Source organism: Azohydromonas australica DSM 1124, assembly GCF_000430725.1.
Classification (GTDB): domain Bacteria; phylum Pseudomonadota; class Gammaproteobacteria; order Burkholderiales; family Burkholderiaceae_C; genus Azohydromonas; species Azohydromonas australica.
Genome location: NZ_AUMO01000038.1, coordinates 57,291 through 114,152, shown reverse-complemented (window position 1 = coordinate 114,152; position 56,862 = coordinate 57,291). Strand labels below are relative to the sequence as shown.

Annotated in this window: 50 protein-coding genes (2 of these 50 running past the window's edge); 32 read left to right on the top strand and 18 right to left on the bottom strand. The window is 69.8% G+C overall.

Going from position 1 to position 56,862, the window contains the following annotated elements; all coding sequences use genetic code 11:
• On the top strand, positions 1-339 hold the end of the coding sequence (locus tag H537_RS0106310) for a class II aldolase/adducin family protein (RefSeq protein WP_028997213.1). It extends 432 nt beyond the left edge of the window; the window shows 339 of its 771 coding nt (coding positions 433-771); its start codon lies beyond the left edge, outside the window; the stop codon is at positions 337-339.
• 48 nt (positions 340-387) lie between these two features.
• On the opposite strand, the gene H537_RS41560 is transcribed toward H537_RS0106310, so the two are convergent.
• Positions 388-1,335 (bottom strand): LysR family transcriptional regulator, encoded by a 948-nt coding sequence (locus H537_RS41560; RefSeq protein WP_051242035.1) that lies wholly within the window; start codon positions 1,333-1,335, stop codon positions 388-390.
• A gap of 114 nt (positions 1,336-1,449) precedes the next feature.
• Here H537_RS41560 and H537_RS0106300 point away from each other — a divergent pair, with 114 nt between their 5' ends.
• From H537_RS0106300 to H537_RS0106290, 3 genes are all read left to right on the top strand, one after another.
• On the top strand, positions 1,450-2,865 hold the full coding sequence (locus tag H537_RS0106300) for a M20 family metallopeptidase (protein ID WP_028997212.1): 1,416 nt from the start codon (positions 1,450-1,452) through the stop codon (positions 2,863-2,865).
• A 46-nt stretch (positions 2,866-2,911) separates the two neighbouring features.
• The gene (locus tag H537_RS0106295) at positions 2,912-4,096 is read left to right on the top strand and encodes an amino acid aminotransferase (protein WP_028997211.1); all 1,185 of its coding nucleotides are present in this window, start codon (positions 2,912-2,914) and stop codon (positions 4,094-4,096) included.
• A gap of 84 nt (positions 4,097-4,180) precedes the next feature.
• Positions 4,181-5,245: a porin gene (locus H537_RS0106290; protein WP_028997210.1), complete on the top strand. Its 1,065-nt coding sequence runs from the start codon at positions 4,181-4,183 to the stop codon at positions 5,243-5,245.
• A 143-nt stretch (positions 5,246-5,388) separates the two neighbouring features.
• Here the strand turns inward: H537_RS0106290 and H537_RS0106285 are convergent, their stop codons facing one another.
• The 3 genes from H537_RS0106285 to H537_RS0106275 all read right to left on the bottom strand — a co-directional run bounded on the left by H537_RS0106285 (position 5,389) and on the right by H537_RS0106275 (position 8,180).
• Positions 5,389-6,207: a class I SAM-dependent methyltransferase gene (locus tag H537_RS0106285; protein WP_028997209.1), complete on the bottom strand. Its 819-nt coding sequence runs from the start codon at positions 6,205-6,207 to the stop codon at positions 5,389-5,391.
• Between the two features lie 58 nt (positions 6,208-6,265).
• Positions 6,266-7,258, bottom strand: coding sequence for a Bug family tripartite tricarboxylate transporter substrate binding protein (locus H537_RS0106280; RefSeq protein ID WP_028997208.1), 993 nt, complete (start codon positions 7,256-7,258; stop codon positions 6,266-6,268).
• A 124-nt stretch (positions 7,259-7,382) separates the two neighbouring features.
• On the bottom strand, positions 7,383-8,180 hold the full coding sequence (locus H537_RS0106275) for a DeoR/GlpR family DNA-binding transcription regulator (protein ID WP_028997207.1): 798 nt from the start codon (positions 8,178-8,180) through the stop codon (positions 7,383-7,385).
• Between the two features lie 135 nt (positions 8,181-8,315).
• On the opposite strand from H537_RS0106275, the gene glpD reads away from it, so the two are divergent.
• The 9 genes from glpD to H537_RS41550 all read left to right on the top strand — a co-directional run bounded on the left by glpD (position 8,316) and on the right by H537_RS41550 (position 19,586).
• The gene (glpD, locus tag H537_RS41555; protein WP_051242033.1) at positions 8,316-9,932 is read left to right on the top strand and encodes a glycerol-3-phosphate dehydrogenase; all 1,617 of its coding nucleotides are present in this window, start codon (positions 8,316-8,318) and stop codon (positions 9,930-9,932) included.
• The gene (locus tag H537_RS0106265) at positions 9,923-11,005 is read left to right on the top strand and encodes an ABC transporter ATP-binding protein (protein ID WP_028997206.1); all 1,083 of its coding nucleotides are present in this window, start codon (positions 9,923-9,925) and stop codon (positions 11,003-11,005) included. Before glpD ends, H537_RS0106265 begins: the two co-directional genes overlap by 10 nt.
• A 1-nt stretch (position 11,006) precedes the next feature.
• Positions 11,007-12,092 (top strand): ABC transporter ATP-binding protein, encoded by a 1,086-nt coding sequence (locus H537_RS0106260; RefSeq protein WP_028997205.1) that lies wholly within the window; start codon positions 11,007-11,009, stop codon positions 12,090-12,092.
• Positions 12,089-12,973: a carbohydrate ABC transporter permease gene (locus H537_RS0106255; protein WP_028997204.1), complete on the top strand. Its 885-nt coding sequence runs from the start codon at positions 12,089-12,091 to the stop codon at positions 12,971-12,973. Before H537_RS0106260 ends, H537_RS0106255 begins: the two co-directional genes overlap by 4 nt.
• A complete protein-coding gene (locus H537_RS0106250) occupies positions 12,966-13,835 on the top strand; it encodes a carbohydrate ABC transporter permease (RefSeq protein WP_156901464.1) in 870 nt (289 codons plus the stop codon). The genes H537_RS0106255 and H537_RS0106250 overlap by 8 nt, the downstream gene beginning before the upstream one ends.
• A gap of 15 nt (positions 13,836-13,850) precedes the next feature.
• The gene (locus tag H537_RS0106245; protein WP_028997202.1) at positions 13,851-14,159 is read left to right on the top strand and encodes a DUF2160 domain-containing protein; all 309 of its coding nucleotides are present in this window, start codon (positions 13,851-13,853) and stop codon (positions 14,157-14,159) included.
• 101 nt (positions 14,160-14,260) lie between these two features.
• Entirely contained in the window at positions 14,261-15,991 is a 1,731-nt protein-coding gene (locus tag H537_RS0106240) for an ABC transporter substrate-binding protein (RefSeq protein WP_028997201.1), read from the top strand.
• Between the two features lie 144 nt (positions 15,992-16,135).
• Entirely contained in the window at positions 16,136-17,599 is a 1,464-nt protein-coding gene (locus tag H537_RS0106235; RefSeq protein ID WP_028997200.1) for an NCS1 family nucleobase:cation symporter-1, read from the top strand.
• Positions 17,600-18,134: 535 nt separating this feature from the next.
• Entirely contained in the window at positions 18,135-19,586 is a 1,452-nt protein-coding gene (locus H537_RS41550; RefSeq protein WP_051242031.1) for a sulfatase family protein, read from the top strand.
• A 158-nt stretch (positions 19,587-19,744) separates the two neighbouring features.
• Here the strand turns inward: H537_RS41550 and H537_RS52405 are convergent, their stop codons facing one another.
• The 3 genes from H537_RS52405 to H537_RS0106210 form a co-directional block, all read right to left on the bottom strand.
• Positions 19,745-20,614, bottom strand: a complete 870-nt coding sequence (locus tag H537_RS52405) for a hypothetical protein (RefSeq protein WP_156901462.1) — start codon at positions 20,612-20,614, stop codon at positions 19,745-19,747.
• 102 nt (positions 20,615-20,716) lie between these two features.
• A complete protein-coding gene (locus tag H537_RS48955; RefSeq protein ID WP_051242029.1) occupies positions 20,717-22,492 on the bottom strand; it encodes a hybrid sensor histidine kinase/response regulator in 1,776 nt (591 codons plus the stop codon).
• A 16-nt stretch (positions 22,493-22,508) separates the two neighbouring features.
• Positions 22,509-23,159, bottom strand: coding sequence for a response regulator (locus tag H537_RS0106210; protein ID WP_028997197.1), 651 nt, complete (start codon positions 23,157-23,159; stop codon positions 22,509-22,511).
• Between the two features lie 296 nt (positions 23,160-23,455).
• Here H537_RS0106210 and H537_RS0106205 point away from each other — a divergent pair, with 296 nt between their 5' ends.
• Positions 23,456-24,886, top strand: coding sequence for a TAXI family TRAP transporter solute-binding subunit (locus H537_RS0106205; RefSeq protein WP_310733011.1), 1,431 nt, complete (start codon positions 23,456-23,458; stop codon positions 24,884-24,886).
• A gap of 21 nt (positions 24,887-24,907) precedes the next feature.
• On the opposite strand, the gene H537_RS0106200 is transcribed toward H537_RS0106205, so the two are convergent.
• The 3 genes from H537_RS0106200 to H537_RS48950 all read right to left on the bottom strand — a co-directional run bounded on the left by H537_RS0106200 (position 24,908) and on the right by H537_RS48950 (position 28,680).
• The gene (locus H537_RS0106200; protein ID WP_028997195.1) at positions 24,908-25,513 is read right to left on the bottom strand and encodes a hypothetical protein; all 606 of its coding nucleotides are present in this window, start codon (positions 25,511-25,513) and stop codon (positions 24,908-24,910) included.
• 11 nt (positions 25,514-25,524) lie between these two features.
• The gene (locus H537_RS0106195; protein ID WP_028997194.1) at positions 25,525-25,977 is read right to left on the bottom strand and encodes a peptidase associated/transthyretin-like domain-containing protein; all 453 of its coding nucleotides are present in this window, start codon (positions 25,975-25,977) and stop codon (positions 25,525-25,527) included.
• A gap of 138 nt (positions 25,978-26,115) precedes the next feature.
• Entirely contained in the window at positions 26,116-28,680 is a 2,565-nt protein-coding gene (locus H537_RS48950; RefSeq protein WP_051242025.1) for an ATP-binding protein, read from the bottom strand.
• Positions 28,681-28,790: 110 nt separating this feature from the next.
• Between H537_RS48950 and H537_RS0106180 the strand changes: the two genes are divergently transcribed.
• Positions 28,791-29,546: a response regulator gene (locus tag H537_RS0106180; RefSeq protein WP_051242023.1), complete on the top strand. Its 756-nt coding sequence runs from the start codon at positions 28,791-28,793 to the stop codon at positions 29,544-29,546.
• A gap of 14 nt (positions 29,547-29,560) precedes the next feature.
• On the opposite strand, the gene H537_RS0106175 is transcribed toward H537_RS0106180, so the two are convergent.
• The 3 genes from H537_RS0106175 to H537_RS41535 all read right to left on the bottom strand — a co-directional run bounded on the left by H537_RS0106175 (position 29,561) and on the right by H537_RS41535 (position 32,035).
• Positions 29,561-29,830, bottom strand: coding sequence for a hypothetical protein (locus tag H537_RS0106175; protein ID WP_028997192.1), 270 nt, complete (start codon positions 29,828-29,830; stop codon positions 29,561-29,563).
• A gap of 79 nt (positions 29,831-29,909) precedes the next feature.
• A complete protein-coding gene (locus H537_RS0106170; RefSeq protein WP_156901460.1) occupies positions 29,910-30,266 on the bottom strand; it encodes a hypothetical protein in 357 nt (118 codons plus the stop codon).
• A gap of 488 nt (positions 30,267-30,754) precedes the next feature.
• Complete coding sequence (locus tag H537_RS41535) at positions 30,755-32,035, bottom strand: PxKF domain-containing protein (protein ID WP_051242021.1); 1,281 nt, start codon at positions 32,033-32,035, stop codon at positions 30,755-30,757.
• Positions 32,036-32,491: 456 nt separating this feature from the next.
• Here H537_RS41535 and H537_RS0106160 point away from each other — a divergent pair, with 456 nt between their 5' ends.
• The 6 genes from H537_RS0106160 (at position 32,492) to H537_RS0106135 (ending at position 42,551) form a co-directional block, all read left to right on the top strand.
• Entirely contained in the window at positions 32,492-33,343 is an 852-nt protein-coding gene (locus tag H537_RS0106160) for a PEP-CTERM domain protein (RefSeq protein WP_028997190.1), read from the top strand.
• The gene (locus H537_RS0106155) at positions 33,340-34,833 is read left to right on the top strand and encodes an outer membrane protein assembly factor BamB family protein (RefSeq protein ID WP_084150478.1); all 1,494 of its coding nucleotides are present in this window, start codon (positions 33,340-33,342) and stop codon (positions 34,831-34,833) included. The genes H537_RS0106160 and H537_RS0106155 overlap by 4 nt, the downstream gene beginning before the upstream one ends.
• Positions 34,834-35,093: 260 nt before the next feature.
• Positions 35,094-36,401, top strand: a complete 1,308-nt coding sequence (locus tag H537_RS0106150; protein WP_043458302.1) for a flavin-dependent oxidoreductase — start codon at positions 35,094-35,096, stop codon at positions 36,399-36,401.
• Positions 36,402-37,809: 1,408 nt separating this feature from the next.
• Entirely contained in the window at positions 37,810-38,604 is a 795-nt protein-coding gene (locus tag H537_RS48945; protein ID WP_051242019.1) for a ParA family protein, read from the top strand.
• Positions 38,605-38,632: 28 nt separating this feature from the next.
• Positions 38,633-39,814, top strand: a complete 1,182-nt coding sequence (locus H537_RS0106140) for a ParB/RepB/Spo0J family partition protein (RefSeq protein ID WP_028997187.1) — start codon at positions 38,633-38,635, stop codon at positions 39,812-39,814.
• Positions 39,815-41,078: 1,264 nt separating this feature from the next.
• Positions 41,079-42,551, top strand: a complete 1,473-nt coding sequence (locus tag H537_RS0106135) for a replication initiation protein (RefSeq protein WP_028997186.1) — start codon at positions 41,079-41,081, stop codon at positions 42,549-42,551.
• 110 nt (positions 42,552-42,661) lie between these two features.
• Here H537_RS0106135 and H537_RS0106130 read toward each other — a convergent pair whose 3' ends face one another.
• Positions 42,662-43,120 carry an Lrp/AsnC family transcriptional regulator gene (locus H537_RS0106130; RefSeq protein WP_028997185.1) on the bottom strand — a complete coding sequence of 153 codons (459 nt, stop codon included), beginning with the start codon at positions 43,118-43,120 and terminating at the stop codon, positions 42,662-42,664.
• Positions 43,121-43,247: 127 nt separating this feature from the next.
• Between H537_RS0106130 and H537_RS0106125 the strand changes: the two genes are divergently transcribed.
• Positions 43,248-43,973 (top strand): AzlC family ABC transporter permease, encoded by a 726-nt coding sequence (locus tag H537_RS0106125; RefSeq protein ID WP_028997184.1) that lies wholly within the window; start codon positions 43,248-43,250, stop codon positions 43,971-43,973.
• Positions 43,970-44,272, top strand: a complete 303-nt coding sequence (locus H537_RS0106120; RefSeq protein WP_028997183.1) for an AzlD family protein — start codon at positions 43,970-43,972, stop codon at positions 44,270-44,272. Before H537_RS0106125 ends, H537_RS0106120 begins: the two co-directional genes overlap by 4 nt.
• A 39-nt stretch (positions 44,273-44,311) precedes the next feature.
• Here the strand turns inward: H537_RS0106120 and H537_RS0106115 are convergent, their stop codons facing one another.
• The 4 genes from H537_RS0106115 to H537_RS0106100 form a co-directional block, all read right to left on the bottom strand.
• Positions 44,312-45,094: an OBAP family protein gene (locus H537_RS0106115; RefSeq protein WP_051242017.1), complete on the bottom strand. Its 783-nt coding sequence runs from the start codon at positions 45,092-45,094 to the stop codon at positions 44,312-44,314.
• 328 nt (positions 45,095-45,422) lie between these two features.
• Entirely contained in the window at positions 45,423-45,938 is a 516-nt protein-coding gene (locus H537_RS41525) for an ABC transporter ATP-binding protein (protein WP_064735925.1), read from the bottom strand.
• 14 nt (positions 45,939-45,952) lie between these two features.
• The gene (locus H537_RS0106105) at positions 45,953-46,675 is read right to left on the bottom strand and encodes a GntR family transcriptional regulator (protein ID WP_028997181.1); all 723 of its coding nucleotides are present in this window, start codon (positions 46,673-46,675) and stop codon (positions 45,953-45,955) included.
• A 137-nt stretch (positions 46,676-46,812) separates the two neighbouring features.
• Positions 46,813-47,538, bottom strand: a complete 726-nt coding sequence (locus tag H537_RS0106100; protein WP_028997180.1) for a maleate cis-trans isomerase family protein — start codon at positions 47,536-47,538, stop codon at positions 46,813-46,815.
• 272 nt (positions 47,539-47,810) lie between these two features.
• On the opposite strand from H537_RS0106100, the gene hydA reads away from it, so the two are divergent.
• The 9 genes in view from hydA to H537_RS0106055 are tightly spaced (at most 43 nt apart) and all read left to right on the top strand, a layout consistent with a single transcriptional unit that may run on beyond the window.
• Positions 47,811-49,232 carry a dihydropyrimidinase gene (gene hydA, locus H537_RS0106095; RefSeq protein WP_028997179.1) on the top strand — a complete coding sequence of 474 codons (1,422 nt, stop codon included), beginning with the start codon at positions 47,811-47,813 and terminating at the stop codon, positions 49,230-49,232.
• 6 nt (positions 49,233-49,238) lie between these two features.
• Positions 49,239-50,663, top strand: coding sequence for an amidase (locus H537_RS0106090; RefSeq protein WP_043458298.1), 1,425 nt, complete (start codon positions 49,239-49,241; stop codon positions 50,661-50,663).
• 15 nt (positions 50,664-50,678) lie between these two features.
• Entirely contained in the window at positions 50,679-52,010 is a 1,332-nt protein-coding gene (locus H537_RS0106085; protein WP_028997177.1) for an MFS transporter, read from the top strand.
• Positions 52,011-52,014: 4 nt separating this feature from the next.
• A complete protein-coding gene (locus tag H537_RS0106080; protein ID WP_028997176.1) occupies positions 52,015-52,758 on the top strand; it encodes an aspartate/glutamate racemase family protein in 744 nt (247 codons plus the stop codon).
• Between the two features lie 42 nt (positions 52,759-52,800).
• Positions 52,801-53,778 carry a Bug family tripartite tricarboxylate transporter substrate binding protein gene (locus H537_RS0106075; protein ID WP_028997175.1) on the top strand — a complete coding sequence of 326 codons (978 nt, stop codon included), beginning with the start codon at positions 52,801-52,803 and terminating at the stop codon, positions 53,776-53,778.
• 43 nt (positions 53,779-53,821) lie between these two features.
• The gene (locus H537_RS0106070; RefSeq protein ID WP_084150489.1) at positions 53,822-54,877 is read left to right on the top strand and encodes a TRAP transporter substrate-binding protein; all 1,056 of its coding nucleotides are present in this window, start codon (positions 53,822-53,824) and stop codon (positions 54,875-54,877) included.
• The gene (locus H537_RS0106065) at positions 54,874-55,536 is read left to right on the top strand and encodes a TRAP transporter small permease subunit (RefSeq protein WP_238446617.1); all 663 of its coding nucleotides are present in this window, start codon (positions 54,874-54,876) and stop codon (positions 55,534-55,536) included. The genes H537_RS0106070 and H537_RS0106065 overlap by 4 nt, the downstream gene beginning before the upstream one ends.
• Positions 55,533-56,825, top strand: coding sequence for a TRAP transporter large permease (locus H537_RS0106060; RefSeq protein ID WP_028997172.1), 1,293 nt, complete (start codon positions 55,533-55,535; stop codon positions 56,823-56,825). Before H537_RS0106065 ends, H537_RS0106060 begins: the two co-directional genes overlap by 4 nt.
• Before the next feature lie 11 nt (positions 56,826-56,836).
• A protein-coding gene (locus H537_RS0106055) for an amidase (protein WP_028997171.1) crosses the window boundary here: on the top strand, positions 56,837-56,862 show its start. It continues 1,372 nt past the right edge of the window; only the first 26 of its 1,398 coding nucleotides appear in the window; its start codon is at positions 56,837-56,839; its stop codon lies beyond the right edge, outside the window.

Here is a 56,862-nt window from a genome sequence, read left to right as displayed (position 1 = left end):
TACCACACCTTCGAAGGCATCACGCTGTTCGCCGACGAGAAGAGCCGCATGCTGGACAGCCTGGGCGACAAGCACGTGCTGGTGCTGCGCAACCACGGCGTGGCGGTGGGCGAGATGGACATCCCGCGCGCCTTCTTCCTGCTGTGGACGGTGCAGCGCGCAGCGGAGATCCAGTGCGCCGCCGGCGCCATGGCCGGCGACAACGTGGCGCTGCCGGCGTCCATCAGCCAGCGCTGCTCCGACCTCACGGCGCAGCTCATCCGCGAGGACGGCTTCGCCCACAAATTCTTCGACGCGATGGTGCGGCAGATGCAGGGGCGCCGCGGGCGGCGGCTGTAGCCGGCCTGGGCGCCGCGCCTCCTGTCCCGCAGCAGGGCGCGCGGCGCCTCAGCCTTCCGCTGCTTCAAGCCCCTTGTGTTCTCCCGGGCCCACCGCGGGCAGGGCCTGCTTCATGTGATCCAGGAAGCCCTGGACCGCATGCGGCAGCGCGCGCCCGGCCAGCGTCTGCAGCTCGATGTCGCGCAGCTCCATGCCGCGGTCGCGGATGGGCAGCGCCACGAGTTCCTTTTCCTGCATGAGATGCCGCACCGACACCTCTCCCGTCACGGAAATGCCGCCGCCCTGCAGCACGAAGCCCAGCAGCACGCCCTGGTGGTTGCTGGTCAGCAGGGGCTCCAGCACCAGCTGCTGCCGGCTGCACGCGATGTCGATCATCTGGCGCAGCGTGGTCTCCGGCGAGGGCAGCGCCAGCGGGTAGGCGCTCATGCGCTTGAGCGTGACCGCGCCGGCAGCGGCCAGCGGGTGGTCCGAGCGCATCAGCGCCAGCACGGGCGCGGGCTGGCGGTACTCGACGTTGATGTCGCGCTCCGGCGCCCGGCTGAAGGTCAGGCCGATGTCGGCCTCGCCGTCGCGCAGCCGCTGCGTCACGCCCGCGGGCCCGTGCACCTGCACCTCGAAGCGCACGCGCGGGTGGTCAGCCAGGAAAGACGTGACCAGCGAGGGCAGGAACTGCCACGCGAAGCCTTCCGCCGTGGCGATGCGCACACGACCCGAGCGCAGGCCCTGCAGCGCCGCGATTTCCTCCATGGTGCGCTCGGCGTCCTGCCGCGTGCGCCGCGCGTGCACGGCCAGGATCTCGCCGGCAGCAGTGGGCACCATGCCGCGGTGCTGCCGCTCGAACAGCGGCATGCCCAGCGCGTCCTCCAGCCCGGCGATCTGGCGGCTGATGGCCGAGGTGGCCACGTGCAGGCGCTGCGAGGCCTCGGCCAGCGAACCGCTGCGCACGACCTCCAGGAAATAGCGCAGTGCGGTGTCCTGCAACAGGTGGGCTTTCATGGCGCCTTTCACTGCCTTGCCAAAACGGCAACGGCAAGGTGCAAATTCTATGATTGTGAGATGGCAGCCGGGTGCCTACCCTGCAAGGCGTCGCAAAATTTCCGATGCCCAGCCATGAACCGCAGCACCGCCCTTTCCCTCGCCGCCGCCTGCTTCGACGACGGTCGGTTTCTTGATCAACTTTCTGCGCGCGTGGCCTGCCGCACCGAGAGCCAGGACCCGGCGCAGGCGCCGGCACTGCAGGCCTACCTGGACGAGGTGCTGGGCCCGCCGCTGCGCCGGCTGGGCTTCAGCAGCCGCGTCCTGGACAACCCGGTGCCGGGCGGCAGCCCCTTCCTCATCGCCTCGCGCACCGAGTCCGATGCGCCCATCACCGTGCTGAGCTACGGCCACGGCGACGTGGTGCGCGGCGGCGCGGCGCAGTGGAGCGCGGGGCGCGACCCCTGGCAGGTTCGCGTGGAGGGCGACCGCTGGTACGGCCGCGGCACCGCCGACAACAAGGGCCAGCACACCATCAACCTGATGGCGCTGGAGCAGGTCCTCGCGGCGCGCGGGGGCCGCCTGGGCTTCAACCTGACGCTGCTGATCGAGATGGGCGAGGAGATCGGCTCGCCGGGCCTGCGCGAGCTGTGTGAACAGGAGCGTGAGGCGCTGCGGGCCGACCTGTTCCTGGCCTCGGACGGCCCGCGCCTGTCGGCCGAGCGGCCCACGGTGTTCCTGGGCTCGCGCGGCGGCCTCAACTTCGACCTGCGCGTGGACCTGCGTGCCCAGGGCGCGCACTCGGGCAACTGGGGCGGGCTGCTGCGCAACCCTGGCATCCGCCTGGCCCACGCGCTGGCCTCGCTGGTGGACGCCCAGGGCCGCATCCTGGTGCCGGGCCTGCGGCCCCCGGCCGTGCCCGAGAGCGTGCGCCGGGCGCTGGCGAGCATCACGGTGGGCGGCGGCGCGAGCGAGCCGGACATCGACCCGGACTGGGGCGAGCCGGGCCTCACGCCGGCCGAGCGCGTGTTCGCCTGGAACACGCTGGAAGTGCTGGCTTTCAAGACCGGCAACCCCGAGGCGCCGGTCAACGCCATCCCGCCGCGGGCGCAGGCCCATTGCCAGATCCGCCACGTCGTCGGCAGCGACAGCGCGCGCTTTCTGCAGCACCTGCGCGCGCACCTGGACGCGCACGGCTTCGACGACGTCGAGGTGGTGCCCAACGGCCCGCGCATGGAGGCGACCCGGCTCGACCCGGAGGATCCTTGGGTGCAGTGGGCGCTGGCGTCCATCGAGCACAGCACCGGCAAGGCGCCCGCGCTGCTGCCCAACCTGGGCGGGACGCTGCCCAACGACATCTTTGCCGACGTGCTGGGCCTGCCCACGCTGTGGGTGCCGCACTCCTACCCCGCCTGCGCGCAGCACGCGCCCGACGAGCACCTGCTCGGCAGCGTGAGCCGCGAGGCGCTGCAGCTCATGGCCGGGCTGTTCTGGGACCTCGGCGACCAGGGCGCCGCCATCGCCGCGCGCCGCAACAGCGCCGGGGCCTGAGCCCGGTGGACCCACACCATCCTTTCCTGACCGCCGAGTCCGCCCCATGCTGCAACACGTTCCCGCCTTCGCCGGCGACCCGATCCTGAGCCTCAACGAGGCTTTCCAGCAGGATGCACGCCCGAACAAGATCAACCTGTCCATCGGCGTGTATGCCGACGAGTCGCTGCGGCTGCCCGCCATGGCCGCGGTGCTGGAGGCCGAGGCGCGGCTGACGGCCCGGCGCGACGCGCGGCCGTACCTCCCCATGGAAGGCGATGCCGCCTTCCGCGAGGCTGTGCGCGCGCTGGTCTTCGGCGCAGCGCATCCCGCCGTCACGCAGGGCCGCGTCGCCACGGTGCAGACCATCGGCTCCAGCGGCGCGCTGAAGCTGGGCGCCGAGTTCATCCGCCAGTGGCTGCCCGGCAGCGAGGTGTGGGTGAGCGACCCGACCTGGGACAACCACCGGGCCATCTTCGAAAGCGCCGGCTTGGCGGTGCATGCCTACCCCTACCACGACCCGGCGCGCGGCGTGGCCTTCGACGCCATGCTCGACACGCTGCGCTCGCTGCCCGCGCGCAGCGTGGTGCTGCTGCACGGCTGCTGCCACAACCCCACCGGCGAAGACCTGGATGCGGCGCAGTGGGGCGCGCTGACCGCGCTGTGCGCGCAGCGCGGGCTGATTCCCTTCGTGGACCTGGCCTACCAGGGCTTCGGCGAGGGCGTCGATGCGGATGCCGGGCCGGTGCGCGCCCTGGCCGAGGCCGGCATCACCGGCTTCGTCGCCAACTCGCTGTCCAAGAACATGGGCCTGTACGGCGAGCGCTGCGGCGCGCTCAGCGTGGTCTGCGGCGACGCCGGCCAGGCGGAGCATGTGCTGGGCCAACTCAAGCTGGCCGTGCGGCGCAGCTATTCCAGCCCGCCGCTGCACGCCGGCCGGGTGGCGGCGCAGGTGCTGGGCGCTCCGGAGCTGCGCGCGGCCTGGGCACAGGAGCTCGACGGCATGCGGCAACGCATCCTGTCCATGCGCCGCGCGCTGCACGCCGCGCTGGTGCAGCGCCGGCCGGCACAGGACTGGTCCTACCTGCTGCGCCAGCGCGGCATGTTCAGCTACACCGGGCTGTCGGCCGCCCAGGTGGACCGGCTGCGCGAGGAGCACGCCATCTACCTCGTGCGCTCCGGCCGCATCTGCCTGGCCGGGCTGAACGCCACCTGCATCGGCACGGTGGCGCAGGCCATCGCCGGCCTGTAGCCCCGGCGCGCCCGAGCGCGCGCAGCCCCCTTTTCGCTTTTCCCACCCCGGGTGCCTTCGAGCACCCATGCCCTGCCCTTGCCCATGAAAAACAAAGCCCACCTCCCGGCCGCCCTGGCCCTCGCGCTGGCCGCCTCCAGCGCCGCCCAGGCGCAGTCCACGGTCACGATCTACGGCCTCGTCGATGCCGGCGTCACCTGGACCAACCACCTGAAGTCCGCCGGCGGCGGCGACCTCTGGGCGCTGGACACCGGCTCGTCCCAGGGCAACCGCTTCGGCTTCCGCGGCAGCGAGGACCTGGGCGGCGGGGTGCGCGCCAACTTCGTGCTGGAAAACGGCTTCAGCCTCGACACCGGCGTCCTGGGCCAGGGCGGGCTGCTGTTCGGGCGCCAGGCCTCCGTGGGCCTGTCCAGCGAGCGCCTGGGCGCCCTGTCGCTGGGACGCATCTACGACCCGCTGGGCGAGGTCTTCCCCGCCTACGCCATCGCCTCCAACACGCCGGCCGGGCTGCTGGCCTGGTCGCTGCCCACCTATGCCGCGGGCGGCGCCGTGCTCAACAACCGGGTCTGGGGCGCGGGCGTGAACAACGCTGTGCGCTACGTCTCGCCGGCGTGGGGCGGCTTCAGCGTGCGTGCGCTCTACGGCTTCGGCGAAACGACGGCCTCCACCAACAACGGCAGCACGCAGGCCCTGTCGGTGACCTACGCCCAGGGCGGCTTCCAGGGCTCGCTGGCCGGCTACGTCAGCCACGATGCCAGCGCCACGCTGGGCGACATCCGGATTCTGGCCGCGGGCGCGGCCTACCAGTTCGAGCGATTGAAACTCTTCGGCATGGTGTCGCAGGTGTCCTTCGACGCCGGCACGCAACCCCGCGCCACCACGGCCGAGCTGGGTGCCACCTATCTGGTGACGCCGGCCCTGGTGCTGGGCGCCGGCCTGCAAGGCCAGCGCCGCAACAACGGCACCCACGGCGCGGAGCAGCTGACGCTGACGGCCGACTACCTGCTGTCCAAGCGCACAGACGCCTACGTGGCGCTTGCGCACGGGCGCGACCGGCAGTTCAACGCCCAGGTGGTCGCGGCGCTGGGCGGGGTGTCCAGCATCACCTCCCAGACCGGGGCGCGCGTGGGTATCCGCCACCGGTTCTGATCACCTGCCCGCGGGCCCGGAGGCCTGCAGCAACGAAGCGGGCGGCCCAGGACTGCCCGTTTTGCCTTGCGTGGACCCGAGCGACATGCGGGCATGAAAAAGCCGCCTGGCGGCGGCTGTCGAAGCGGGCGGATCGCCCGGATTCATTCCAGACGGTAGGCGCACACGACGTGCGCCTGGATCCTGCCGTCCACGGGTCCGGCGCCGAAGCGCGCCTCGAGGGCGTCAGCACAAGCCGAGGTCGCTTGCGCCAGGCCGACGCCGCCTCGCGCCTCGATCTCGGAGCGCAACGGGGTGCCTTGGCAAAGGGCCATGGCCGGCTCGCTGGCCGTGGCGGCACGGCTGCGCGCCGCCACGGTTTCGAAACGCGGGGACTCGAAACCCGCGTCGCGCAGGTGGCGTTCGATGAGCGCCGTGTCGAAGTAACCGTGCGGAATGCGCCGCATGAACTGGGGCGGGTCTTCGGGGAACACCGTGGCCAGCGCCTCGGTGACGACCCACGTGAACTCGTTCTCCTCCAGCCGGTCCCAGACGTTGAACATGAACATGCCGCCGGGGCGCAGCACGCGCCTGGCCTCGGAGAAGGCCCGCACCTTGTCGGGAAAGAACATCGCGCCGAACTGGCAGACGACGGCATCGAAGCTCGCATCGTCGAAAGGCAGGCTCTGCGCGTCGGCCGGCTGCCATCGCACCGGAACAGCCGCTCCGACGGCCCGGGCGCGCTCGAGCATCGGCGGGTTCAGGTCCGTGGCCACCAGTTCCGCAGTGGGCAGCGCCTGGGCCAGGGCCCGGGTGACGACGCCCGTGCCGGCGGCGGTCTCCAGCACCCGGGCCGGCCGCAGCATCGCGACGCGGCGGGCGAGATCGGCCGCGTAGCCCTGGAAGATCAGCGGTACGACGCAGCGGTCGTAGAGGTCGGGAATCGAGCCGGCGAAAAGCCGATCGGTGCCGGAAGCGTCCATGGCGCCCCTCCTGCGAAGCCAGGCGGGAGGGTACCGCGCTCAACCAGGGAAAGCCCCATCAGTCCATGGTGATGTTCACGCGCTTGCCCACGGCAGCGTAGATCGACGTTTCCGCCTGCACCTTGCTGGCGAAGGCGCCGGCGTCGCCGAAGGCGGGTTCCACGCCCACGGCCAGCAGCTTCTCCTTCACCTCGGGCAGCGCCATCACGGCCGCGAGCTCGCGCGAGACCGCCTGCAGCACCGGCTGCGGCGTGCCGCCCGGCGCGGCCACGCCGTACCAGGCCTCGAAGGTGGCCTTGGGCAGCTTCAGCTCCGCCAGCGTGGGCACCTCGGGCAGCGAACTGGCACGGACGGAGTCCACCACCGCCAGCGCGCGCAGCTTACCCGAGCGGATGTGCGGCGCGGCCGAGGCGATGGTGTCGAAGGCCACGCTGACCTCGCCGCCCACCACCGCCATCGCCGCCGCGGCGCTGCCCTTGTAGGGCACGGGCATCATCTTCACGCCGGCCTCGTACGAGAAGATCTCGCCGGCCAGGTGGGGCGCCGAGCCCGGGCCGAAGGTGGGATAGGTCAGGTCGCCCGGCTTGTTCTTGGCCAGCGCGATGAGCTCGCCCAGGCTCTTCACCGGCGTGGCCGGCCCGGCCACCAGCACCAGCGGCGCGCGCGCCACGATGGCCACCAGCGCCAGGTCCTTCTTCGGGTCATAGGGCAGCTGGGCCTTGAGCGCCGGCACCACGCTGTAGGTGCTGGAGCCCGACAGCAGCAGGGTGTGGCCGTCGGCCGGGGCCTTGGCCACCGCCGCGGCGCCGATCACCGTGCTGGCGCCGGGCCGGTTGTCGATGATCACCGTCTGCCCCAGCCGCGCCTGCAGCCGCTCGCCTAGCGCACGCGCCACCACGTCGGTGGCCCCGCCGGGCGGGAAAGGCACGACCAGCTTGATCGGCTTGGAGGGCCAGGCTTGCGCAAAGGCCGGCGCAGCGTAAAGCGCCGTGGCCAGCAGCGGCGACACGATGAGAAGGCGACGAAGTCGGCTACCGCTTGGGGAATGCATGGGCAGGCGTCGATGGTGGTGTGGAGATGCAGTCCATCGTAGAGAGCCCGGCCCTGCTTGAAAAACACCGAATATCGAAGGCTGGATTGCCGATACGGCAAGGTGCCGCACGGGCGAACGAAGCTCACGGCATGGCCGCTTCCAGGGCGGCGGCCACCACCAGTTGTACCCCGGCCTCGGCCAGCAGCGCAGGAAAGGGCTGCGGGGGCGTGCGGTCGGTGTAGAGGCGGTCGAGCTGCGACAGGCGGGCCAGCTCGACCATGGCGGGACGGCCGAACTTGCTGTGGTCCGCCACCATCCAGACCTCGCGCGACTGCTCCAGGATCGCGCGCGCGACCTTGACCTCGCGGTAGTCGTAGTCGCGAAGCGTGCCGTCGGGCTCGATGCCGGAGATGCCGACCAGGCCGATGTCCACGCGGAACTGGCGCATGAAGTCCACCGCCGCCTCGCCCACGATGCCGCGATCGCTGCCGCGCACCTGCCCGCCCACGATGATGAGCTCGCAGCCCGGGCTGTCGGCCAGGATCGCGGCGACGTTGAGGTTGTTCGTGATCACGCGCAGGCTCCGGTGCGCCCGCAACTCCCGCGCCACGGCCTCGGTGGTGGTCCCGATGTTGATGATGAGTGAACTGCCTTCGGGCACCGCGCTCGCCACGGCCCGCGCGATGCGCTGCTTGGCCTGCTCGTTGAGCCGCTGCCGCTGGCGGTAGGCGATGTTCTCGGTGGTGGAGCCCGGCAAGCGCACGCCGCCGTGGAAGCGCGCCACCAGCCCCGCGTCGGCCAGCAGCCTCACGTCGCGCCGCACTGTCTGCAGCGTCACGCCGAACTGCTCGGCCAGCGCCTCGACGCTGGCGCTGCCGCGTCCCTGCACCTCCTGCAGCAAGGCGGCCTGGCGTGGATTGGGGCTGAACGGGCTCACCACGCGGTCGAGCTTAGGCCGGCATGGCCTCGGGCCGGAGGGGACAAGTCCGCTTGAAAACGAACCAAATCGGAACTAAAACGAAAACACAGGAATACAAACGAAGACAACAGAACATCGTTCACCAGGAGACAAGGCTTGAACGACGTCCGCGCCCGGCCCGAGTCGGCTGCGTTGCCTGACCACGCCACTTGCGACGTGCTGGTGGTGGGCGGCGGCATCAACGGCGCGGGCATTGCACGCGACCTGGCGGGCCGCGGCTTGCGCGTGCTGCTGTGCGAGCAGGACGACCTGGCACAGCACACCTCGTCTGCTTCCACCAAGCTGGTGCACGGCGGGCTGCGCTACCTGGAGTACCGGGAATTCGCGCTGGTGCGCAAGGCGCTGGCCGAGCGCGAGGTGCTGCTGCGCTCGGCGCCACACATCATGTGGCCGCTGCGTTTCGTGATGCCGCACGTGCCGGCGATGCGGCCCGCCTGGCTGATCCGCGCCGGGCTTTTCCTTTACGACCACCTGGCGCGGCGCGAGCTGCTGCCCGCTTCGCAGGGGGTGGACCTGCGCCGCCATCCCGCCGGCGCCGCGCTGCAGCCGCAATACGTGCGCGGCTTCGTCTACTCGGACGGCTGGGTGGACGACGCGCGGCTGGTGTCGCTGTGCGCGGTGGACGCGGCCGCGCGAGGCGCCCGCGTGCTCACCCGCTGGCGCTGCGCCGACGCGCGGCGCGAGGCGCAAGGCTGGCAAGCCACGCTGCAGGCCGCGGACGGCACGGTGCAGCAGGTGCAGGCGCGGGCGCTGGTCAACGCCGCAGGCCCCTGGGCCGCGGCGTTCCTGGCGCAGCAGGCACACGGCACGCGCAAGGCGCTGCGACTGGTCAAGGGCAGCCACATCGTCGTGCCGCGGCTCTTCAGCCACGACCACGCCTACCTGCTCCAGAACGAGGACCGCCGCATCATCTTCGCCATTCCCTACGAGGAGGACTTCACGCTCATCGGCACCACCGACGTCGAGATTGAAGGACCGCCGGGGCCGGCGCGCATCGAACCGGCCGAAGTCCAGTACCTGTGCGCGCAGGCCAGCCGCTACCTGGCGCAACCGGTGCAGCCGGCGCAGGTCGTGTGGACCTACTCCGGGGTGCGGCCGCTGCTCGATGACGAGGCCGCCGACGCGTCGGCCGTCACCCGCGACTACCTGCTGGAGCTCGACGGCGCTGCGGCCCCGCTGCTCAACGTCTGGGGCGGCAAGATCACCACGTTCCGCAAACTCGCCCAGGAGGCCGCGGACCGGCTGGCGCCCGCGCTGGGCTGCCGCGCCGGCGCATGGACCGCGGGAGCCTTTCTGCCGGGCGGCGACCTGTCGGCGTTCATCGGCGCGCAGGCGCTCCACAGCCGGGACACGCAGGCTGACATGCGCGCCTTCGATGCGGCCTTGGCGCGGCGCTGGCCCGATCTGCCCGCGGCCGTGCGCCGGCGCTGGGCACGGCTCTACGGTGCCCGCATCGCGCTGCTGCTCGACGACGGCGCGGCCGTGCCGCAGCTCGGCGCCGAGGTGGCCGCGGGCCTGTACGAGGTGGAGCTGGAGTACCTGCATCGCCATGAATGGGCGCGGAGCGCCGAAGACGTGCTGTGGCGGCGCACCAAGCTCGGCCTGCACCACACCGCGGCCGAGCGCGAGGCGGTGCGGCAGTGGTGCGAGCGGCACTGGCGCCCGCTGCCGGCCGCATCGGACGTCGCGCGCGCGGAGGGCGCATGGAACTGAAGCTCGAAGGCGTCGCCCACCGGGTGGGGGCACAGGACTTCCTGTACCCGCTGGACCTGGCGCTGCGCCCCAGGACGCTCACGGTGCTGCTGGGCGCGACGCAGGCCGGCAAGACCACGCTGATGCGGCTCATGGCCGGGCTGGACCGCCCCACGCGGGGCCGCGTGCACGTGGACGGGCGCGACGTCACCGGCGTGCCGGTGCGCCAGCGCGACGTGGCCATGGTCTACCAGCAGTTCATCAACTACCCGTCGATGACGGTGTTCGACAACATCGCCTCGCCGCTGCGGCTGCGTGGCACGCCCCGCGAGGAGATGGCGCGCCGCGTGCAGGCGATCGCCCGGCGGCTGCACATCGAGCCCTTCCTGCAGCGCCTGCCCGAGCAGCTCTCGGGCGGCCAGCAGCAGCGCGTGGCCCTGGCGCGGGCGCTGGCCAAGCAGGCGCCCCTGATGCTGCTCGACGAGCCGCTGGTGAACCTGGACTACAAGCTGCGCGAGGGCCTGCGCGAGGAGCTGGGCGCGCTGTTCTCCACGGGAGACGCCACCGTGGTGTACGCCACCACCGAGCCCGGCGAGGCGCTATTGCTGGGCGGGTGGACGGCGGTGCTCGACGCCGGGGAGCTGCTGCAGTACGGCCCCACGGCCGAGGTGTTCCACCGGCCGGCCTCGCTGCGCGTGGCGCGCGCCTTCAGCGATCCCCCGATGAACCTGATGGCCGCGCAGGCGGCGAACCTGGGCGTGCAGCTGGCCAGCGGGCTGCAGCTGTCGGTGCCGCTGCCGCCGCAGGCCGCGGCGCGCCTGGTGGGCCAGCTCACGCTGGGCATCCGCGCCGGCGCGTTGCGGCTGCAACCGCGCGAGGGCGACGTGGCGCTGCCCGGGCGCGTGGAGCTGGCCGAGATCGCCGGTTCCTACACCTTCGTGCACGTGGACACCGCGGTGGGCGAGCTGGTGGCACAGCTCAGCGGCGTGCACGCCTTGGCGCTGGGCGAGTCGGTGGTGCTGTACCTGCAGCCGGCGCAGGCCTACCTCTTCGACGGCGACGGCACGCTGCTGCGCGCGCCGCAGGAGCCCTGACATGGCACGCATTGAGCTGGAGCTGGCGCACTCGTACCGGCCGCACCCCGAGACCGACGAGGACTGGGCGCTGCTGCCGCTGAAGCTCACGCTGCGCGATGGCGGGGCCTATGCGCTGCTGGGACCGTCGGGCTGCGGCAAGACGACGATGCTCAACATCATCTCCGGGCTGCTCGTGCCCTCGCACGGCAGCGTGCGCTTCGACGGCCACGACGTCACGCACGCCAGCCCGCAGCAGCGCAACATCGCGCAGGTGTTCCAGTTCCCTGTCATCTACGACACGATGACCGTGGCGCAGAACCTGGCGTTCCCGCTGCGCAACCGGGGCGTGCCGCCGCAGCGCATCCAGGCACGCGTGGGCCAAATCGCGGAGATGCTGGAGCTCAGCGCGCAGCTCGACCGCCGTGCTGCGGGGCTGTCGGCCGATGCCAAGCAGAAAATTTCCCTGGGCCGCGGCCTGGTGCGCGAGGACGTCTCGGCGGTGCTGTTCGACGAACCGCTCACCGTGATCGATCCTCAGCTGAAGTGGCAGCTGCGGCGCAAGCTCAAGCAGGTGCACCGCGAGCTCAAGCTCACGCTGGTCTACGTGACGCACGACCAGGTCGAGGCGCTGACCTTCGCCGAGGAGGTGGTGGTAATGACACGCGGCCGCGCGGTACAGCTCGGCACGGCCCGGGAGCTGTTCGAGCGGCCGCGCCACAGCTTCGTGGGGCACTTCATCGGCTCGCCGGGCATGAACTTCATGCCCGCACGCTGGAGCGGGGCCGAGGTCGAGGTGGGCGGGCACCGGCTGGGCCGGGTGCCCGAGGCCGCCGCACTGGCGCAGGCGGGCGAGTTCACGCTGGGCGTGCGCCCCGAGCACGTGCGCCTGGCGGAGCCCGGCGCTGCCGGCGCCCTGCCGCTGCCAGTGCGGCAGGTCCAGGACCTTGGCACCTCCTGGCTGGTGACGGCTGGGGCCGAGGCCGCCGCCGCGGTGCGCGTGCGGCTGCCGCGGGAGTTTCCCGCGCCGCGCGCCGGCGAGACGGTGTGGCTGCAGCTGCTGGGGCCGCACACCTGCTTCTACAAGGACGAGGAGCTCATCGCATGAAGCCCGTCAACCAGAGGGCGTGGCTGCTGATCCTGCCCGTGGTCGTGTGCGTCGCCTTCTCCGCGGTGCTGCCGCTGATGACGGTGGTGAACTACTCGGTGCAGGACATCATCTCGCCGGAGCGGCGCGTCTTCGTCGGCACCGAATGGTTCGCCAGCGTCATGCGCGACGAGGAGCTGCACGGCGCGCTGGTGCGCCAGCTGGGGTTTTCGCTGGCGGTGCTGCTGGTGGAGATCCCGCTGGGCATCCTGCTGGCGCTGTGCATGCCCGCCACGGGCTGGCGCGCGTCGGCCGTGCTGGTGGTGGTGGCGCTGTCGCTGCTGATCCCGTGGAACGTGGTCGGCACGATCTGGCAGATCTACGGCCGCTCCGACATCGGGCTGCTGGGCGCGGCGCTGGCGCGCCTGGGCGTGGACTACAGCTACACCGGCAGCGCCACCGACGCGTGGCTCACCGTGCTGGTGATGGACGTGTGGCACTGGACGCCGCTGGTGGCGCTGCTGTGCTTCGCCGGCTTGCGCTCCATTCCCGAGGCCTACTACCAGGCCGCGCGGATCGACGGCGCCAGCCGCCTGGCCGTGTTCCGCTACATCCAGCTGCCCAAGCTGCGCGGCGTGCTCATGATCGCGGTGCTGCTGCGCTTCATGGACAGCTTCATGATCTACACCGAGCCGTTCGTGCTCACCGGCGGCGGCCCGGGCAACGCCACCACGTTCCTGAGCCAGTACCTCACGCAGAAGGCCGTGGGCCAGTTCGACCTCGGACCGGCCGCGGCGTTCTCGCTGATCTACTTCCTCATCATCCTGCTGCTGTGCTTCGTCCTCTACAACTGGATGCAGCGCGTGGGCAGCGCCGAGAAGGCGGAGGGCTTCCATGGCTAGCGTCGATGCCCTGCAACCGAGCGCCAACACGCGCTCCCATGCGCGGCTGGTCAGCCGCCTGCGCGTGCGGCCGCGCACCCTGTTCCTGCTCGCCTACCTAGTGTTCGCCGTGCTGCCCATCTACTGGATGGTCAACATGAGCTTCAAGACCAACGCCGAGATCCTCTCCAGCTTCTCGGTGCTGCCGCGGGAATTCACGCTGGAGAACTACCGCACCATCTTCACCGACCCCTCGTGGTACTCGGGCTACATCAACAGCCTGATCTACGTGGCGCTCAACACCGTCATCGCGGTCACGGTGGCGCTGCCCGCGGCGTATGCCTTCAGCCGCTACAGCTTCCTGGGCGACAAGCACGTCTTCTTCTGGTTGCTGACCAACCGCATGACGCCGCCGGCGGTGTTCCTGCTGCCGTTCTTCCAGCTCTACACGACGCTGGGCCTGATGGACACGCACCTGGCGGTGGCGCTGGCGCACCTGGTGTTCAACGTGCCGCTGGCGGTGTGGATCCTGGAAGGCTTCATGAGCGGCATCCCGCGCGAGATCGACGAGACGGCGTACATCGACGGCTACTCGTTCCCGCGCTTCTTCCTGAGCATCTTCCTGCCGCTGATCAAGGCCGGCGTGGGCGTGGCCGCCTTCTTCTGCTTCATGTTCAGCTGGGTGGAGCTGCTGCTGGCGCGCACGCTCACCAGCGTCAACGCCAAGCCCATCGTCGCCACCATGACGCGCACCGTCAGCGCCTCGGGCATGGACTGGGCGGTGCTGGCCGCCGCGGGCACGCTCACCATCGTGCCCGGGGCGATCGTGATCTGGTTCGTGCGCCACTACATCGCCCGCGGCTTCGCCATGGGCCGGGTCTGAAAGCGGGAGCCGCCCATGTTCGACTGGATGGTCTGGACCACGCCGGTGGCCGTCTTCTTCGGCGCCATCGCCGTGCTGCTGGCCGGCATGACGCTGTGGGAGATCCGCTCGCCCACCACGCTGCGCAAGGGCTTCCTGCCCATCGCCACCACGCGCGGGGACCGGCTCTTCATCGGGCTGCTGGCGGCGGCCTACGTCAACCTGGGCTTCGTCGGCGTGGCGGGCCGCCTGCAGCAGTGGCTCAAGCTCGACAGCGAGCCCAGCGTGTGGATCAGCTTCGTGCTGTCGATGGCGGTGCTGGTGCTGGTCATCCGCCGCGGCTGAGGCCGCGCACGGTTTTGCGACGGTCCTGCGGCCCCTTCGCACCCCGGGGCGGCAGGGCCAGCGATCCTGAGCAGGGGCGCCACCGAAAACAGGAGACGACGATGAGACTGCGCTACACCGCACTGGCTCTGGCGGCCTGCACCGCGCTGGCGGGCCAGGCGCTGGCCGGCGAGGCCGAGGCCAAGCGATGGATCGACAGCGAGTTCCAGCCCTCCACGCTGAGCAAGGACCAGCAGATGGCGGAGCTGAAATGGTTCATCGACGCGGCCAACAAGCTCAAGGCCAAGGGCGTCAAGGAAATCAGCGTGGTGTCGGAAACCATCACCACGCACGAGTACGAATCCAAGACGCTGGCCAAGGCCTTCGAGGAGATCACCGGCATCAAGGTCAAGCACGACCTGATCCAGGAAGGCGACGTGGTCGAGAAGCTGCAGACCTCGATGCAGTCGGGCAAGAGCATCTACGACGGCTGGATCAGCGACTCCGACCTCATCGGCACCCATTACCGCTACGGCAAGGTCATGAACCTCACCGACTACATGGCGGGCAAGGGGCGCGAGTGGACCAACCCGGGCCTGGACCTCAAGGACTTCATCGGCACCAAGTTCACCACCGCCCCGGACGGCAAGCTCTACCAGCTGCCCGACCAGCAGTTCGCCAACCTCTACTGGTTCCGCGCCGACCTGTTCGCCCGCCAGGACCTCAAGGACAAGTTCAAGGCCAAGTACGGCTACGACCTGGGCGTGCCGCTGAACTGGAGCGCCTACGAGGACATCGCCGACTTCTTCACCAACGACGTGAAGACCATCGACGGCAAGCCGATCTACGGGCACATGGACTACGGCAAGAAGGACCCCAGCCTGGGCTGGCGCTTCACCGACGCGTGGCTGTCCATGGCCGGCTCGGCCGACATCGGCACGCCCAACGGCCTGCCCGTCGACGAGTGGGGCATCCGGGTGGCGGACGACAAGTGCACGCCCGTGGGCGCCAGCGTGGCCCGCGGCGGCGCGGCCAACTCGCCCGCGGCGGTGTACGCGCTGACCAAGTACGTGGACTGGATGAAGAAGTACGCGCCCAAGGAAGCCATGGGCATGACCTTCGGCGAGGCCGGGCCGGTGCCGGCCCAGGGGCAGATCGCGCAGCAGATCTTCTGGTACACCGCCTTCACCGCGGACATGACCAAGCCGGGGCTGCCGGTGGTGAACGCCGACGGCACACCCAAGTGGCGCATGGCGCCCGGACCCAACGGCCCGTACTGGAAGCAGGGCATGCAGAACGGCTACCAGGACGTGGGCTCCTGGACCTTCTTCTCCGGCCACGACGAGAACCGGACCGCCGCGGCGTGGCTGTACGCGCAGTTCGTGACGGCCAAGACCACCTCGCTGAAGAAGACGCTGGTGGGGCTCACGCCGATCCGAGAGTCCGATATCCAGAGCAAGGCCATGACGGACATGGCGCCCAAGCTCGGCGGGCTGGTGGAGTTCTACCGCTCGCCGGCGCGCGTGGCGTGGTCGCCCACGGGCACGAACGTGCCCGACTACCCCAAGCTCGCCCAGCTGTGGTGGAAGAACGTGGCCACGGCCGTCACCGGCGAGAAGACGCCGCAGGCGGCGATGGACAGCCTGGCCGACGAGATGGACCAGGTGATGGCGCGGCTGGAGCGCGCGGGCATGGCCAAGTGCGCGCCCAAGCTCAATCCCAAGGGCGACCCGGCCAAGTACCTGAGCACCAAGGCCGCGCCCTGGGCCAAGCTCGCCAACGAGAAGCCCAAGGGCCAGACCATCGCCTACGACACGCTGCTGGCCGCGTGGAAGGCGGGCAAGGAGCGCTGACCGGCGCCCTCGCGCGCCAGCAGCCGTGCGTGCGGCTGCTGGCGCGGTTGAAGGCGCAGGCCCGCGCCGGCGGGCCTGCGCTTCGACACCCGGGCCTTCTCGGCCTACCTTGTCGTGCAGGTGTTTGCGAACCAGGAGGTCACGATGGACGTCCGCCCACCCAGCCCGAATCTCTACAACGAGGACCTTGCCCCCGCCAGGGAGCGGCACTGGGGCGCCTTCTCGATCTTCAACGTCTGGACCTCCGACGTGCACAGCCTCTGGGGCTACTACCTCGCGGCCAGCCTGTTCCTGCTGTGCGGCAGCTTTGCCAACTTCCTGCTCGCCATCGGGCTGTCGTCGCTGGTGATCTTCTTCCTCATGAATCTCATCGGCTACGCAGGCGAAAAGACCGGCGTGCCCTACCCGGTGCTGGCGCGCGCGAGCTTCGGCGTCTGGGGCGCCAACCTGGCGGCCCTCGTGCGTGCCGTGGTCGCCTGCTTCTGGTACGGCGCGCAGACGGCCGCGGCCTCCGGTGCGCTGGTGGCGCTGCTGGTGCGCAACGAGTCGATGCTCGCCTTCCACCGTGACGTGCACGTCCTGGGCCACTCGGGCCTGGAATTCGCCTGCTACGTGCTGGTCTGGGCGCTGCAGCTGCTGATCATCCAGCGGGGTATGGAGACCGTGCGCAGGTTCCAGGACTGGGCCGGGCCGGCGGTGTGGATCGCCATGCTGGTGCTGGCCGTCGGGCTGATCGTCAAGGCCGGCGGCTTCAGCATGAGCCACGGCATTCCCATGGACGTGCTGCTGGAGAAGACCAAGGACGCCGGCGTCGTCGGCGAGCCGGGCTCCTTCTGGGCGCTGATGGCCGTGGGCGCCACCTGGATCACCTACTTCGCCGCCCTGTACCTCAACTTCTGCGACTTCTCGCGCTACGCCAAGGACAAGGCCGCGGTGCGCAAGGGCAACCTCTGGGGGCTGCCCATCAACCTGATCGCCTTCTCGCTGGTGGCCGGCGTGACGACGATCGCGGCCTTCCAGGTCTACGGCGAGGTCCTGCTGCACCCCGAGCAGATCTCGGCCAAGTTCGACAGCTGGGTGCTGGCCGGCATCGCCGCGCTGACGTTCATGGTGGCCACGCTGGGCATCAACGTGGTGGCCAACTTCGTCTCCGCCGCCTTCGACGTCAGCAACGTCTTCCCGCGGCGCATCAACTTCAAGAAGGGCGGCTACATCGCGGCGGCCATTGCCCTCGTGCTCTACCCGTTCTCGCCCTGGGAGAGCGGCGCGGCGCACTTCGTCAACGCCATCGGCGCCACCATGGGGCCGCTGCTCGGGATCATCCTGGTCGATTACTACCTCGTGGCCAAGGGCCACGTCGACGTGCCCGCCCTGTACGACGAGCACGGCCGCTACCGCTACGAAGGCGGATGGAACCTCAACGCGCTGGTGGCCACCGGCGTGGGCGCCGTGTTCTCGACGATCCTGCCCAACTTCACGACGCTGCTGCCGGCCTGGTGGGGGACGTACGGCTGGTTCTTCGGCGTGGTGATCGGCGGCGGCGTGTACTGGCTGCTCGCCACGGTGCGTCCGGCCCGCTCGGGCGCGGGCCTCGCACCCACGGCCTGAAGTCCAGGCCTGCAGGGTGCAGCCCCGCGCGCCGCGCTGGTCCGGCCGCCGCGGCAGGTCAGCCGTGCAGACTCGACTTGGCTGTATCGATGGCTGAGCCTGGATCTCGACTGGAGAAGAACCTTCCAACTGCATGCTGAAACACGCATGTCATTTGAATCTTGTGTCCACGCCACAAATGAAAGGCATTTCATTGGCGGAGTTAGCCTTGACTTCAGCGGCTGGCGTATATCATTTTCGCGCCTGGAATTGGCTACCCAAGACACGGGGTAATAGTGTTCAAAAAACCTGCCACACCAATCGACACACCGCGAACACGGCATTTCACTCACGTTTTGATCTAAGTCTTTCAGTCCATTTCGAATAACGCATTCGACAGCGTGGTAAACCATCGGCACAAAAGTCTCCGGCACCCCAAGGGCTCCTGTGCAAGGGCACATCCTCAAAGGCTCATGCAATTCGACATGAGCCCAGCGTGGAGGCGATAAATACTTCCGGCAAGTTTTCGCGCACCAGGATCCCTGGAGGAGAACCCATGAAAGCCATCAACATGTCGCGGCGGCGCCTGGTACAGGCCCTGCCCGCCGGACTGGCCGCTCCCGCGCTCGCCGCACCGGCCGGGTCGGGAAGGCCCAACATCCTTTTCATTCTCGTGGACGACATGGATTACGGTATTTTCCAGCAAATGCCCCGGGTGAAGCAATTGATCACCCAGCGCGGCGTGGAGTTCCAGAATCATTTCGTCAGCCTGTCCATCTGCTGCGCCTCGCGCGCCACCATATTGCGCGGCCAGTTCGGACACAATCATGGCGTGCGTGACAACGGACCGCCGGCAGGAGGGTTCGAGAGGTTTTACCTGCGCGGCCTCGAATCATCGACCGTGGGCGTATGGCTGCAAAGCGCGGGTTATCGCACCGCGCTGATCGGCAAATACCTCAACAACTACCCGCACAAGGCCCCCGGCCCCAACCACATACCACAGGGCTGGGACACCTGGCTGGTACCCAATGGTGGCGACGAGTACCGGCAGCTCAATTACACGGTCAACGACAACGGCCAGACGGTGGCCTACGGTAACGCGCCGGAGGACCATTTCCACGATCTGCTGACGCAGCGTGCCAACAGTTTCCTGCGCGCAGCCGCAGCCGACCCGCCCAGCCGGCCTTTCTTCCTGTACCTCTCGCCGTACCTGCCGCACGGCCCTTCCCTAGCTCCTGAGCGCTACCTGAAGCTGTTTCGCGGCCTGCCGCTGCCACGACCGCCCTCCTTCAACGAGGCCGACGTGAGTGACAAGCCGCGCTGGCTGCAGCGGCTGCCGCTGCTGGACGACACCGTCATCCGGCGCATCCAGGGCTTCTACCGGCGCCAGCGCCAGGCGGCACAGGCCATCGACGACACGGTGCAGAGCGTGCTGAACACGCTCGAAGCCACCGGCCAGCTGGACAACACCTACATCGTGTTCAGCTCCGACAACGGCTACTTCCACGGCGAGCACCGCATCCCGGGCGACAAGCGCCGCGCCTACGAGGAAAGCATCCGCGTGCCGCTGTTGATTCGGGGCCCGGGCATCCCTGCCGGGCGCACGGTGAGCCAGCTCAGCTGCAACGTGGACCTGGCACCCACCTTCGCCGCCATGGCCGGCGTGACGCCTCCGGCCTTCGTGGACGGCCGCTCGCTGGTACCGCTGTTCAGCGGCACGCCTCCGACGCGCTGGCGCCAGTCGCTGCTGCTGGAAAGCCAGACGCCGGAAGCCAACAGCATCTACCAGTCCTACGTCGGGCTGCGCACCGTCAGCGGCAAGAGCTTCGTGCTGTGGGATTACGGTTTCGGCGAGTACTACGACCTGCGCACGGACCCGTACCAGCTCGACAACCAATACCCGACCATGCCCACGGCACTGAAGTCGGCACTGGCAACGCAACTGCGCTCGCTGGAAAACGCCGGCGGCGCTGCGCTGCGCAAGGCGGAGGAGGTTGTGGCGGGTTGACCTTCAGAGAAGCGGAGCAGCAGCAGTGTGCAGCTGCTGTTCCAGAATCCCCGGTGCAAAAGCGGATCTGCGCTGCTGGCAAGGGCGCAGGCGCTTTTCGCACTTGGGGTGCGAGGGCGAAGCACGAGGCAGCAGGTGCATTGGCGTGCGGCAGGCGTTCAATAGGCCACGGGTTCCCACGGCCTGAAGGCCAGCTTCACGGGGTCGTCATTGAAACTGATGCGGCTGTCATCGCCTTTCACCGTCAACTCGAAGCTGAGGCCCAGTTCCACCACGACGTCGGCATTGGCGCGCTTGATTTCAAAATCTACAGCGGGCATGGCCTGGATGCCGGGAAGCACGACTTCGGCGATGCCACCGTTTTCATGGGAAAACAGCATGCGCATCTCCTCTTTTTCAGCCAGCAGGACGGGATTGGAATTTTCCAGATCGACCTGAAAAATGCTTTGCCGGCAGACCATCGAGCAACGGGCTGCCGTTTCGTTCGCCAAGGGTTGCCACACGCTGAATGGGCGCGCTCTGCCGCTGATGGTGCCGGACAGGCTGACGACGGGCGCTGAAATCCAGCGGCCTGAAACCGAGGGTGCCATGCGGCCGGGCTGCAACACGCAGCTCGCCGTCGCGCCAAAGCGCCTGCTGCCCGGCGCGTCCCCGCTGTCGTTGACCCACCCCAGGAACGTGACCACTTCGTCCACCATCCAGCCGGTGATGTCATATTTTCCCCACTGGTATTGAGACATCGGCGTCCAGCTGATTTCGGCCCACCGGAATCCGTGATCGACGGGCTCGCCCGCGGCTGGAATTGGCGACAATTCAAAATCAGAATCGAAGCATTCCTTGACCCAGCCGCAAACACTGGCAAGCTGTCGCACCAGCCCATCGCCAAGCGTTTTCAGATTTCCCTTGTGCCCTCCCAGCCGCATGCCAAGCGCCTTGGACAAACTGGTTCCATATCTCTCCGGCATGGCGTCCGGCGCGGGCTGCAAGGTGCCGCTGAGCTCATAGGCATGATTTTTCACGCTCGGCATTTTGATCCTCCGACCAGACAGGAATGAATACGGCGCTGCTGTCTCGCTGAAAAACTTAGAGTCGTCGATTCATTTTCAGAAAAACATATTCAAGCGGCCTGCTCATGCCGCGCTCACGTGCGCCGGCGCGGCATCGGTGTCGCGGGTCACCTCTTCCACGATGGCGCGCATGAGCTGATCGACGGCCACCGGCTTGTGCAGCAGCCGCAAGCCGGCGGCGTCCGCTTCGCGCAGGCGGGCGGGCGCGGTGTCGCCGCTGATGAGCAAGGCCGCTACACCCGGCCACCGTTGCCGCGCGCAGCGCACGGCGGCAATGCCATCGTCGTCACCGCGCAGCCGGAAGTCGGCCAGCACGATGTCCGGGCGGCCAGCCGCCAAGTCCTCGGCGAGCGCCGCGGTGCCGGTCGCGATGCTGACTTGGCAACCCATGCCTTCCAGCAGCGTGCGCATGCCCTGGCGCACGCTGTCCTCGTCGTCCACCACCAGCACGTGCAGCCCGCGCACCGCGGGGGCCTCGGCCTCGGCGGCCGTTGCGCGCGCCGCTGAGGCCGGGGCCTCGCTCGCCCTGGGAATGTGCAGCGTGAATTCCGTGCCCTGGCCCAGCTCGGAGCGCATCGCCAGGTCGAGCTGCAGCAAGCCGGCCAGGCGCCTGACGATCGACAGCCCCAGTCCCAACCCCTGGCGGTGGTCGCGCTCCGCGTTGCCGAGCTGGTAGAACTCCTCGAACACGCGCTCGCGCTCGTCCGGCGGGATGCCGGGCCCCGTGTCCGCGATGGCCAGCACCAGCCCGGTGGCGGTGGAGCGCAGATCCAGGCGCACGCTGCCCTGCACGGTGTACTTGAGGGCGTTGTCGAGCAGGTTGCGCAGCACGCGCTCCAGCAGCACCGGATCGGTGAAGCCGTCCTCCGCCGGCAGCGCGCCCACCACGAGCTGCAGGCCCTTGCGGCGTGCCAGCGGCTCCAGCTCGTCGGCCACACGACGCAGCAGCTGCGCCAGCGGGAAGGCCACGGGCTTGACCGCGACCACGCCGGCATCGAGCTTGGAAACGTCGAGCAGCGCATCGAGCTGCGTGCCCAGGGCCTGCAGCGCGGTGTTCATCTGCTGCGCGATGAGGCGCGTGCGCTCGTCCAGCGGCCGCATGCTCAGCGCCGCGCTGAACAGCGTGAGGGTGTGCATGGGCTGGCGCAGGTCGTGGCTGGCCGAGGCCAGGAAGCGGGTCTTGGCGCGGTTGGCCGCCTCCGCGCGCTCCAGCGCCACGCTGAGCTCGCGCCGGGTGTCGAAGTTCTGCAGGTACAGGCGGTAGGTGTCACGCGCCAGCGCCAGCATCAGCACGCCGTAGGTGCTCAGCAGCAGGGCCATCACGCCCGCAGCGCCGCGCCACCACGGCTTGCCCGGCGTGGCCAGGATCTCGACCCAGTACACGCCCATGGTCAGGAACAGCGGCAGCAGGTAGGCCGTGAACACCGGCAGGTAGCCCACCTGGGCCACCACCCCGCCGGCGCACACGGCCAGGACGAACATGGACTGCACCGCGCGCTCCAGGTCGCCCAGGTAGGGCCACAGGGCGAAGGACCCGGCGTAGGCCACGCCGCTGAGACCGTACATGAGCATCACGAGGCGCAGGCGCAGCTTGAGCGACCAGCGCTCCAGGTGCGGCAGCCGCCAGAGCACCGCGGCGCGCAGCGCCAGCGTCAGCGCCACGGCCAGCACCCAGCCCAGCGTCAGGCCGTGCGGCGCCTTGCCCCAGGCCAGCGTCGCGATCAGCACGGCGGCGAACATCACGGCCAGGGGCACGCGCCAGCTGCGCCGCGCGAACAGGTCGAGCAGCTCGCGCTCGACGAGTTCCGAGGGACCGGTCAGCGGGGCAACGGTGTCCATGGCGCGTGAGGCCGTGTCAGCGCGGCAGCAGCTGGTCCAGCAGGCCGAGCTCGTGCACGCGGCACATGGCCTGCGTGCGCGTGGACACGCCCAGCAACTGGTACACGGCCCAGAGATGGGCCTTGACCGTGCCCTCCGCCACGTCCAGCTCGCGCGCGATGACCTTGTTGGGCTTGCCCTGGAGCAGCCCCCGCAGCACGGCGCGCTGGCGCTCGCTGAATTCGGGCAAGCGCTCCGGCGCGGGCGCCGGTGACCCGCAAGGGCCTCCCATGCTGCGCAGGGCGTGGGCGGGCACGAAGATGCCGTGGGCCAGCACCAGCTGCAGGGCGCGGATCGTCACCGCCACGTCGGTGTTCTTGGGGATGTAGCCGGCCGCGCCGGCATCGATGGCCTGCAGGATCAGCGCAGGATCCTCCTCGGCCGAGACGACCACCAGGCAGGCGGCCTCGAAGGCGGCCTTCATCCGCTGCAAGGCGGCCAGCCGGCTGAGGCCGGGCAGGTTCATGTCCAGCAGGATCAGGTCGAAGCCGGGCGCTGCGCCGGCCAGGCCTTCGGCCTCCGCGACGTCCGCCGCATCCACCGTCTCCACGTCGGGATCGAGCCCCGACAGCAGCGCCTTGAGACCTTCTCGGTACAGGGGATGGTCATCGACGATCAGGACGCGCATGGGACACCTGCTGCGGTCGAAGGACAACGGATCGGGCCGCCGAGATATTAGGCCGGGGTCCGCAGCCGCCGGCTAAACCAATGGCTGGCGGCACGGCCAGCGATCGGCTCGCCGGGAGCCGCGCGGTCGCCGCGGCGGCACGCCGCCCTCACGCGCGCCCTGGGCCGGCAGCGTCTTCCTGCCTCGGGGCGGTCCAGGGGAGCGGTTGTTTCCCGGGGAAAATGGCCGGCTGTCCGCCGCGTTGAGGCGTCCCTTGGCGCCACGCCCACCCGCCCCCCGTTCGAACCATGCCTGCCATGCTGCGCAATACGCTGCTGTCGCTGCGTGACCTCGCCGTCACCGCGGGACCTTTCCTGCTGCTGGGCCTGCTCCTGCTCGCCCTGGCTTACTGGATCCTGCAGCCCACGCCCCCGCGCCGCGTCACGCTGGCCACGGGCGTGGAGCAAGGCGCCTACGCCGAGTTCGGCCGCCGCTATGCGGCCCTCCTGAAGCAGCACGGCATCACGGTCGAGCTGCGCGCGACCCAGGGTGCGGCGGAGAACGCGGCGCTGCTGCAGGACGCGGACTCCGGCGTGGACATCGGCTTCGCGCAAGGTGGCGGCACGGCGACCACCGGTGACGACCTGGTGTCCCTGGGCAGCGTGTTCTACGAACCGGTCTGGCTCTTCTACCGGCAGGACTCGGCGCGTCGCCTGCTCGGACAGCGCACCCCTTCACCGGGCTCCGCGGGCCGTATCAACCCGGACCCTGCCGTTGCAAGGGCGCCGGCGGCCACCCCAGGGCTGACCAGCCTCGCACAGCTCGCCGGCTGGAGGCTCAACGTCGGGGCGCCCGGCAGCGGCGTGCCGCCGTTGATGGAGCGCCTGCTGGAGGCCAACCGGGTGGAGCCCGGCTCGGTCACGCTGTCGCGCCAGCCGCTCACGCCGGCCGTCGTCGATCTGCTCGATGGCCGGCTCGATGCCATCGTCATTGCATCGGCGCCCGAGTCCCAGATGGTGCAGATGCTGCTGCGCACACCGGGCATCGCGCTGGCCAACCTCGTGCAGAGCGAAGCGTATGCACGGCGCTTTCCGTTCATGAGCCACGTGGTGCTGCCGCGCGGGGTGGCCGACCTGGCCGCCGACGTGCCGCCGCAGGACATCCACCTCATCGCGCCGACCGCCACGCTGGTGGCGCGCAGCTCCCTTCACCCGGCGCTGATGCAGCTGTTCGTGCAGGCCGCTCAGCAGGTGCACGGGCAGGCGGGCTGGTTCCAGCGCAAGGGCGAGTTTCCCAACCCCGTCAACACCGAGCGCCCGATCGCGCCGGAGGCGCAGCGTTTCTACAAGGACGGCCCGCCGTGGCTGCAGCGCTACCTGCCGTTCTGGCTCGCCAACCTGTTCGATCGCATGTGGATCGCCTTGGTGGCGATCATCGCGGTGCTGCTGCCGCTGTCGCGGATCGTGCCGCCGCTGTATGAGTTCCGCATCCGCTCGCGCGTCTTTCGCTGGTACGCCCAGTTGCGCGCGGTCGAGGACGCCAGCAGCGACCGCCCCGTGGACGAGCTGCTGCGCGACCTGGAGGACATCGAGGCCCGCGTGGGCCGGGTGCACATCCCCCTGGCTTATGCCGACGAGCTGTATGCCCTGCGCAGCCACATCCAGCTCGTGAGGCGCCGGCTGCAGGAGCGCCGGCAGGCCACGCCGGCGGGTACCGGCGGGCCGTTGCCGCAGCCGGCCGGGCCTTGAAGGCCCGGTGGCCGGTGGCCTTCAGCGAGCGCGCTGGCGATCGTGCTTCTGGTGCCAGATGTCGGCGCTGGCACGGTCCTGCATGCGCTCCAGGCGGGCGTGTTCCGCGCGGCTGACGTGGCCGTCCGCGTCGGCGCGCGCCTCGGCGGCCTGGATGCGCGACTGCTGCTGCTCCAGCCGCCAGGCCTCGCGGGCATCGATCTGGCCGCTGCCGATGCCCTGGCGAATCCGGGCGTCCTGCATCGACTCGCGGCGGTCCACGAGGGCGCCGGACGTGGGCGGCGCGGCGGGGGCCATCTGGGTGCTGGCCGTGGGCTGGTCATGCTTCTGCTGCCAGATGTCGCGGCTGGCCGTGTCCTGCATGCGGTTGAGCCTGGCCCGCTCGGCAGAGTTGAGCGAGCCGTCGGCCCGCGCCGCCGCCTCGTTCGCATCGATGCGGCCCTGCTGGCGCTCCAGCCGGTAGGCCTCGCGGGCACTGACATCGCCGTTGGCGATGCCCTGGCCGATGCGCTGCTCCTGGTGGTCCTCGCGCTGGTCCACGACGCCGGACGGGGACGTCTGGGCCAGCGCAGCGGCGGCGGTCGCGGCCATGGCGGCGCCCAGCAGTACGGTTTGAAATGCCTTCATGGCGGATCTCCTCAAAGGTCAGCGCCGCCGGGGCTCGGCGGCCAAAGGAACAGCACGCTGGCCGGGTGGTTGGGCTGGACCTGCACCTCGCGGTGCAGCGTCCGGCCGCCCAGGCTGGCGTCGATCTTGTAGGCCCCCGGGGCCAGCCGAGCGAGCAGGAAGGGCCCGGTGGCCGTGGTCTCCAGCGCGGTGTGCCCCTGGGCGTCATGGATCTGCACCGCGACGTTGGCGGCGTAGTCGGCACTCGGGCCCGCCTTCACGGCGAACTCCAGCGCCAGCGGCCACTGCCGCGCCTCCTTCTGCAGGGCCTGGGCCTCGTCGTGCCCGATGCCGCCGCTGAGGTATTCGACCGAGCCGCTGTGCTGAACGGGGGGCAGCAGCACGTTGCTGTTTGCGGCGATTGCACCGACCAACAGCATCACCAGCGAAGCCGCCATCAGGCTGTGGGGTGTCATCCGGTTCATCGCAAATCTCCTGCAATGCGATGAGCCCAGGATCGGGGACCGGCGTTGCAGCGTCGCTGCATCTCCCCGGCCCACCATTTCACTTGCAATCGAAACCGTACGGCGCTTGAAACTTCGGCAGGCGTGTGCGGGCCGCTTTCAGGCCACGGTCTCCGTGCTCGGCAGCGGCAGGGCCGGTGGTCGCCGCAGCGTCCGGTCGATGGCGCGTGCCAGCTCGGCGCGCTCCAGCGGCTTGTGTATGACGAGCGCCACCCCGCTGGCCTCGACGCTCGCGTCGAAACCGGGCCCGCCGAAGCCGCTGAGGATCAGCACCGGCAGCTCCGGTCGCCGCTGGCGCAGCTTGCGAGCCAGCTCCGTGCCGGTGAGCTGCGGCATGACCTGGTCCGTGATCACCAGGTCGTACTCGCCGGGATGGGCCTCGAAGGCCTGCAGCGCCTGCAGCGGGTCCGTGAACCCGCGCGGGTCGTATCCCAGCTCCGCCAGTTGCTCCTCGGCCAGCTCGATGAGCGCGGCCTCGTCGTCGACCACCATCACGACCTGGCCCCGACCGCGCGGGATGTGGCCGTCCGCCACGGCCGCCATGCCGTTGGCCTCCTGGTGCAGCGGCAGGTAGAGGTCGAAGCGGGAGCCCTTCCCGGGCCAAGTGTTCACGTCGATCGCGCCGCCCATGTCGCTCACCACGCCATGCACCACGGCCAGGCCCAGGCCCGTGCCGCGATGCGGGCCCTTGGTGGTGAAGAAGGGCTCGAACAGGTGCGGCATCGCCTCGGGGGCGATGCCCGTGCCGCTGTCGGCCACGCCCAGGTGCAGCCAGGCCCCCGGGGCCAGGCGCCCTTGCCAGAGGTTGCGGGGCGCCTCCACGTCTTCCACCGCCAGCGACACCGCCAGCTCGCCGCCGCGCGGCATGGCCTGCAGCGCGTTGTTGCACAGGTTCATCGTCGCCTCGAACAGCGCGGTCGAATCGCCCAGCGCCACGGCCTGCGGCGCGTCGAGCCGGTGCGACACCGTCACGTTGGCCGGGACGCAGGCGCCGAGCAGGGCCAGGACCTCGTCGATCACGGGCTGGACGCGAAACGGTTGCCGGATCCGCACGCCGCCGCGGGCGAAGGAGAGCACGCGCTCGACCAGCGCCTTGCCGCGCCGGCCCGCCTGCAGCACATGGTCCAGGTAGCGCGCCACGGCCGTGCCGTCGGCCAGGGCCGCGCGCGCGTGCTCGCCGTAGCCCAGCACCGCAGCCAGGATGTTGTTGAAGTCATGGGCCACGCCGCCGGCCAGCGTGCCCAGGGCTTCGAGCCGGCTGGCGCGCTGCAGCTGCTCCTGCATGCGCTGCGCCTGCTGGTCGGCGGCCACTTCGGCGCTCACGTCGTAGGCCGTGCCGACGAACAGCTGCGGGGCGCCCCGGCCCTCACCCAAGGCCTGCCCACGGCAGCGCACATGGCGCCAGGTGCCATCGCCGGCCCCCACCCGCAAGGTGAAGGAGAAGGCGGGCGAGCGCCCTTCGAGATGGGCGCGGATCGCGTTGCGCAGCGGCTCGCGGTCCTCCGGATGGACGCTGGCCACGCCGGCCAGGGCCTCGCCGCGGACCAGCGCCCCATCGGGCGCCAGCGCCAGCAGCTCCTTCATGCGCGGCGACATGTAGGTCTCGCCGGTGGCGGCGTTCCACTCCCACACGCCCTCGCGCGCCGCCTGGAACGCACGCAGCGTGCGCTCCCGCTCGGTCGCCAGCACCGCCTCGTTGGCACGGCGCCACTGCTGCTCGCGCGCGTTGCGCAGGCTCAGTGCCAGCGTCACCAGCAGTGCGGAGGTGACGAACGCGGCGGCCAGGCGCGCTTGCTTGCGCCACTCCGCCAGCGCAGCGTCCGCATCGCGCATGACCACCAGCAGCAGCGGCGCACGCTTGAGCAGGTTGGGCGCCACCAGGCGCCGCCGCCCGCCGCCCTCGTCGACGATGCCCGCGCCGGCATCCTCGTCGGCACGGACCCACAGCGCACGCGACAGCGCCGGTTCCAGCAGGCTGGCGCTGTTCTCGCCCGGCCCGTCGGAGAGCACGCCGCCGTCGCTGCGGTAGATCTGCATCCCCGTGTCCGGCGTGGGCGCGCTGCGTGCGAAGCCGGCGTCCAGGAACTCCGCGTCGGCCAGCAGGACCACCAGCCCGTTGAAGGCGCCCTGCGCCGAGCGCCAGGGCCAGGACAGCGGGATCACGGGCTCGCGCAGGCCCGGGAGCCGTTGGGGCAGCCCCACGCGCAAGGCGGCATCGCCCGCCTCGCGGGCCAGCAGGAAGTACGGCGCCGCGGCATGGCTGGCCGAGGCATCGGGCTCGCCGCTGGACGAGGCCACCTCGCGCCCCGCGGCATCGAGCACCAGCAGCTTGCGGAACATGGGCAGCGCCGAGGCGCGGGTGCGCAACGTGTCCTGGGCCTGGCTGCTGCCGGGGACCAGGGCGCCGCTGCCCAGGCCGTCGGCCGTGGCCCTCAGGGCGGTCTCCGCGACCGCCAGCGTCCCGTCGGCCTGGGCCGCCAGCGCCGCCGACAGGGCATCGAGCGTGCGCAGCTCGCTGCGCAGGCCCTGCTGGCGCAGCGTCACCAAGCCGAACGCGACCCAGGCTGCGATCAGCAGCGACACCGCCAGCGTCAGCAGCATGCCGCGCTGGCGGGCGACGTCGCGCCAGCGCGGCGGCGGCACCGCGGCACGCCTGGCGTACATTGCCGCGCTGTCGGGCCCCGTACTCATGGCGCCACGGCCGACGGATGCCGGCTCGGCTCGACAAGAGAAAGATTCATGGCCATGCGAGCTTTCTCCGCCAGAGGTATGCGATGCAAGAGCAAGAGCTTCCAAGCACGGGCCTGGCCCAGCCGCCCCACATCCTGGTCGTCGACGACGATCCTGCCCTGCGCGAGCTGCTGGAGGGCTATCTTGGAGAAAACGAGCTGCGCGTGTCGGCCGTCGCCAGCGGCCGCGCCATGTTCGACGTCTTCGACAGCGAGGCCATCGACCTGGTGGTGCTCGACCTGCGGCTGCCGGGCGAGGACGGCATGCAGCTGGCGCGCCAGCTGCGCGAGCGCGCGCCGGTGCCCATCGTGCTGCTGACCGGCAAGATCGAGGAAGCCGACCGCGTCATGGGGCTGGAATGGGGTGCGGACGACTACGTCACCAAGCCTTTCAGTCCGCGCGAGCTGCTGGCGCGCATCCGCGCCGTGCTGCGCCGCTACCGCGTGCAGGCCCAGGCGCCGGCGCGCGAGGACCAGCGCCGCGCCTACCGCTTCGCGGGCTGGGAGCTGAACCTGCGCACGCGCCGCCTGACGGCCCCCGATGGCCGCAAGGTCGAGCTCAGCAACCACGAGTTCAGCCTGCTGGTGGCACTGTGCGGATCGCCCCAGCGGGTGCTGAGCCGGGACCAGCTGCTGGAGCTGTCCCGGCTGCACAGCGCCGAGGTGTACGACCGCACCATCGACGTCCAGATCCTGCGGCTGCGCCGCAAGATCGAGGTCAACCCTTCCGAGCCGGCACTGATCCTGACCGAGCGGGGCGCGGGCTACCTGTTCGCCGCGCCGGTGGAATCGCTGTACTGAGCGCCGCAGCGGCTTCACTCTGAATACGGACCCGGCACGGTGTCCTGCCACGCGCGCTCGGCCTGCGCATCGGCTGGGCCGCAGTCATGCGCCCACGGATTCTCACCGCCGCGTGTCGAGTCCGAGGGGGCCGCCAGGCGCATGAACAGCCAGGCGAACAGGGCGCCGCCGGCGAATGCGAGCAGCAACTCGCGGCTTGGCGCGGCCAGGGCCAGGGAAACCAGGGCCAATCCCAGCGCCGTGGCAGCCACCGGAGCCCATGCGACGTGTCTTTTGAGCAGCATGGCGGCCTCCTTTAGACCACAGTGCCGTGCTTGGTGATCCGCCGTCCGGGGACACCGTGCGTGATGCGCGCCTTGCGGCTCAATGCGGCAGGCCATCGGTCACCATCGCATCGAGCGCCGGTGCGGGCCGTGGCCGATCGGTCAGCAGGCTGTCGAGCCGCACCAGGACGCCGGGATCGGTCTCCAAGGCAAAGCCGGCCAGCTCCTGGATCTGCTCGGCGCTGAACTCCAGCGCATCGTCCGCAGGCACGCTGAGCCGTTGCCAACCCTGCCGATGCGCGAAGCTGCCGAAAACACCGGAGGCCACGGCCACGAGTGCCAGCGGCCCCAAGGGCTGCAGCAGGCATTCCAGCAACTGCGCGCGCAGCGGCGGCCCAGCCTGCGTATAGGCCTGCGCGATCAGCACCGGTAGCGCCGCCACCAGATCATTGAGCACGCCCAACGGCTCCAGCACCTCGGATTTGTTTCGCATGCGAACTGCCCTCCATGCAACGTGGCTCAGCGTGTCGCAACACCCGGCAGGCTTGATGACGTCTTGCAGGCGCCGGCATTACATCTGCAACACGGCACGTTGCAGAGGTCCCGTGCGCGCGCCTGGCTGCGGGCGGCAATAGCTCATGTTGCTCATCTCTCTCCCCGGTCCCGTGCGCGCGCCTGGCTGCGGGGCCGCTTGCCGGGCATCCCCTTGCCCGGGAAACCAACTCGAAACCCGGAGCCAGGACAATCTTTGTAACGTATAAGGGCACTAATCTCAGGCCAATTTTTGCACGCCAATTGGGACTGCCAGAGGCACCTCGGCGGCTTGGCAAGGCACGGCAATGACTTGCCAAGGCCCTGCCCCGGACACTGCGCCGGGCGGCGCAGCACTCTGGCAGCACGCCAAGGGCTGGAAGAATCCTCTTCCCGGCCCCTGGCCGCAACGGTCTACCGGAATTCGAAGACGGCGGTGTGCTCGATGCCATCGGCAAAGCGCAGCACCAGCCGGCGGCACTGGCCGCTCCAGGCCGGGGCGGTCTTCCAGACGTAGATGTAGGTGCTGGTCGAGGCGTCAAAGCGCAGGCTGCTGGCGTCTGCCTTCACCGTCCGCTCGATCTCGTCGGCGCGGGCGTTCGGAGAACACGCCACCGTGCGCGAAACCGGGTAACCGCTGGCGAAGATGCCCAGGCCCTGGTTGCCACCCAGGCTGAACCTCACCGGCACGCCTGCGCCGGCCTTGAGCGTGTTGACCACGGGCAGCACGTTCACCGGACCAAGGAAGCCGCCGAAGCGGTAGCTGCTCCTGAGCGCCACGGTGTGGTAACCCCCGGCGTCGATGGCCATGATGTCGCGCAGCAGCTGGGGGACGCTCGTCTGACCCTGGCCGCCAGAGCCCCAGCTGACCACCGTGCCATCACGCTTGAGCGCCACCGTGTGGTAGTCCCCTGCCGCGATGGCACGGACACCGCCCAGCCCGGCGGGAACGTCCGTCTGGCCCGCCTGGTTGTCTCCCCAGGCGACCACCGTACCGTCACGCTTGAGCGCCACCGTGTAGTAGAGACCCCCGTCGATGGCCACGACGTCGCGCAGCCCGGCCGGTACTTGCGTCTGGCCGAAGTAGTTGTTGCCCCAGGCCACCACCGTGCCGTCGCGCTTGAGTGCCACCGTGTGTGTGCCTCCGGCAGCGACAGCCATGACGCCGCTGAGCCCGGCAGGAACGTTCGACTGCCCGTAGCGATTGAAGCCCCATGCCACCACCGTGCCGTCGCGCTTGAGCGCTACCGTGTGCGCGCCTCCGACCGCGACAGCCATGACGTCGCTCAGCCCGGCAGGTGGGTCCGCTTGGCCGTAAACGTTGCCGCCCCAGCCCACCACCGTGCCGTCGCGCTTGAGCGCCACCGTGTGAGATCTATTGGTGGCGACGGCCATGATGTCCGTCAGCCCGGGCGGTACGGTTTGACCAAAGTCGTTGCCGCCCCAGGCGACCAGCGTGCCGTCTTGCTTGAGCGCCATCGTATGCTCGGTCCCGGCAGCGATGGCAGTCACGCCGCTCAGCCCCACAGGCACAGTCGCCTGTCCGTAAGTGTTGTCGCCCCAGGCGACCACCGTGCCGGCGACGGCGGCATGGGCAGGTCCCGGCAACGTGCCGATCAAGGCCGCGATGAGCCCCGCCAGACTCAGCCCCAGGGGACGCCACCGGGCCTGGGTGGATTCATGCGAGCCGTTCATGGAACACATCCTTTCCAGACATCCAAGCGTTCTCGGCGCCCAGGACTGGGCCGTGCACGATCTTCGTTGATGAGCGCGCCCTGTGCAGAGCTCGTGCCCTGCGCGAATCGAACCGGCGCCTGGTGACATGCCGCGGCACGTCGAGGGGTCGTTCGCAGCGATGCTCAATTGCCAAGCTTTCGCCAAGGGACGGTAGCACCCGCTGCAAGCAACGTCAGCCGAAGGCCACGTCGGCAGCGCCCCATCATCAAAAAACACGTGGCCCACCGGGCGCGCCGGCGGGTGGCTGCTGCCATTGATGCGCCGAGGGACCAGGCTGCCACAACGCTTACCTGGCGATGCGCCTTCGCCCGCGCCATCAGAAGTGCAATGCATTGCGCCGGTGCGCCGTATGGCCAGGCAAGACCGAGCACGCCTTGCGGCCCGGGCACCACCGTGCATCTCCGGAGGCTTGCCATGACGCTCTGTCCCTCATCTCGCCGCATCTGCGCCGCGCTGCTGGCACTGTCCGTGTGCATGCCGGCGTTGCCGGCCACGCAGCTGTTCCTGGACGACTTCGATGCCCTGCCGGGCAACAACGCGTACCAGGCTGCCTTGCCGACCGCGCCGTGGCGCTATCAAGCCCTGGGCGCGACGGCCACCTACGTGGGTCCCTCCCAGGCTTCGCTGCAGAGGCTCGACGGTGCCAGCGTCCTGCGCCTGAACGATCTCATCGGCAACGAGCAGCGCAAGGGCTGGAGCACCACCGAGGTCTTCAACGTGTCGCAGGGCCTGCGCCTGGAAGCACGCTTCAACACCATGCGGCAGTCGCCCACCACCGGCATCGACGAGTTGCTGGAAATCTGGTTCATCGATGCCACTGACCTGCAGCGCTTCGACTTCGTGGGTCTGAGCACGCCCAGCTTCGGCCGCGACCGCATCTTCACGTCCATGAGCAGTCCCAACCTCGATGGGCTGGACACGCACTTCGACTTCCAGTCCAACACCTGGTACCGCATGGTCCTGCAGGCCTCGCCACACGGCAACGTGCGCGCTTCCATCCTGGCCGACGACGGCCACACGCGCCTCATCAGCACGGACCTGGGCCATACGCTGGCCGACTATGCCGGCGGCATACGCCTGGGCTTTGGTCAGTCCATGGGCCAGCCCGGCAGACCCTTCCCGACCGACAGCGCCCTGGACTACCTGCAACTGACCACGGCGCCCATTCCGGAACCGGACTCCGTGGTCCTGCTGTTGGCCGGGCTGGCCGTTCTGGGACTGAAAACCGCTGCCGGATCACGGCGCGGCAACGGAGCCAGGCCATGAGCGCGATTCGAACCTGCGGTACCTGGGTGAAGGCCGCATGCCAGCTCTTGAGCCTGCTGGCGCTGATCGTTGCCGCACCCGCGGTCGTCGGCGCCACGCTCCGTGTGCAGCCCCAGACCGGCGAGCCCGCCTCGACGGTGAGCGTCAGCGGCAGCGGGATGGCGGCATTCGAAGAGGTGGTTCTGCGCTACGACGGTGTGGCCCTGGCCACCGCGCGCGCCAATGCGGACGGGACGTTCGCGCAGGACGAGGTTGCCATTCCCGCTTCCGCCCTGCCCGGGCGCCGGCCCCTGGCCGCGGTGGGCCGCAGCAGCGGCACGCGCGCCACGGTGCCTTTCCTCGTGCGCACCAACTGGCCGCAGTTCCACCGCGGCCCCTTCCGCCACGGCGAGACGCCGCACGAGAACGTGCTGGGTCCGGACAACGTGGCGCAGCTGCAGCTGTTGTGGGACATGCCAACCGGGCTGTACGTCGACGGGGCCCTGCAGGGTTCTCCGGTGGTGGCCAATGGCTTGGTCTACATCCTTACCTCGGACTACGAGCAAGGTCGGCTGCTGGCACTCGATGCCGCCACTGGAGCGCGGCGCTGGTCTCAGCCCATCGGCTACAGCCACGGGTGCGGGGCGACGCCGGCCGTGGCGCAAGGCCGGGTGTACGCGCCGGCTTTGGGCCGCATGGCGGCTTTCGACCCCCGCACCGGCGCCGTACGCTGGCGCGTCGGGGAGTCCTTCTGCGCCACCCCTTCAACGCCCACTGTCGTGGACGGCAAGCTGTTCACCACCACCAACGGCGGGCCCAACCTGGACGCGCGCGACGCGGCCAGCGGCAAGCTGCTGTGGAGGCGCAGGGTGTGCATCCGCTTCGGGGACGGAAGCTGCCTCTACGCCTCGCCCTTCGGTCCGCTGGCGGCAGGGGACGGCATCGTCTACGTGACCAACTCCGCCGGTGGCATGGCGGCCTACGACGCAAACACCGGACACCAGCGCTGGTCCCGCCTCGTCGGCTCCGGCAACCTCATCAACACCGCGCCGGTCGTGGAAGGCGACGTGGTCTACATCAGCGTTCACGACGGCCGCGTGCATGCGCTCAACCGCATGACGGGCGCCGAGCTGTGGTCGGCGCCCGTGGGCCGCTACAACCATTCGACGCCAGCGCTGGCCGGTGGCGTGCTCTACGCGGGCTCCGACAGCGACGGCATCACGGCCATCGATGCGAAGACGGGGGCCGTGCGCTGGCAGCAGCGCGCCGTAGGCAGCGTGCGCACGTCGCCCGCGGTGGCCAACGGCGTGGTGTACCTGGGCGCAGGCGACGGCCGGCTGTATGCGCTGGATGCCCAGACCGGGGCCGTGCTGTACAGCCGCCCGATCGCACCGGCCGGGCGGCTGCTGAGCCCTTCACCGGCCGTCGCCGATGGCGTGGTCTACGTAGGCACCGGGGATCGCCTGCTGGCTCTTGGACTCAGACCCGGTACTGCCGACACGGGCCGTTGAAGTCGCACACGACCGCGAACAGCTGGCAGGCAAAGGCGCGGCCAACGCCAGGCCGCCTCCTTGCTTTGACATCACGCCTGGCCGCGCAAGCGCGGCCGTCCTAGCAACCGCCAACGGCCCGCCGGGCAGGCGGATCGGGGCATGGCGCTGACCATCCAGGTGGGCGCCGATCGGCAGGGCCAGGGCCTGCTGGCTGGACACCGTGGCCGGTTGCACCAGCTTCGCGGACGGGCCGGATCGGCGCGGTCGACAATCCGCTCATGTCTGAAACCTTGACCAATACCTCCGTGGGGCCCGTGTTGATTGCCGGTGGCGGCATCGGTGGCCTGACGCTGGCCCTCACGCTGCACCAGATCGGCGTGCCCTGCGTGGTCTACGAGGCCGTCGCCGAACTGCGGCCACTGGGCGTGGGCATCAACCTGCAGCCCAACGCCGTGCGCGAGCTGTACGACCTGGGGTTGAACGAACCGGTGCTCGACACCATTGGTGTTCAGGCCCGCGAGTGGGCCCTGGTGGGCCGCAACGGCCGGGACATCTACGCCGAGCCGCGCGGGCTGCTCGCCGGCTACCGCTGGCCGCAATACGCGGTGCACCGAGGGCAACTGCAAATGCTGCTCTACCGCACAGTGCTGGAGCGCCTGGGGCCGGATGCCGTGCGCCCGGGACACCGGGTGGTCGGCTACCGCAACCACGACGATGGCGTCACGGCGCTCATCGAAACCCGGGACGGCGCCCGGCAGGAAGCTACCGGGACGCTGCTGGTGGCCGCCGACGGGCTGCACTCGGCCGTGCGCGCGCAGATGTACCCCGAGCAGCCGCCCATCCACTGGGGCGGGGCGATCATGTGGCGCGGCACCACGCCCGGCGTGCCCATCCGCACCGGCGCCTCCTTCGTGGGACTGGGCAGCCTGCGCCACCGCGTGGTCTTCTACCCCATCTCCCAGCCCGATCCGGCCACCGGTCTGGCCACCATCAACTGGATCGCCGAGGTCACCGTCGACAACGCCGGAGGCTGGACGCAGGGCGACTGGAACCGGCGTGTCGACGTGGCGGAGTTCGTCCACCACTTCGAGGGCTGGAACCACGGCTGGATCGACGTGCCGGCGATGCTGCGTGGCGCCAGCGAGGCCTTCGAATACCCGATGATCGACCGCGACCCCGTGCCCAGCTGGGTGGACCATCGCGTGGCGCTGCTGGGTGATGCGGCGCACGTGATGTACCCGGTGGGCTCCAACGGCGCCAGCCAGGCCATCGTCGATGCGCGCGTGCTCGGCGCAGCCTTCGTGCAGCACGGTGTCAGCCCCGCCGCGCTGCGCAGCTACGACGACCAGCTGTGCGCCGACATCTCGGCGCTGGTGCTGCGCAATCGCGAGGCCGGCCCATTCGGTCTGCTGGGCCTGGTGGACGAGCGCTGCGGCGGCGTGTTCGACGACATCGACCGCGTGATCCCGGCCGCGGAGCGCGAGGCCTTCATGGCGCGCTACAAGTCGGCTGCGGGCTTCGCGATGGACGCGCTCAACGCCGCGCCACCGAAGATTGCTCCCGGGAAAAGGGTGCGCGCGGGTTGAGCTGGCCAGCGGGCGCTGGTGCGCGCTGGCCTGGCGACGCTCCAGACCGGCGGAGTACCGCTTGTATCGACAGGCCGGCAGCCCGTTTTCCCAGGCTGGGAAATGGTCCAGTCCGCCGACGGCGACTTTCGACCCGGCCCAGTCCCGGAACGCCGAAGCCGGTTTCCCAGCCTGGGAAACCTCCACGCTGCTGCAGCGGACACCAGGCCTGCTGGCAGCAATCCGGCCTGGCCAGTACGGGCCGGTGTCCATAACCACCAAGCGTGGAAGTTACATCGGCCGATAGCGGAGGGTGTTTCCCAGCCTGGGAAATGGGTTTCACCACCTTAGCTGACACGGCCCTGCGCGTGCAGCTCAGGCACCGTGGGCCAGCTTTTGTTGCTCTGGTGTCTGCATGCTCTTCCTGACACCGCCTTTCCGACGTGCAAGCTCATGTCTTGCACAGCCAGATCCATGCTCGCAGCGCGTTTCCCAGCCTGGGAAAACGCTATCCGCCGAGACTCACGCGGCCCCTGCGAGCTCGGCTTCTGGCGTCGGTGCTGCGTGGAAGCTGCTCGCCTGGTTTGGAGGTGAGGCGGTCCGATCCTCGGCTTGCCGGACGGACACCGGCTTTCCTTTGTTGATCCAGGAGACCCAGGGCTCAAGACGGAAATGCGGGCTTTTCGGAACGACACGGCGGCTGCCTCCATAGCGACGTCCGCAAACACAGCTGGAAGGCCAGGCAGGAGAGTCCTGGTCTTCACCGGCCGCTCCGGTCGGACGCAGACTTTCCACCGGCCCTCGTTCTCGGGCGAGAGGAGCGCGGCGAGGCGAGTCCGTACCGCGCCATGGAAACGTTCCTTTCCCAGGAGGTCGGCGATGGGCCCGTTTCCCAAGTTGGGAAACCGCCTGATCCGCCGATGGTGGCTTTTGACCAAGCGCAGTCCAGGAACGCTGAAGCCGTTTTCCCAGGCTGGGAAACGTCCACGCCGGCACGGTGGACAGCAGACCCACCCGCAGCAAATCCGGCCTGTCCGGCACGGGTGGATGCCCATGCTCACCAGGCCTGGAATCCACGCTGGCCGGGAATGGAGGGCGTTTCCCAGGCTGGGAAACGGGATGCGCAACCTGCCTGGCACGGCCCTGCGCGGCTGGGAAACGACGGATGTCATGTTCCCAAAGCAGACGGACCACCTGCCTGCGGCCCTCAACGCCGCGACAAGCCAGTGCCAAGCCGGCCTGGGCAGCCGAGTACAAGCACGGGCACCGGCATCACACGCTGGGCGCCCTGGATACCTGGGCTGCAGCAGCACTGTTGTGCACAGGCGTCAACTGTCACTGGCTTCGACGAGACTCGCCGCAGGTCTTCTTGAAACTACAAAAGGTGTTCATAAAATTGCGCCCGCAATAACTTTTTGAGAGCGATGTCATGGCAACCGTCATCGGTGTCCTGAACCAGAAGGGCGGGGTCGGCAAGACGACGACGTCGGTGCACCTGGCGTCGGTGCTTGCCGAACATGGCGCCAGCGTCGTCGTGGTGGACGCAGACCCGCAGAACAACGCAAGGAAATTCATTGGTCGTGCGCGCAACGGATTTCCCGCCGAGGCGGTGAGCATCTCCGAGATGCAGGTGCCGCTGTCGGACGTGCTGGGCATGCTCAACGACGAGTACGACTACATCGTGGTGGACGGGCCGCCCAGCAAGCACTCGCCCGCGACCAAGGCCACGATGGCCGCGGCGGACGTGGTGGTGGTGCCGGTGCGCCCGGCCTACGACGACATGGAGTCCACACAGGAGTTCGCCGACGAGCTGCGGGCCACCTGCGAGGAACTGGGCCGTACCCCGCTGGTGCGGCTGCTGGTCACGGTGAACGAGGACTTCGCCATCAACAAGGTGGTGCGCACCGTGCTGCCCGGCGCCACGCACCTGGAGATGCTCGCGACCGTGATGCCCAAGCGCACCTCGTTCCCCACGGCGTCACCGGCGGGCATGCCGGTGACGGCGTTCACGGACAAGGTCGCGAAGTCGGCGATGCGGGACGTGCGCGACGAGCTGCTTGTGCTCATGGGTCAGCAGCCCATGGGAGAGCCCGCCGGCGAGTCGCAGCAGCCCGCCACGGAGAAGGCGGAACCCAGACCCAGGAAAGCCCCTGGAAAGAAGCCCTCCGCAAAGAAGGCGGCCACCGGCCGTGTGGCCGGTACGGCCACGGCCGCGCGGCACTGAGCACGCAGGACGCTTGGAGACCCAGACCATGGCAAACAAGACACCGACGCCCTCCGTAGGCGCGGGCATCAAGCGCAGCAGCCTGCAAGAGCGGCTGATGGCGCAGATCGGCCAGAACCAGCAAGGGGCTTCTGCCGGCCAGGACGCCGACAAGTTCGACGCGGCCAGGCGGCTCGAAGCCAAGACCGTGCAGGCAGCCCTCACGGCCGGCGGCGCGCAGGACGCGGCGCTTTTGCAGGGCCATCCGATCGCGGCACTGGTCGGCTCGGCTGCCTCCGGCGCTGCAGCCGACGCCGTTCCCGCGCTGCCCAGGTTCACGCCGGGCATGCCGCTCCAGGTCGGGATGCGCCTTGAGGTGCTGCTGGACGACCTGCAGGACAGCCCGGTGCAGCCCCGGGTGTTCCTCAACGCCGAGCGGCTGCAGGAGATGAAGGCCTCGCTTGCCGAGAACGGGCAGCTGCAGCACGCGCAGGTGCTCATGCCGCGGCCGGGCGAGACCAAGCTCACCCTGCGGGAAGGGCACACGCGGCGCAGGCTGCTGCGCGAGCTCGGCAAGCAGGCCATGAGCGTCGAGGTGGTGGCACCGGGCAAGTCGGAAGAGGACGAGGCGGTGCTCGCGCGCGAGGTGAACCATCGCCGCAGCGAGATCACCATCTACGACATCGCCGTGCGCCTGTGCCAGTTCCTGGACCGGCATCGGGCCGAGGGCAGGGAGCCGCCGCCGGGCGAAGTGCTCGCGCGCCGCTTCGGGCTCAGCAGTGGCAGCCGCGTGAGCGAATACATGGCCATCGGCCGGTTGCCCGAGTCGCTGCTGCAGTTGCTGTTCGACGGCAACGTCGGCCGGGGCTCGGCGTACCAGGTGGCGCTCGTGTTCAAGCGGCAGGGGCTCAAGGAGGCGCTGAAGCTGGTCAACCGGATCACGCGCGTCAGGAAGGCGCCCGAGGCCTTGGCGGAGGGCCTGGAGGCAGGCGAAGCACCGGCGTCGAGTGAAGCCGCCGGTCGCCGCCAGAAGACCCTGGCGCTGGCCATGGTCGACGGCCCGCTCAAGGGAGGCGTCAAGCTGATGACCAGCGGCGAGGTGGTGCTGAGGCTCAAGCCGAACAAGGCGGGTGACGGAGCCGGCGCTGCCTTGCACGCGAAGCTGCTCCAGGTGCTCCGCGATGCCGGCATGGAAGTGACCTCGGCCGCCACGGAGCCGGCACCCCATTGATCCGCTGCCATTGCCAGGCACGGCCCCGTCCATGGGCCGTGTCCCCGGACGGCTGGCGATGCCAAAGGGGCGATTCGGTGGCTGCCAGACACAGCAACTACGCGGCGTCCCCGAGCGGGGTCAAGGTGCGAACCTCTGTGCTGCCGACTGGAGCGTGCGCTGGAGTCGCCCCAAAGTGCGAGCTTTTGTGACGCATGGGACAGCGCAAGCGGCTACGGACCCAAAGCGCGAACTTTTGTGCGGCGACGAGGCCAGCGTGGGCTCAGGCCGAAAAGCGGAGTGCCGCGCCGCTGGGAAGCGGTAGGACTTCCGCAGGTACCCAAAGAGTGAACTTTTGTGCGAAGCCGGTGCAAGCCTCGCCCACACCGAAAGTGCGAGCTTTTGTGCGAGAGGACAGCGCGCACGGGCTCCCGGCCAAGAGCGGGTCCCATGGCAATCGGGCAGGTAGACCAGGGCCCGCGCCAATGCACGCGCCTCTGTGCTGCTCAGCGTGCCGGCAACGCACGTAAAGGTGCGAGGTTTTGTGCGGAAGCTGGTCTGCTTCGCTGTCCGTAGCCGCCAATGCCCGTCAACCGTGTCTTGCACCAGGCCGCACCGGCTGCCTGAGCACAAAAGTTCGCACCTTGTGCCTGATGCACGCCGTTCATTCCAGCGAGCTTGCACAAAAGGTCGCACCTTGAAAGTAGGCAGTACCTGAACCGCGCCATCTTGTCAGCGCGCTTGTGCGAAATGCTGGGCTGCTTGTCATGGTCCCCACGCCGTCGGTGAACGCCGTGTTCGGCAAAGCTCAGGTGTTGATGCTGCAGCAAGCCTTTTAATAAGCCAGCAAGCATTTCGGCGGTCAAAAAGCTTATATATATCAACGAGTTATGAGAAGCAAAGTGCGAACTTCTGTGCGGGAACAGACGCAAGGTGCGAGTTTTTGTGGTGGATAACCGGGCAAAGCGCGAACTTCTGTGCAAGGCAAGGTGCGAACTTCTGTGGGCCACGGTGCGAACTTCTGTGCAAGGGGTGAACTTTTGTGCTGCGCCCTCCAAGTGCCCGCAGGTCAAGGCGTTTAGGTAGTTATCCACATCAAGGTGCGAGATTTTGTGCTGGTTGCCGGCACACGCCAGCGATCCGATGCCGGGTGAACTCGTGGCGTGTCTCCTCACCCGGTGCGCGGTGAGTGGCATGCAGGCCACAGGCAAAGTGATAAACGCGGTTGACCGGCTCGCACCTTGCCACTAGCCTGCCGGCTTCGTTCAACAGCTGACCGAAGACCATGGCCGAAATCAAGCCCGTTGGGGCGGTCGGTGGCGAACAGTACGCCCTGCTTCTTTTCGAAGAGACCATCGGCCGCAAGGGACGCACCGCGACCATTGCTGATGCCGAGAGCGACATCGCGTTTCCGAAGAACAACGTCTTCGTGGACATCTCTGAGGTCGGCGTGCTGACGCGCCGCGGCCTCAACGTGATGCACTACCTGGCGTGCAGCGCACCCGTGGATCAGCTGGAGTTCGACTGCGACATCGATCTCTTCAAGTTCCTCATCAACTACGCCAGCCGCAACCACAAGCACCTCAAGGAGGCGCTGCGCGAGGCGCAGAAGACCAGCATCGTCGTGACCCGCGAGCGGCCCGAAGGCCATCACGGCGCCAACGCGGATTTCGTCTCGATCCCGCTGGTGGGTATGGTGGGCGTGGCCAACGGCCGCATCTACTTCAAGTTCGACCCGGCCATCCGCAAGCTGCACAAGGACCCGCGCGGCTACACGCTGCTGTCTCTGCGCACCACCTCGGCCTTCACTTCCGCCTTCGCCCACAGCCTGTACGAGAAGCTCAAGTCCGTCGCCTACCGCGGCTCGCCCACCGACTGGCTGACGCTGGAGGAAGCGCGTGCCTGGATGGGCGCGCAGAGCTCCAAGTACATGGACGAGTTCAAGCAGTTCCGCCGCTTCGGACTCGCGGTGGCGCTGGCGCAGATCAACGAGCTCTCCGACCTGTTCGTCGAGTACGAAACGAAGAACGTGCCGGGTTCCAAGAAGGTGTCGCACGTCCGCTTCGTCTTCAGGGAGCAGCAGGGCTCGATGGTGGCGCAGGTGATGCACCAGACCGAGGCCCGCAAGACCATCTACGACACCTTGCGCGGCGAGTTCGGCATCGGCGCGGTCGACATCCAGGCGATCACGGCCAACTCGGACAAGTACACGCCCGAGCGGCTGCAGGGCGCCATCGACTTCGTCCGGCATCGCATGGCCACCGCCGGCGGCAAGAAGATCCGCTACCCAGGACGGCTGCTGATGAAGGCGCTGGAGGAAGGGTGGACGGTGCCCACGGCCGAGCTGGAAGATGCCACCGTCGTGCCGGCCATTTCCACCCCAGCGCCAGCCCCGGCTCCGGCCGCTGCTCCCGCCCCGGCACGGGCCAAGCCGGCCAAGACCCCGCGCGACGCGGAGCACCAGGAGTCCGAGGCCCAGCGCCGCGAGTACGAGCTCGCCGGCGAGGAAGGGTTCAAGCAGTATTCGCGCGCCGCCAGCGAGAAGCGCGAGGGCCTTTGGGCCTCCTTCACCCGGACGGCCCACTTCCGCGTGCTGGCCTCCCAGCTGCAGCTCGACAAGCACAGCGTTCCCTACGAGCAGCTGGTGATCAACGACCGGCTGCGCCATGCCCTGGGCAAGCATGTGCTCGACGCGCAGAAGAAGGCGGCCAAAAAGGTGGCGGCCGTGCGCGCGCAGGGCGAGCTGCCGCTGAAGTAGAAGCCGCAGCCCGGGCCCCGGCCCCGGCCGGACTGCCCGGCCCCGTTTTGCAGCAGCCAGCCTTCCGCAGCTTGACCAAGCTGCAGGCGTGATCAAGCGCCCGGAAACCGTCAGACCGGCAGCGCCGAGGTCAGCTTCACCCGCTCCATCGGGATGTCGGTCTTCACGTTCTGCACGCCCGGGATGCGGCACAGGTGGGTGGACAGGAACTGCCGGTACTCCTCCAGGTCCGCGGCCACGACCCGCAGCAGGAAGTCGCAGTCACCGGCCATCAGGTGGCACTCCACCACCTGCGGCAGGTGCTGCACGACCTCGGTGAAGTGGCCCACCGTCTCGGCGTCCTGGCCCTTGAGCCAGACGCGCGCGAACACCGACATGGCCTTGCCCACCTTGGCCGGGTTGAGCACGGCCACGTAGCGCTCGATCACCCCCGCCTCCTCCAGCAGCCGCACCCGCCGCAGGCAGGGCGAGGGCGACAGCCCTACCTCGTGCGCCAGGTCCACGTTCTGCAGCCGGCCGTCGCGCTGCAGGGCCCTGAGGATGCGTCGATCGATGGCGTCCAGCTCCATTGGCATCTCCCTTCACAAAATTCCTGTTTCTGAGCATCAGATGCCAATCGTAATGGTCGGGCTGGCAACTTCAGCAGCAAATTCCAGGCGTGGAAGCACAGAATGCTTCCCTAGTATGGATACCTTGATCGACTCCTCTCCATCGGCCGTTCGCGCCCCGGCGTCCACGGCCTGGAACGAAGGCTGGCGCGGCTTGCGCGCCTCGCTGCCCGTGATGCTGGGCTTCGTGCCCTTTGCGCTGGTCCTTGGCGCGCAGGCGGCGCAAAAGGGCCTCGGCGCCCTGGAAGTGCCGCTGCTGACGGGGCTGAACTTTGCCGGCGGCTCGGAGTTCACCGCCGTGCGGCTCTGGACCTCGCCGCCGCACGTGCTGCTGATCGTGGCGATGTCCTTCCTCGTCAACAGCCGCCACATCCTCATGAGCGCCGCGCTCGCGCCCTACCTGCGGCACCTGCCACGGCGCCGTGCCCTGCCGGCCCTGTTCTTCATGTGCGACGAGTGCTGGGCGCTGGCGCTGGCCGACGCGCAGCGGCGGCGCGCCAGGCACATCAGCTTGCCGTACTACCTGGGGGTGTCGGCGGGGCTGTATGCCACCTGGGTCGTCTTCACGGCCCTGGGCGCGGTGGCTGGGCCGGCCATCGGCGACGTGGAGCGCTACGGCTTCGACATGGCCTTCACCGCGGTGTTCCTGGTGCTGCTGCGCGGCCTGTGGAAGGGCGTGCGGCCGAGCCGGCCCTGGCTCGTGAGCCTGGTGGTGGCGGCACTGACGTACAAGCTCGTGCCCGGCGCCTGGTACGTCGCTGCCGGCGCGGCCTCGGGCCTCGCCGCCTCGGCCTGGTGGGCGCGCCGCTCATGATCGACTCGGCAACCCTGGCCACCATCGTGCTAATGGCAGCCAGCACCTATCTCACGCGGGTCCTGGGCTACCTGGTGCTGCGCAACCGCACGTTGAGCCCGCGCATGCAGTCCGTGCTGGAGAACGTGCCCGGCTGCGTGCTGATCTCCGTGATCGCCCCCGCCTTCGTCTCGGACCGGCCCGCCGACCTGGCGGCCCTGGCCGTGACCGTGCTCGCCGCGACCCGCCTGGGCATCCTGCCGACCGTGCTCATTGGCATTGCCGTCACCGGCCTGCTGCGTCACTTCTGGGGCGTGTGAACGAGGCCTTGCGAGGCGGAGGAGCGGATCGCGGCGGCGTCAGCGTGCCGGGGCGCGGGACGGCGCCGCGGCGGCCGCGCCGGCGTCGGTCACGCCGGGAATTCCGGTGGTCGGCCGCCCGAAGCGCCCCTTGAGATCGTCCACGCCGGATTGCGGCCTGGCCACGCCGGTCAGCTCGGCGCGGTCCGCGCGCTTGGCCTGGCTGTCTACGCCCATGCGGCGGTCGCGCTGCTCCACCATGCCCGGCATGGCCTCGCCGTCGCGGTTGAAGGACCAGGCCAGCATCGACGGCCCCAGCGGGAGCGGGTCGCCGCTCTGGCCGAACGCGCCCGTGTCCCAGACGTGCCAGGTCTTGCCGTAGCTGTTGAGCTTGGACTTCATCAGCGCCTTCTCCGCCACCTCCGGGATGCCGGGGGCGACGAGCTGGCCGGAGAGGATCTCGCCGTTGTGCGGGTGCCAGTACTTGCGCTCCGCTTCAGGCAAGGTCGCGAACAGCTTCTCCGAGATGATGTATTCGATGCCGTTGAGGCGCGCCTGGGCGGTGTTCCCGTCGAAGAGCGTGCACTGCGCGAAGTCCTCGTTGACCTGGTGGCAGTAGTGGTGCGCTTCCATCTGGTGCGACGGATCGTCCTTCATCGGATGGAACCCGACCAGGTAGATGTCCATGGGCCGCAGCGGTGCCTGGCCCTGCAGCAGGCGTGCGCCGGCTTCCAGCACCCGGGTCTTGCCCGACTTGTCGTCGCCCGGCGGCGTGCCGGCCGGAGGGACCTGGGCGCAAGCGGCACACAAGGCCGCGGCAGCGATCGCCACGGCCAGTGGCAAGGGGCGGCCTCGTGCCGCGACCGCATTCGCCCGCGGCCGGTGGGACGTTGAATGTCTGCATCGTTCCATGTCGCTTCCTCGTTCGTTCGCGCGGCGCCGGCAGCGTGAACGCCGGCTTGGCGAAGGCCAGCAGCAGGGCGAACCGCACCAGGGCACACCCGGTAGCCGGCCCGACGGCAATCGGCGGACCGGCTCACGCAAGCGTCCGTCCAGGCGGCCATGCGCACGGTTGAGGAGGAGACGATCCAGGAGCGCCAGGAACGAGGGGTGGCCTTCCTGGGAGCGCGGGCATGCGCGGCGCGTGCGGACGGTCTTCAGGGATGCAGCTTCACCCCAGCTGGATGATGCGCCGCCACGGAAGGTTCTCGTCCGCCTCGTAGTCGGCCACGACCCAGGTGCGCGCCGGATGGTCGGCGTTGGCGTGCAGGAACTCGCGGATCACACGGATCGAGGCCATGTCAAGCGCCGCATAGGGCTGGTCCAGGCAGGTCACCGTGGCGCCAGCCGCGAGCAGCCCCGAGAGCGCGACCTTGCGGCGGCTGCCCGTGGAGAGCATCGACAAGGTCTTCTCCAGGTGAGGCTGCAGCCCCAGCGCCTGCGCCAGCTCCTGCAGCAGCGCGGCGTTCCAGCGCGGATGGCGCGTGCGCAAGGCGTCCCACACGCCTTGCGGCGTGCTGCCGTCGAGTCCCGGCAAGCCGAGATCGAGCCAGACGGCATCACGGTCCGGCCCGGGGGACGGCGTCTCCTGCGCTTGGCCGGCCAGCTCGCGCAGGAGGCGGGTCTTGCCAGTGCCCTCGTCGCCCACCACGGCGACCAAGCCCGCGGGCAATGAAAGATCGGTCATGGTGCGCACCTGTCTCAGTCCTCGCGGAACACCGCCTCCAGGTCCACGTCCTCGGCATTGGCGTCCAGGCGCAGGCTCTGCTCGATGTGGTCCAGGTGCTCCAGCATCAGCTTCTCGGCGCGCGCGCTGTCGCGCCGGGCGATGGCCTCCACGATCTCGCTGTGCTCGTCGGCCCGGCAGCTGCTGGCCGTGGGCGCGTCGTAGAGGACGATGATCAGGCAGGTGAGCGTGGAGAGCTCGCGCATGGTGCGCGCCAGGGCTGAGTTGCCCGCCAGCTCCGCGGCCAGGGTGTGGAACTCGCCCGACAGGCGCACCACCGCGCGCTTGTCGTCGCGCCGGCGCGCATCCAGCTCCAGCTCCTGGTGCTGGCGCAGCCGCGCCACCTTTTCCGGCGTCAGCGTCTCGATGAGCCGGCGCAGCACCGCGGGCTCGATCAGGCGCCGCGCCTCGAACACGTCCAGCGCCTGCTCGGTACTGGGCTTGGCCACGAAGGCGCCGCGCTGCGGGTACAGCTCCACGATCTGCTCGTGCGCCAGCCGCGCCAGCACCTCGCGCACGCGCGCACGGCTGACGCCGAAGATCTCGGCAAGCTTCTCCTCGCCGAGCTTGGTGCCCGGGTGCAGCCGGTGCTCCAGGATGGCAACGTAGATGCGCTCGTAGATGTCGTCGTTGGTGTTCTCGCGCTCCAGCCGGCGGGAGGCGGTGGCGGGCTTGCGCGGGCTGCTGCGGGGGGGCATAGGGCAGGACGTGAGGACTGAGAGCGGGTCGGCCGCCGCCGGCTGCGCGCTGTCGGGCCGGGGTGATGCACCGGCGCCGCGCCGCAGCGGCGAGATTCTAGAAGCGTGCCCGCAGTGGTCGCCGTGCCGGTGCATGCTCAACTCCAGTCGAAAAGCCGGCCCCAGCCGCGGATGCGGGCCGGATCGGTGCCGGCCGCGCGCAGCATGCCCCACACCGTGGTGCTGACGGTGTCCAGCAGCGGGATCCCCAGCTCGCGCTCCACCTGCGCCGCCAGCGGCGCGGCACGCAGGTTGGTGCAGAAGGTCGTGAACGCTTGCGGGCGCGCTGCGGCCAGCTCGCGCATCGAGCCCAGCAAGGTTGTGGGCTCGACCAGTGCGAAGTCGTGGTTGACGCTGATGCCCAGGTGCTGCTCGGCCACCACCTCCACGCCGATGGCGCCGTAGTTCCGGACGATGCGCTCCTGCACGTCGGCGGTGTAGGGCGTCAGCAGCGCCAGCCGCTCGACGCCGCCCAAGGCCAGCAGCTCGTTGAGCGCCAGCACCGCGGTGGTGGCCGGGATGCCGGTGCGCTCGCGGATGCGCCGCACCAGCTCGCGGTCGGTGTCGAAGCCGCGCCAGCCCGCTGCGGTGCCGCTCCAGCCGATCACGTCCACCTGCGCGTCGGCCAGCAGCTCGGCCGCGGCCAGGATCGGCGCGTCGTCGAACTGCCCCAGCGCCTGCGCCGACAGCGAGATCTCCGTCACCCGGAAGCGCGAGAAGTGCGCACTGCAGCCCGGCAGCTCGGCTACCAGCGCGCTGGTCAGCGGCTCCAGCGCGGTGTTGGAGGAGGGCGTCAGCACGCCTAGGCGAAGCGGTCGGTCCATGAAGTCTTTCCTCCGGCGCCGGGTGGTGGCGCCACTGTGCATCGACAAAAAATTGTCGACACCAGTGTAAACACGGTGCGCGCAAATTTTGTTGTCGACGAATATGTAGACAGCTTGGCCACTGCAGTTCTTGCTCTGGCCCAGTCCTTGCAAACCGCTCGCTCAACCTGAAACGCTTCCTTCAGAAGTGCACCAGTCATGAACATCGCGTCTACTTTATTGTCTACAAGCTTGTCGCCAATAATGGTGCATGGCGCCCTGAGGTGGTGCGCATGAATGCCCCGGCCTTCGACCTGGTGCTGCGCAACGCCCGCGTGGCCACGGCCAGCGACAGCTTCGACTGCGACATCGGCATCCGCGGCGGTCGCATCGCTGCGCTGGGCGATGCCCTGGCCGGCGGGGCGCGCGAGATCGACGCCGCGGGCCGCACCGTCACGCCCGGCGGCGTGGACGCGCATTGCCACCTGGACCAGCCCATGGCGGCGCCGGTGCGCATGGCTGACGACTTCGACAGCGGCACGCGCGCCGCGGCCTGCGGCGGCACCACCACCGTGATCCCGTTCGCCGCGCAGGAGCGCGGCCAGTCGCTGCGCGCCGCGGTCACGGACTACCACCACCGCGCCGAGGGCCGCGCCCACGTGGACTACGCCTTCCACCTGATCGTGAGCGACCCCACGCCGCAGGTGCTCGGCGAGGAGCTGCCCGCGCTGATCGGCGAGGGCTACACCTCGTTCAAGATCTACATGACCTACGACGACCTCAAGCTCGACGACGGCCAGGTGCTGGACGTGCTGGAGGTCGCGCGCCGCCACGGCGCCATGGCCATGGTGCATGCCGAGAACGCCGACTGCATCGAGTGGCTGACCAAGAAGCTGGAGGCCGCCGGGCGCACGGCGCCGCGCTTCCACGCCCATGCGCGGCCGATGCTGGTGGAGCGCGAGGCGACGCACCGCGCCATCGCGCTGTCGCAGCTGGTGGACGTGCCGATCCTCATCGTCCACGTCTCGGGCCGCGAGGCGGTGGAGCAGATCCGCTGGGCGCGTGCGCAGGGCCTGAACGTCTTCGCCGAGACCTGCCCGCAGTACCTGTTCCTCACCGCGGCCGACCTGGGCATCGACGACAGCTACCTGGGCGCACGCTGCGTCTGCAGCCCGCCGCCGCGCGACGCGAGCAACCAGGAGGTGATCTGGGCCGGGCTCAACGACGGGCTGTTCACCGTGTTCTCCTCCGATCACGCGCCCTTCCGCTACGAGGGTACCGAGGGCAAGCAGCCCGGCGGGGAGCAGGTGGCCTTCCGCCACATTCCCAACGGCATTCCCGGCATCGAGACGCGGCTGCCGCTGCTGTACTCCGAGGGTGTGCTGGGCGGGCGCATGACGATCCACAAGTTCGTCGAGCTGACCTCGACCAACCCGGCCAAGGCCTACGGGCTGCACCCGCGCAAGGGCACCGTCGCCATCGGCGCCGACGCGGACCTGGTGGTGTGGGACGAGCGCGAGTTCGTGCTGCGCAACGAGCAGCTGCACCACGCGGTGGACTACACGCCCTACGAGGGCATGACGCTGCGCGCCTGGCCGGGGCTGACGCTGTCGCGCGGCGAGGTGGTGTGGGACGGCGCCACGTTCCACGGCCGCGCCGGGCGTGGCCGCTTCCTGGCCTGCGGCGAGCCCTCGCTGCTGCCGCGCCGGGGCTGACGCGTCATGGACCCGCTGTTCCAAGCCACGGCCACCGAGCTGGCCGAGCTGCTGCGCCGGCGCGAGGTGTCGGCGGTGGAGGTGTTCGACGCCGTGGCCGAGCGCGTGCACGCGCTGGACCCGCAGCTCAATGCGCTGCCCGGCTTCGATCCCGGCCCGGGCCGTGCCGAGGCGGCCGAGGCCGACCGGCGGCTGCGCGCGGGCGACACCGCGCCGCTGCTTGGCGTGCCCTTCAGCGTCAAGCACAACCTCTGGGTGGCGGGCCGGCGCGTCACGCAGGGTTCCGCCCGCTTCGCGAGCTTCGTCGCCCCCCAGGATGCCTTCGCGGTGGCGCAACTGCGCCGCGCCGGCGCCGTGGTCCTGGGCATGAGCAACTGCTCGGAGTTCGCCTGCAAGGGCGTGACGACCAACCCGCTGCACGGCACCACCCGCAACCCCTGGGACCTCGCGCGCACGCCGGGCGGCTCCTCGGGCGGCGCCGCGGCCGCGGTGGCCGCGGGTCTGGGGCCGCTGGCGCTGTGCACCGACGGCGGCGGCTCCACGCGCCGGCCCGCGGCGCACTGCGGCCTGGTGGGCATGAAACCCAGCGCCGGGCTGGTGCCGCACCCGGTCGGCTTCGCCGAGCCGGTGTTCGGCAACGCGGTGGTGGGCCAGATGGCGCGCCGCGTGGCCGACGTGGCCCTGATGCTCGACGCGCTGGCACAGCCCGGCCTGTCGGACCCGCAGGGCCTGCCGCTGCCCGTGTGGCCGGGCGCGGCGGCGCTGGATGAGGCGCTGCCACCCGCGCCGCGCCTGGCCTGGAGCCCGCGCCTGGGGCTGGACGTCCCGGTGGACGAGGACGTGGCCGCCGCCTGTGAGGCCGCGGTGCGGCGGCTGGCCGACGCGGGCTGCCGCGTCGAGCGTGCCGACCCGGCCTGGCCCGAGGGCGCGGGCGAGGCGGCGCTGATGCCGCTGCAGCTCGCGGGGCTGGCGGCGCTGTACGGCGACGCGCTGGGGCAGTGGGAAGCCGACCCCGACATCGCCGCCCAGATCGAGGCCGGGCGGCGCACCACGGGCGCGGAGGTGGCGCGCGCGCTGTTCGCGCGTGAGGCGCTGTACCGCGCGCTCGACCGCTTCTTCGGCAGCCACGAGCTGCTGGTCACGCCTACCACGCCCTGCACCGCGTGGGAACTCGGCCGCAACGGCCCCGAGCGCATCGGCGGCCAGGCTGTGGGGCCGCGCGGCCACGCGGTGTTCACCCCGATCTTCAACCACTGCTACCTGCCGGCCTGCTCGGTGCCCTGCGGCCTGGACCGCCGGGGCCTGCCCGTCGGGTTGCAGATCGTCGGCCCGCGCTTTTCCGACGCGCGCGTGCTGGCCCTGGCGGCGCTGGTCGAGCAGCAGTGCCCGCACGACTTTTCCAGGCCGGTCACCCCCCGGCCGCTGGCCTGACCCAGGAGTTCCGCCATGACGACTCTCTCCACCCCGCAGACCGCCGGGGCCGCCACGCCACCGGCGCGGCCTGCGCCCTCGATGAAGCGCGTGGCCGGCGCCAGCCTGGCCGGCACCACGCTGGAGTTCTACGACCACTTCGTCTACGGCTCGGCCGCGGCGCTGATCTTCCCCAAGCTGTTCTTCTCCAGCGCCAGCCCGCTGATGGCGACGCTGCTGTCGCTGGCGAGCTACGGCGTGGCCTTCGTCGCGCGCCCCTTCGGCGCCGCACTGTTCGGCCACTTCGGCGACAAGCTCGGCCGCAAGTGGGTGCTGGTGGTGACGCTGCTGATGATGGGGCTGTCCACCTTCGCCATCGGGCTGCTGCCCAGCGCCGCCACGGCGGGGCTGCTGGCCCCGGCGCTGCTGGTGCTGCTGCGCATCGTGCAGGGCCTGGCGCTGGGCGGCGAGTGGGGCGGCGCGGCGCTGATGGTCAACGAGTTCGACCCGGGCGGCAAACGCCGCGGCTTCTACGGCAGCCTGGTGCAGATCGCCGCGCCGATCGGGCTGCTGCTGGCCAACGGGGTGTTCGCCGGCGTCACCTGGTGGCTCGACGAGCAGGCCTTCATGTCCTGGGGCTGGCGCATCCCCTTCCTGCTGAGCGCGCTGCTGGTCGCCGTGGGGTTCTACATCCGCATGGGCCTGTCGGAGTCGCCGCTGTTCCAGAAGATGGAGGCGCAGGGCAAGCAGGGCCACGCGCCGCTGGTGCAGGTGCTGCGCCACCACAAGAAGCAGGTGGGTCTGGCGCTGGGCAGCCGCATCGGCAGCGACATCGCGTTCTACGTCTTCACGCTGTTCCTGCTGGTGTACCTGCCGCAGCAGCTCGGCCTGCCCAAGTCGCTGGGGCTGCAGGCGGTGCTGGTGGGGGCGGTGGCGCAGTGCATCGGCATCCCGCTGTTCGGCCACCTCTCCGACAAGCTGGGGCGCCGCCCGGTGCTGCTGTTCGGCGCGGTCGCGGGCATCGTCTGGAGCTTCGTGTTCTTCATGCTGGTGAACACGAAATCGGTGCCGCTGATCCTGCTGGCGGCCTTCGTGGCGATGTTCATCGTCGCGGCGATGTTCTCGCCGCTGGCCTCCTACATCCCCGAGATGTTCCCGACCTCAGTGCGCTGCACCGGCTCCTCGATCGGCTTCCAGCTCGCGGGCATCTTCGGCGGCGCGCCGGCGCCGCTGATCGCGGTGCCGCTGGTGGCGGCCTTCGGCTCCAGCCTGCCGGTGTCGATCTACCTCGCGGCCAGCCTGGCGCTCATCGTCGTGTGCGTGCTCGCCGCTCCCGAAACCGCCCACAAGAACCTCGCGGAGGACTGAAGCCATGCGGCTGCTGCTCATCAATCCCAACATCTCCGACAGCGTGTCGGCGCTCATCGGCGCGGAGGCTCGGCGCAGCGCCTCGCCGGGCACGGAGATCCAGGTGCTGACCGCGCCCTTTGGCGTGGCCTACATCGAGACCCGCTTCGAGGCGCTCGCGGGCGCCTGGGCCACGGCGCAGCTGGCCGCCGAGCACCACGCCGGCTGCGATGCCGTGGTGGTGGCCGCCTTCGGCGACCCGGGCCTGACGGCGCTGCGCGAGGTGCTGCCGGTGCCCGTGACCGGGCTGACCGAGGCGGCGCTGGCCAGCGCGCACCTGCTGGGGCAGCGCATCGGCGTCATCGCCATCTCGCAGCGGATCCGCGCCTGGTACCGCGAGGTGATCGAGTCCTACGGCTTCGGCTCCCGGCTGGCCGGCATCCGCGCGCTCGACCGACCGCTGTCGGGCATCGGCAGCGTGCAGGAGGAGCACGCCCAGGCGCTGCAGGACCTGGCCGAGCGCGCGGTGGACGAGGACGGCGCCGACGTGCTGATCCTGGCCGGCGCACCGCTGGCCGGGCTGGCGCGCACGCTCGCGGGCCGGCTGCCGGTGCCGGTGGTGGACGGCGTCTCCAGCGCCGTGCGCCATGCCGAGACGCTGGCCGCGCTCAAGCCCGGGCGCGCGCTGCGCGGCAGCTTCTCCCTGCCCCCCGAGAAACCGAATGGCGGCTTGCCCCCGGCCATCGAGGCGCTGCTGCGCCGGCGCTGAGCTTCTTCCTCACACCACAAACCCCGACAGGAGAACCCTCCCATGCAACGACGCCGTTTCATCCAGGCCGCCGCAGCCGGCGCCGCCGCGGCCACCTCACCCGCGCTGTTCGCCCAGGCGCTGCCCAACGGCCCGGTGCGGCTGGTGGTGGGCTTCCCGCCCGGCGGCGGCGCCGATGCGCTGGCGCGCGTGGTGGCGCAGCACCTGGGCACCCTGTGGGGCCGGCAGGTGATCGTCGAGAACCGCGCCGGCGCCTCCAGCGCGCTGGCCGCGGAGTACGCGGCGCAGCAAAGCGCCGACGGCAGCACGCTGTTCCTGAGCACCATCAACAGCCAGGCGCTGGTGCCGGCGGTGCAGACGCGGCTGCGCTACCACCCCGAGCGCGACTTCACGCCCGTCGTGCTGCTGGGCGTCACGCCCAACCTGCTGATCACGCGCGCCAACGCGCCGGCCCAGTCGGTCAAGGACGTGGTGGCGCTGTGCAAGGCGCAGCCCGGGCAGGTGAGCTTCGGCTCGGCCGGGCCGGCGACGATCCAGCACTTCGCCATCGAGAAGTTCAGGCTGCTGGCCGGCGTGGATCCGCTGCACGTGCCCTACAAGGGCAGCGGCCCGCTGCTCACCGATCTCATCGGCGGCCAGGTGCAGTTCACCTTCGAGACCATGACCGCGGCCACGCCGCACCTGAAGAACGGCCGCGTGGTGGCGCTGGCGCAGACGCGCGCGCGGCGTTCCAAGGCGTACCCGGACCTGCCCACGATGCAGGAGCAGGGCTACGCCGGCTTCGAGACCATGAACTGGTACGGCATCTCCGGCCCGGCGCGCATGGACGCCGCGCTGGTGCGGCGCATCAACCAGGACGTCAACACCGTGCTGGCCTTGCCCGAGGTGCAGCGCCAGTTCGATGGCTTCGGTGTCGAGGACGGCGGCGGCAGCGCCGAGCGCTACGCCGAGTTCACGCGCAACGAGATCGCCAAGTGGGCCCGCGTCGCCAAGGACGCCAAGGTCTCCATGGATTCCTGAGCTTTTCCCATCCCAAGCACCCCACGACTTCCAGGAGCCGATGATGTCCCGACCCGTCCTGCGTTCCCTGTTGACCGCCGCCGCGCTGGCCGCCGCGGTGCTCGCCGCCCCGGCCCAGGCCGAGGAGAAGCTCAAGTTCAAGGTGATCGGCCAGCCGCTGGCCACCGGGCTGATCCAGAAGAACAAGGAGCAGCCCTTCTTCGAGAACTTCGCCGCCCGCACCGGGCTGCCCATCGACGCCGACTACAAGCCCATCGACACGCTGGGCCTCAAGGACACCGAGCAGCTGCGCGTGATGAAGGCCGGGCTGTTCGACATCGTGTCGCTGCGCGTGTCGCAGAACTCGCGCGACGAGCCGACCATCCTGGGCCTGGACTTGGTGGGCGCCAGCCCGGACTACGCCACCGGGCGCAAGGTCACCAAGGCCTGGTTCGACACCGCCGACCAGCGGCTGCAGAAGCAGTTCGGCGTCAAGCTGCTGGGCGTGTGGCCCTTCGGGCCGCAGATCCTGTTCTGCAAGAAGCCCATCGCCAAGCTTGCCGATGTCAAGGGCCTGAAGGTGCGCGTCTACGACCAGAACCTGGCCAAGTTCATCGAGATGGTGGGCGGCACGCCGGTGCCGGTGGCCTTTGCCGACACGCACCAGTCGCTGTCGCTGGGCGTGGTCGACTGCGCGGTCACGGGGCCGAGCTCGGCCAACTCCGCGGGCTGGCCCGAGGTGACGACGCACCAGCTGCCGCTGGGGCTGCAGATGGCGCTCAACGGCTATGCCATCACGCTCAAGGCCTGGAACCGGCTCAAGCCCGAGGAGCAGGCCAAGCTGCAGGCGGCCTTCGACAAGCTCACCGAGGAGAACTGGAGCTACTCGGAGTCGCTGTACCAGGACGCGCTCAACTGCAACGCCGGCCGCGACCCCTGCACCACGGGCAAGAAGTTCAAGCTGCAGGAGGTTGTCGTCACGCCCGCCGACGGCGAGCTCGTGCGCAGCGCGGTGAGCAAGGTCAGCCTGCCGGTGTGGGCCGAGGTCTGCGACAAGACCAACCCCGGCTGCTCCAAGCAGTGGAGCGCCACGGTGGCGCCGGTGCTGGGGATCAAATGATCACGGGGGCACGCATGCAGGCCGCAGCCGTCCCGCAGCCCCCGGGCGCCGCGCAGGGCACGGCCGGCGGGAGCCGGCTGAAGGAGCGCATCGAGTCCGCGCTGGCCACCCTGTTCGGCGCCATCTTCCTGGTGCTGGCCGTCGTCGTCGCGGTCGAGACCCTCAGCCGCAAGCTGTTCAACGTCTCGCTGCAAGGTGCCGACGAGCTTGGCGGCTACGCGCTGGCCGTGGGCTCGACCATTGCTTTCAGCTTGGCGCTGATGGGGCGCGCGCACATCCGCGTGGACGTGTTCCACGAGCGCTTCCCGCGCGGGGTGCAGGCCGCGCTGAACTGGCTGTCCGTGGCCTCGCTGGCGGGCTTCGGCGCCTTCATCGCCTGGGTGGCGTTCAAGGTGATCGGCGACACGCTGGCCTACGGCAGCACCGCGCAGACGCCCTGGGCCACGCCGCTGATCCTGCCTCAGAGCGTGTGGTACGCGGGCCTGCTGGTATTCGCGCTGGTGGCCGTGGGCTACGCGCTGCGCGCCACGCTGCTGCTCGCGCATGGACGCCTGGCCGAGATCAACCACGAGTTCCAGCCCAAGAGCGCCAAGGACGAGCTCAAGGAGGAACTCGACGACCTGGCGCAGCGCCAGTCGGCACAGGGAGAGCAGGCATGAGCGTCGCCGTCTTTGGACTGGCCTTCGCGGCGATGATCGGGATGATGCTGGCCGGCATCCCGATCGCGGTGTCGATGGCCGCGGTGGGCATCGCCGGCGGCATTGCCGCCTACGGCGCGCCCTTCATGGACTCGATCGCCCCGGTGGTGTGGGGCGTGCACAACGAGAACCTGCTGACCTCGATCCCGCTGTTCGTGCTGCTGGGCGAGCTGCTGCTGCGCTCGGGCATCGCCGACCGCATGTTCATCGCGCTGTCGGCCTGGCTGGGCCGGCTGCCCGGCGGGCTGCTGCACACCAACATCGGCAGCTGCGCGCTGTTCGCGGCCACCTCGGGCTCCTCGGTGGCCACCGCCGCCACCGTCGGCACGGTGGCGCTGCCTTCGTTGCAGCGGCGCGGCTACTCGATGCGCGCCTCGCTGGGGAGCCTGGCCGCCGGGGGCACGCTGGGCATCCTCATCCCGCCCAGCGTCAACATGATCGTGTACGGGTCGCTGACCAACACCTCGATCGGCAAGCTCTTCGTCGCCGGCATCATCCCGGGGCTGCTGCTCACGGGCTGCTTCATGCTGTGGATCTGGATCTCCAGCGTGATGAGCGGCGACGTCAAGCGCGAGGAGCGGGTGCCGCTGGCCCAGCGCATCGCCACGCTGCGCCACCTGGTGCCGCCGCTGGTGGTGTTCGGCACCGTCATGGGCAGCCTCTACTTCGGCATCGCCACCACCACCGAGAGCGCGGCGCTGGGCGTGCTGGCAGCGCTGTTCTTCGTCTGGCGCTCGGGGCAGCTCAGCATGGAGGTGCTGCGCACCTGCTTCATTTCCACGGCTCGGGTGAGCGGGATGATCCTGCTGATCATCACCGCGGCCTTCATCCTCAACCTCACCATCAGCCTCACCGGCGTGGCCGAGGCGATGACGAAGTGGGTGGCGGGGCTGGGGCTGTCGGCCACCGGGCTGGTGCTGGCGCTGATCGTGTTCTACCTGGTGCTGGGCATGTTCATGGACGTGCTCTCGATGCAGGTGGCCACCATCCCCATCACCTACCCGATCGCCGTGGCGCTGGGGGTGGACCCGGTCTGGTTCGGCATCTTCATCGTGCTGATGTGCGAACTGGGCCTGATCACGCCGCCGGTGGGCATGAACCTGTTCGTGGTGCACGGCATCCGTCCGGACAAGGGCGGCATCCAGGACGTGATGTGGGGCGCGCTGCCCTACGTGGTGATCATGCTGGGCTTCACGCTGCTGCTGATCGCCGTGCCGCAGCTGGCGACCTGGCTGCCCGGCCGCATGTAGGGGGAGCACGCATGGCCGACGACCTCTGGACCCTCGG

Coding starts and splice junctions, on each gene's coding strand:
- H537_RS0106155 (WP_084150478.1), top strand. CDS start 33,340: ATGAGCGCGATTCGAACCTGCGGTACCTGGGTGAAGGCCGCATGCCAG.
- H537_RS0106200 (WP_028997195.1), bottom strand. CDS start 25,513: ATGAAGGCATTTCAAACCGTACTGCTGGGCGCCGCCATGGCCGCGACC.
- H537_RS0106285 (WP_028997209.1), bottom strand. CDS start 6,207: ATGGACGCTTCCGGCACCGATCGGCTTTTCGCCGGCTCGATTCCCGAC.
- H537_RS0106085 (WP_028997177.1), top strand. CDS start 50,679: ATGACGACTCTCTCCACCCCGCAGACCGCCGGGGCCGCCACGCCACCG.
- H537_RS0106300 (WP_028997212.1), top strand. CDS start 1,450: ATGAACCGCAGCACCGCCCTTTCCCTCGCCGCCGCCTGCTTCGACGAC.
- H537_RS0106130 (WP_028997185.1), bottom strand. CDS start 43,120: ATGGAGCTGGACGCCATCGATCGACGCATCCTCAGGGCCCTGCAGCGC.
- hydA (WP_028997179.1), top strand. CDS start 47,811: ATGAATGCCCCGGCCTTCGACCTGGTGCTGCGCAACGCCCGCGTGGCC.
- H537_RS0106240 (WP_028997201.1), top strand. CDS start 14,261: ATGAGACTGCGCTACACCGCACTGGCTCTGGCGGCCTGCACCGCGCTG.
- H537_RS0106135 (WP_028997186.1), top strand. CDS start 41,079: ATGGCCGAAATCAAGCCCGTTGGGGCGGTCGGTGGCGAACAGTACGCC.
- H537_RS0106195 (WP_028997194.1), bottom strand. CDS start 25,977: ATGAACCGGATGACACCCCACAGCCTGATGGCGGCTTCGCTGGTGATG.
- H537_RS0106295 (WP_028997211.1), top strand. CDS start 2,912: ATGCTGCAACACGTTCCCGCCTTCGCCGGCGACCCGATCCTGAGCCTC.
- H537_RS0106205 (WP_310733011.1), top strand. CDS start 23,456: ATGCTGCGCAATACGCTGCTGTCGCTGCGTGACCTCGCCGTCACCGCG.
- H537_RS0106235 (WP_028997200.1), top strand. CDS start 16,136: ATGGACGTCCGCCCACCCAGCCCGAATCTCTACAACGAGGACCTTGCC.
- H537_RS0106210 (WP_028997197.1), bottom strand. CDS start 23,159: ATGCGCGTCCTGATCGTCGATGACCATCCCCTGTACCGAGAAGGTCTC.
- H537_RS0106260 (WP_028997205.1), top strand. CDS start 11,007: ATGGCACGCATTGAGCTGGAGCTGGCGCACTCGTACCGGCCGCACCCC.
- H537_RS0106075 (WP_028997175.1), top strand. CDS start 52,801: ATGCAACGACGCCGTTTCATCCAGGCCGCCGCAGCCGGCGCCGCCGCG.
- H537_RS41525 (WP_064735925.1), bottom strand. CDS start 45,938: ATGACCGATCTTTCATTGCCCGCGGGCTTGGTCGCCGTGGTGGGCGAC.
- H537_RS0106290 (WP_028997210.1), top strand. CDS start 4,181: ATGAAAAACAAAGCCCACCTCCCGGCCGCCCTGGCCCTCGCGCTGGCC.
- H537_RS41535 (WP_051242021.1), bottom strand. CDS start 32,035: ATGAACGGCTCGCATGAATCCACCCAGGCCCGGTGGCGTCCCCTGGGG.
- H537_RS0106090 (WP_043458298.1), top strand. CDS start 49,239: ATGGACCCGCTGTTCCAAGCCACGGCCACCGAGCTGGCCGAGCTGCTG.
- H537_RS48945 (WP_051242019.1), top strand. CDS start 37,810: ATGGCAACCGTCATCGGTGTCCTGAACCAGAAGGGCGGGGTCGGCAAG.
- H537_RS0106180 (WP_051242023.1), top strand. CDS start 28,791: ATGCAAGAGCAAGAGCTTCCAAGCACGGGCCTGGCCCAGCCGCCCCAC.
- H537_RS0106255 (WP_028997204.1), top strand. CDS start 12,089: ATGAAGCCCGTCAACCAGAGGGCGTGGCTGCTGATCCTGCCCGTGGTC.
- H537_RS0106100 (WP_028997180.1), bottom strand. CDS start 47,538: ATGGACCGACCGCTTCGCCTAGGCGTGCTGACGCCCTCCTCCAACACC.
- H537_RS0106150 (WP_043458302.1), top strand. CDS start 35,094: ATGTCTGAAACCTTGACCAATACCTCCGTGGGGCCCGTGTTGATTGCC.
- H537_RS0106175 (WP_028997192.1), bottom strand. CDS start 29,830: ATGCTGCTCAAAAGACACGTCGCATGGGCTCCGGTGGCTGCCACGGCG.
- H537_RS0106160 (WP_028997190.1), top strand. CDS start 32,492: ATGACGCTCTGTCCCTCATCTCGCCGCATCTGCGCCGCGCTGCTGGCA.
- H537_RS0106060 (WP_028997172.1), top strand. CDS start 55,533: ATGAGCGTCGCCGTCTTTGGACTGGCCTTCGCGGCGATGATCGGGATG.
- H537_RS0106245 (WP_028997202.1), top strand. CDS start 13,851: ATGTTCGACTGGATGGTCTGGACCACGCCGGTGGCCGTCTTCTTCGGC.
- H537_RS48955 (WP_051242029.1), bottom strand. CDS start 22,492: ATGGACACCGTTGCCCCGCTGACCGGTCCCTCGGAACTCGTCGAGCGC.
- H537_RS0106065 (WP_238446617.1), top strand. CDS start 54,874: ATGATCACGGGGGCACGCATGCAGGCCGCAGCCGTCCCGCAGCCCCCG.
- H537_RS0106120 (WP_028997183.1), top strand. CDS start 43,970: ATGATCGACTCGGCAACCCTGGCCACCATCGTGCTAATGGCAGCCAGC.
- H537_RS0106105 (WP_028997181.1), bottom strand. CDS start 46,675: ATGCCCCCCCGCAGCAGCCCGCGCAAGCCCGCCACCGCCTCCCGCCGG.
- H537_RS0106250 (WP_156901464.1), top strand. CDS start 12,966: ATGGCTAGCGTCGATGCCCTGCAACCGAGCGCCAACACGCGCTCCCAT.
- H537_RS0106280 (WP_028997208.1), bottom strand. CDS start 7,258: ATGCATTCCCCAAGCGGTAGCCGACTTCGTCGCCTTCTCATCGTGTCG.
- H537_RS0106265 (WP_028997206.1), top strand. CDS start 9,923: ATGGAACTGAAGCTCGAAGGCGTCGCCCACCGGGTGGGGGCACAGGAC.
- H537_RS48950 (WP_051242025.1), bottom strand. CDS start 28,680: ATGTACGCCAGGCGTGCCGCGGTGCCGCCGCCGCGCTGGCGCGACGTC.
- H537_RS0106140 (WP_028997187.1), top strand. CDS start 38,633: ATGGCAAACAAGACACCGACGCCCTCCGTAGGCGCGGGCATCAAGCGC.
- H537_RS0106080 (WP_028997176.1), top strand. CDS start 52,015: ATGCGGCTGCTGCTCATCAATCCCAACATCTCCGACAGCGTGTCGGCG.
- H537_RS41550 (WP_051242031.1), top strand. CDS start 18,135: ATGAAAGCCATCAACATGTCGCGGCGGCGCCTGGTACAGGCCCTGCCC.
- H537_RS52405 (WP_156901462.1), bottom strand. CDS start 20,614: ATGCCGAGCGTGAAAAATCATGCCTATGAGCTCAGCGGCACCTTGCAG.
- H537_RS0106070 (WP_084150489.1), top strand. CDS start 53,822: ATGTCCCGACCCGTCCTGCGTTCCCTGTTGACCGCCGCCGCGCTGGCC.
- H537_RS41560 (WP_051242035.1), bottom strand. CDS start 1,335: ATGAAAGCCCACCTGTTGCAGGACACCGCACTGCGCTATTTCCTGGAG.